We start from the raw sequence: 57671 nt of genomic DNA, 5'->3' as shown, positions 1-57671 counted from the left end.
CCTTCATGATGTGCGGCTGCTGGCCGAGGTACTGGGTGACCATGTTGCGGGCCATGTCCAGTGCCGTCGCACGGTCCTCGTGCACCGAGCAGACCACCAGCTGGGGCCGGTCCAGGTCGTCCACGCTGCGCCCGACCGACGCGGCGCCCCGCTCGAGCGACTCCATCGCACGGCTGTTGTAGTCGGGCGAGACGAGATAGTTCAGCACGACGCCGTCAGCGATCTCGCCGCACAGCTCCATCATCTTCATGCCCGTGGCGCCGATGTAGATCGGCACGTCTTTGGGCCGTCGCTCCTGGTACACGTAGTCGAGCTCGACGTCGTCGAGATGGACGTGATCGCCGTGGAAGGTGACGTTCTCGTTGGCGAGCAGCGCCCGCACCACGGTGGTGACTTCGCGCATCGCGCCCAGCGGGCGGGCCCGGCTGATGCCGACCTTCGCGGCCAGCGGATCCCACCACGCGCCCAGACCGCAGATGATGCGGCCCGGTGCGAGGTCGTCGAGCGTCGAGAACATCGACGCCAGGCGAGCCGGGTTGCGAGACCAGATGTCGATCACGCCCGCGCCCACCTTGATGCGCGACGTGGTCGCCGCGAACGCTGCCATCGGCACGCTGGCTTCGCGCACCAGCCGCGAGTCGGCTTGCCAGACGGCCTCGAAGCCGCGTTCCTCGGCGTACTGGGTGAAGCTCATCGCCTCGGTGATCGTGTGAGCGTCCTGCAGGTACAGCGCATTTCGTGTCAATGTCATCGATCTGCCGCCATGTGTCTCAAGCCTCCCTTGCATTCCGCATCCGGCAACACCGGTTCGGTCCGATGCAGCATGTGGACTTGTCGCTCCGGCAAGCCACGCACTGTGGCCGCGCCGCAGGGTGCGCGGCCCGCCGCAGCGGGAATCGCGAACCGTTCGCGGAACATAGCCTCAGTTCCGTATGGACAACCACACCTCATCGCCCCAGACGGCCATCGCCGCGGGAGCGTTTCCCGCCAGCTACGCAGCTCAACTCGCCACCGAGGTCACTGACGCAGGCGGCCGCGCCCGTGTCGTCGAGCGCTTCCGGGAGCAGGGCATCCGTCTGCCCACCTTCGCCGAGCTCGCCGATCCGACGCTGATCGACCCCGATGTCGGCAGCGCGCTCGCTGATGTCGACCCAGACTTCGCCGACCCGCTCAACCTGTTCCGGGTGCATTGGTTCAACGATGGCAGGGGCGGACGCACAGAGGTCCCCGACCATGTCGTGCTGCCCAGCGAGCTGACGGGAACACCGGCCAAGGTCGTCGTGCTGTTCGGCAACCGCTTTCCGATGATCGGCGCGCACAAAGTGCTGGCTGCGTACTCGTGCCTTGCGCCACGGGTGGTCTGCGGCCAATTCGATCCGACACGCCATCGGGCAGTGTGGCCCTCGACTGGCAACTACGCCCGTGGCGGCGTGGCCATCAGCCGGATCATGGCATGCCGCGGGGTGGCCGTGCTGCCCGAGAACATGAGCCGCGAGCGCTTCGAATGGCTGGAGCGCTGGATCGCGGAGCCTGCCGATGTGATTCGCACGCCGGGCTCGGAGAGCAACGTCAAGGAGATCTACGACGCCTGCGCCGAGCTGTCGCAGGATCCGGCGAACTTCATCTTGAATCAGTTCAGCGAGTTCTCGAATCACATCGGGCACTACGAGGTGACCGGCGCCGCGCTCATGTCGGTGTTCGAGCACCTGCGGCAGGAATCGCCCCAGGGCAGCGACCTGAACCTGGCAGCGTTCGTCGCTGCCAGCGGATCGGCCGGCACGCTCGGCGCCGGCGACCGGTTGAAAGATGAGCACAACGCTCGGATCGTCGCCGTCGAAGCGCTGGAGTGCCCGACCATGCTCTACAACGGCTACGGCGAGCACAACATCCAGGGCATCGGCGACAAGCACATCCCCCTCATTCACAACGTCATGAACACCGATGTCATCGTCGGGGTCAGCGACCATGCGACCGACGGGCTCGGGCTCGTTTTCAACACCGAAGCGGGCCGTGATGCGCTGCGCGAGCACCTCGGAGCGGCGTCGTGGGTGCTCGACCACCTCGGGCACTTCGGCTACTCGTCGATCTGCAACACGCTGGCGGCTGCCCGGACCGCGAATGAGCTGGGGCTCGGGCCTGACGACGTGGTCATGACCGTGGCGACGGACGGGTTCGAGATGTATTTCTCCGAGCGTGAGCGCCACCTTGCGGAGCGCCATGGGGGCCGCTTCGACGCAGGCGCGGCCCGCGGCATCATCGAGCGCTACTTGGCAGCCGATGTTCGCAGCGATGACGCTCCCCACATCGAGGTGCTGTCTGACCGGGGCCGCGACCGGATATTCAACCTCGGCTACTACACGTGGGTCGAGCAGCAAGGCGTTCCGCTGGAAGACTTCGAGGCCCGCCGCGACCAAGGCTTCTGGGACTCGCTGCGAGGCCTGCCCCGCCTGTGGGACGAGATGATCAACGAGCTCAACGACGAGGTCTCCGCCACCGTCGTGTGAGCCGCATTGACGGCTCTGGCTTTGGTTCGCATTGGAAAGAAAACAGCCCGCAGGCGGGTACCCTGTGCTTATGCAGGTGATGGAGCAGGCGAACGCAGAGCAGCTCCTGATTTCGGTCAGATGGCCCGACGAGCCAGCATGTCCTTCCTGCGGAAGTAGCGCCCGCCTCGTCTTGGGTGTCAACGGTGATCGTGAGTGGAGCACTTGGCGGTGTGTCGGCTGCCGCAAGCGGTTCACGGTCACGACCGGCACGGAGATCCACTCGACGAAGCTGGCGCCCTCGGACTGGCTGGCTGCAGCCAGACTCCCGGACCCGACACCGGCAATCATCGTCGAGGCGATCGGTGTGTCGCGTGTCACCGCGCGCAAGATGTCCTCGGTCATGTCGCCGGTGAAGGACCTCGAGCTGTTTGAAAGGTTGGGGCATCTGCTGCGAGACCGGTGCCGGCGAGCCTCTGGCCCGGGCGACCCGTGGCTGGTCGAGCATCTGCCAGCCACGCTCCGCGCAGACGACAACCCGCTTGCGTCGTCGCGCAATGGAACGAAGAGCGTGCTGAACGCGTTGAGGGCACGACCGTTCGGCGCTACTGCAGCGAAAGTCGCCGAGCTCGCGGACGTCTCCTATTCGCAGGCGTCGCGATGCCTTGCCGAACTCGAGCGTCGCGGCTGGGCGGAGCGAACCAAGACGGCAATCCAGCGCGGATACGAACTGCGGCGTGCGACTCTGTGGGCGCTGTCCTGGTCGGACAACTGCATGGAGGCGCTCGCATATCTGCGAGATAGGCCGATCCGCCGTGCGAGTGAGGCAGCGGATCGTGTGCCGCAGCGTTTCTGGCGGCTCTTCTGGTCGGGTGCCTCCGCTGACACGCTGCGAATCTCCCAGCACGGCCTGCACATCGCGGAGACCCTGCTCGGCGGGCGAGACGTGTGCGCCAGGGCGTGGGCGATCTCGGCGCTGCCGACGAGCGTGCTGGGGGAGTGCCGCACGCTGCGAGGGTTCGACACCGGATCGACCGCCGAGATGCTCGACGCCGAGCTGGCTCGACGCTCAGTCGCGACATGAGCGAGCTCGACGATCTGGCCGACGTCTTGCCGGCGCATCTGCGCAGCGTGTGGCCGCACGTCGCAGACTGCGCCAACAGAGTCGGGGGAGTGCTGATGGGCGGAACCGCCGTCGCCATCCACCTGCGGCACAGAATCTCAGAAGATCTCGACGTCATCACGCTGGAGGACTTCTCCGGGAAAGCGCAGGAGAAGCGGCTGCGTGCAGCGGCAAGTGTCGTAGACATCGAAGAGGTGTCCAGCAACATGTTCCATGGCTTCGTCGACGGGGTGAGGGTCGACATCTTCCGGGCGCTGCCGACCAACGAAGTGCAGCCATCCGACATGCGGTGGGTCGCTCCCCCCACCGAGGTCGCAGGGATGAACGTCGGCTCGATCCCGGACCTGATGGCCGCCAAGCTCGATGTCATCAGGCTGCGCCCCAAGCTGCGTGACTACTTGGACCTCGCTGCGATGGATCAATCCGGCGCATGCAGCCTTGAGGCAGGTCTCGGCTATTACTGCCGACGTTTTGGGTACAGCCACCCGCCCCATGTGCTCGAAGAGATAACGCGATTGCTTGACAAGCCGGGCAAGCTGCCCGCTGACCCTGACTACGAGGACCGCAGCGCGGATGCGCTGGACTACCTGCGAGGGCGGGCACCCGACCTGCGTGACCGAATCGCCGAAATGCGCGATATCGCTGACATCTGAGACCACGTCCACCGACGACCAAAACCGCTGCGGAACCGCCGTAATTCACCACAGAGTCCTGTGTTGCGTCTGACTTCGCCGCGGAGTTTTGGTTGACAAATGGTCCATGTCTGGTTGCGTTCCCGCTGATGTGTGAAGGAGCTTCAGATGACGACCAGCGAGGGTCGGCGTCGGCCCAAGTGGCTGTCTGCGGAGACGAAATGAGAGATCAACTTGCAGGTCACCAGCGGGGCGATCACCCAGGCCGACGCCGCGCGTCAGAGGTGGGGGTTGCCCCCAGGTGGTTCAGGTGGGTGGTGCTCGGGGTGCGGTCTGGGTGCCGGGGCTGTTCGTCGAAGCGCCCGGGGCGGTCTTCGACTGGCGTGATGGTGCTCGGGTTGGCTTGTCGGCGGGCGACGGGCCATGGCCGCTGTTCGGCGGCTGGTCCGGCGGTTGGTCTGTCGGCTCGCTTGGCGGCTGGTCTGTCGGCTCGCTCGGCGGCTGGTCTGTCGGCTCGGTTGGCGGTTGGAGGCCGTAGCGGCTGTTCTCGGTGTCCCATTGGGCGGTGAAGCCTTGTTGGTGAATCTTGACGTTGTGACAATCGACGCAGGCGGTGACGAGGTTGGCGTAGTCGGTGGGTCCGCCGTGTTTCCAGTGGTCGATGTGGTGGTACTGGCATCTCTCAGGAGCGATGCCACAGCCGACACAGCCCTTGTCGCGCAACGCCAGCGCGGCGCGTTGGAGATCGGTGGCGGTGCGGCGGCTGCGTCCCATCCGCAGATCGCCGGTGGCGGCTTCGAAGACGGCCGGCAGCACCTCGGCGTCGACAGCGATCTGGGCGATCTCGCCGATCGGAATCGGGGTGCCGTCGGCGAGACGGCCGTCGGTGAGCTGGTGGTTGACTGTGTCGTAGTCGGCGACGACGATCAGCGACGCGCCGGTTGGGCGTTTGGCGTCGGGATCGCAGATGAGCTCGGTGACGGCGTCGGCCATCCGCTGGGCGGGTGTGCGCCGTGCTGCGGGGTCTTCGTTTCGGAACAGGCGCCGCTCGGCGGCGGCGATCACCGTTCCCAGCCGGGCGCCGGCGACAGGGTCGACGCAGAGATTCAGCACGGTCATGCCGTCACCGGAGCGGGTGAAGAGCTTGGCGGTGCGCGCCTTGCGCTGGCGTTCCAGCACCGAAGCGCCGTCGTCGCGGTTGATGTCGGCCACATGACGCGCAATGGTGCGACGGAACTCGTCATAGCCCTCACAGCCTGCCCGTTCGGCCAGGTACTCGTCGTCGATCGCAGCGCCGCCCGCGGCACGGGCGATCAGCTGCGCGTGACCCACCGGCACAGTGCCCGCCGAGAGCCCTTGGCGGGTCGCGTCCAGCTCGCCGAGCCGTACTGCGTCTCTCACTTCGCCGCGTGCCCGACGGCCCGAGACCGCCATCGCGTCCACAGCAGCATGCGCAGCAGCACCGTCGCCGTTGCGGCGCGTGATCTCGCTCAGCGTGTCCGCTTTCATCGCCGCCAGACCGGACTCAGCACGAGCGATCTCACCCAGCCGAGCCTGCAAGCTCTCACCGCACAGCGCGGCGACGTCCACCGCATCCACACGCACCCCGCCCGATCCGCACGGGCCGATCGCGCCGCCGTTCACTGCTCTCGACCCGCTGCCGCCGTCGCTGTCCATGGGAACAACCGTATGTGAGGGGTGTGACAGACTCGGTGGCGTCGCGGCAACCTGTGTCGCCGCGGTACTCGGGGCGATAGGAGTGTCGCCGTCGCCGTCGCTGTCCATGGGAACAACCGTATGTGAGGGGTGTGACAGACTCGGTGGCGTCGCGGCAACCTGTGTCGCCGCGGCACTCGGGGCGATAGGAGTGTCACCGTCGCCATCACCGCCGCTGTTCATGAGTACAACCGTACGGCAGGGGTGTGACAGTCATGTTGTTGGGGTCAGCAGTTCGGGCCTGGGTCCGATCTGCAAGTCCACCTGCTGTCTGGCGATCGTGGGCGTCAGCGACCATGCGACCGGCGGGCTTGGGCTCGTGTTCAACACCGACACAGGCCGTGATGCGCTGCGTGGGCACCTCCGGGCGTCGTCGTGGGTGCTCGACCGCCTCGGGCACTTCGGCTACTAGTCGATCTGCAACACGCTGGCGGCTGCCCGTGCCGCGAACGAGCTGGGTCTCGGGCCCGACGACGCGGTCATGACCGTCGCCACCGACCGGTTCGAGAGGTATTTCTCCGAGTGCGACCGGCATCACACGGATCGCCATGGGGGCCGCTTCGACGAAGTCGCGGCCACCTTCGTGTGAAGCGGTCAGTCTGTAGCGGGACCTCTCCGTCGAGAGCGGTATGGTGCGCGCAGGTACCATGACCGTGGACTGGGAGACGCCACAGTGGCAGTGACTTCCTCAAATCTTCCCGGGGTGAAATCAGACGGTCTCTCGCTGGACCTTTGGATTTCAGCTGCTCTGGCCTCATCGGCGAATGAAGCGGTATTCGGCGATGCTGACCCCGAGCAGTTCGAAGGATGGTGGACGGAGATTCCGGGCTGTCAAGGTGTATGGGGGTTCGGCGAGACACCTGATCAATCGCGGCGGATGCTCGCAGAAGCGCTTGAGGACTGGGTGCGAATGGAGATCGACGCCGGGCGCGCCGTCCCCGTCTATTGCCGGTTGCGTGTCGAAGCGGCCCGGTGAGCCGGCGTCTCGGGCCGGCGTCGCGTCGCCAGTTCGGTGTGCATGGTGCTGTCGGCGGCGCTGAGTTCTCGGCTGCAAGACTTTGGAAGCTCGAGATCAGTCGCCATATCTGAACTCTAGACATCCGAAATCAAGACGCTGCAAATCCGGATGTCACGGCAGCGAGGGCACTCAGGTCGCCTGACGGTGCCGCCATTATATGGCGATAAGTCTAGGTCAGAAAGCACTACAATGGCCCTATGGAAGCAGGCGTACGTGAACTGCGAGACCATCTCAGCAGGTATTTGGCGGCGGTGCGAGAAGGGGCCGAGGTGGTAGTCACCGACCACGGCAAGGCGTTTGCACGCCTGATACCGCTGGCGGGTCCCCGCGCCATCGATCGGCTGATCGACGAAGGGCTAGTGACTCCGGCGACCGTACGGCGCAGGCCGGCGGCGACGGCGGAGGTCGTGGCGACGGCGCCAGTCAGCGAGCTGGTGGCCGAACAGCGAAGGTGATCGCGTACTTCGACACCTCTGCTTTCGTCCCGCTGATCATCAACGAGCCTTCGTCCGCGCACTGTGTGAGACTGTGGAACGAGGCGACCCGGGCCGTGAGCGTGCGCCTCATGTATGCAGAAGTGCGAGCGGCACTCGCTATGGCGCAGCGGCTGGGTCGACTCAGTCGGTCACAGCATGGGATCGCTGTCGGGCAACTCGACGCGCTGACTCCTGGGTTCGACTGGGTCGAGGTCACCGACCATCTGGTGCGCGTCGCCGGTGAATTGGCTGAGGAGCACCATCTCCGGGGCTATGACGCAGTCCATCTCGCCGCGGCTTGCTCGGTCGCCGACAGCGACACCGTATTCGTCAGCGGCGACCGGCAACTGCTCAGCGCCGCTGCCCGTGTGGGACTCGCGGTCGCAAGCACCCATTGAACTTGCCCTTCCTCGAATCTTCCCGGGGTGAAATCAGACGGTCTCTCGCTGGACCTTTGGATTTCAGCTGCTCTGGCCTCATCGGCGAATGAAGCGGTATTCGGCGATGCTGACCCCGAGCAGTTCGAAGGATGGTGGACGGAGATTCCGGGTTGTCAAGGTGTATGGGGGTTCGGCGAGACACCTGATCAATCGCGGCGGATGCTTGCAGAAGCGCTTGAGGACTGGGTGCGAATGGAGATCGACGCCGGGCGCGCCGTCCCCGTCTATTGCGGGTTGCGTGTCGAAGCGGCCCGGTGAGCCGGCGTCTCGGGCCGGCAGCAGGCCGCGGGCTTCGAAGTTGGTGTAGTTGTTGAATCCGGCGGCTTTGCGGCGCAGGTTGCTGATGCGTGCCGGCGCGCTCGAACTCCACGCTGCAACCATTCATATTGCTGTTCAGTTGCGTTAGGCTGGCTCTGTGGACAGCCTGCTCGACGGTGACTTGGATGACGCTGCCAGGCAAGCAGCGCGGGCAATTCCCGATGTCGTTGCAGCCCTGGACTCTCTGATGCCGATGCTCGGCGAATATGCCAGTTCTGCGATTCTGCGGCGGTACCGCTACAACGTCGAATCCGCAGCCTCGGCGCTGGTCGAGTCGCCTGCGTACTCCTCAGCTGCTTCGCTCTCGCCGGCCGCAGTGTTCGCGCTGCTGCGTCCCGTGTTCGTGCATCTGCCGTGGATTGCGCCCTCGAATGACGGGATCGGCGCCATCACCGTGCTTGTCGACAGAGTGCGCGGGCTGGCAGGCGGTCTGCCTCATCGGTGTGTGCGAGCGCGCCTCGACGTCGACGAGCACTACCTGGCGTGGTTCTTCAAAGCCATGGGCGACATCGAGTTCGAACACAGAAGTGCCACGCCTCTGCGCAGGGCGATGACCACGCTGGACCTGTCGAGCGGCGCTTTCGCTGACCTCATGGGGGTCACCCGTCAAGCTGTCGACAAGTGGCTCGTCGGCGGGCCGCCACCCCAGCGGCTGCCCAAGATCGGCACGATCGTCGAGATAGCGGACATTCTTCGATATCGGCTGCGCGAGGGCATGCCCCCGATCGTCGCCCGCCGAAGCGCCGCTGCTTACGGGGACCGCACGATGCTCGAATTGATCGCTGCCGACGAACACCAATGGCTGCTCCGCGACATCGAGAAGATGTTCGACTACGCCACCACAGCATGAGCATCGTTACCACGAGCATCGGCGGCCGTTACCTGCGTGTCGTGGATTGGCACTGGCACGATCCGCTCGATGCGTCACACTCGGCGAGACCGCCAGGCGGCAGATGGAATCCGCCGGGACTGCAGTGCCTGTATCTCAGCGCAGACATGGACACCGCACGGGCGAACGCGCTGAGACGTTTTGACGGCCGGCCGGTCAACATTCACGACATCGACCCGGCGAGCGCCCCGCACCTCGTCGAGATCGAAGTCGCCGTAGGCACAGCACTCGACGCGTTCACCGATGAAGGACTCGTCGCTGCAGGCTTGCCGTCGAGCTACCCGATCGGGCCCGACGACCGCATCGTGCCGCACTCCCAATGCCAGCCCATCGGGCGCCAGGCACACGACAGAGGGCTCAACGGAATCGACAGCCGATCCGCGGCAGCCGGAGGGACGCATGAACTCGCTTGGTTCCCCGGACTCGGCACAGCGCGTTTGATCTCACGCATACCAAAGAGCGAATGGTTGTAGTCACACGCCAGCGACATTCAACAAACCTTGGGAGCGGCTTACCCGTTGTCGCCACTGCCGCCGGACAACCTCAGCGCATCTTTCTGGGAAGCATCGAGCGCCTTGGCGTCGGCTCTCGTCGTCATACTGATCTTCCCCATGCCGTCGGACACATCGAAAGTCGTCGTAGTAATACTGTGCTCGTTCATTAGATCGAACACAAGCTCATGCATGGCAGTGGACGGCAATCAGCCGCGACGCCTACACTCAACTCGCTCGCAACCACCGATAGAGACTGCCCAGCTCCGACGAGTGGCCTTCAGTCCAGGTTCTTCACTTCTCACTTTCTTCGACTCCTAAGGGTGGGGCCACAAATACTACGACGTACTCGAACGTTATGGACCGACGGTCGCTGAATCGAACAAACCTGGCGGCGCATCGCTCTGTCCAGACAAGTCGTTGCCCCAGCAGGTTACGGTGTTGTTGATGCGTAACCCGCACGCATGACCAGAGCCGACGGCAACTGAGGTGAACGAACCCGATGGTGGAGCTTCGCTCTCCAGGTATCCCCTGGCACGCCAGCAAACCACGGTGCCGTTGGCGCGTAACCCGCACGAATTATCGGAGTTGGTGGCTAGGGAAACTGAGGTGAACGAACCCGACGGAGGATCGACGCCCCAGCCCCAGCAGATCAAGGTGTTGTCGCTGCGTATTCCGCACGATCGGGCGCTGCTAGCGGAAACTGAAATGAACGAACCCGACGGTGCATCGCTCTGCCCGTAATCATTGGTACCCCAGCAGGCCACGGTGCTATCGCTGCGTACGCCGCACGAATGGCTGTAGCCAGCGGAAACTGAAATGAACGAACCCGACGGTGCATCTCTCTGCCCCGAGCGGTGCTCCCCAAAGCTTTTCCAGTTCCAGCCCCAACAGGTCACGGTGCCGTCGCTGCGTATCCCGCACGAATGGCCGCCGCCAGCAGAAACTGAGGTGAACGAACCCGACGGTGCGTCGATCTTCCCCGAGAGAAACCGCCCTACCAAATTGCTGCCCCAACAGGTCGCGGCGCCGTCGCTGCGTATCCCGCACGAATGTTCGTAGCCCGTGGAAACTGAGGTGAACGAACCCGACGGTGCATCGCTCTGGCCGTATTCGTTGGTACCCCAGCAGATCACGGTGCTGTCGTTGCGTATCCCGCACGAATTACCCCTTCCGGCGGATATTGTTTGACGGGTTGTACCTGCTCGAGTGGCCTGTCCTGATGTGGTCTGTGTTGATACCGTCCAATATTCTTCTGGGGTTATGAATGTGTCGGTTATGCGGTATCCGAGGCGGACGATATCGACGAACGCCGCTAGATCGGTGAAACCTTGAAAAATGTTGTGAATGTCTACGTCTGCTGACGCGAGTGCGGAGTCAGTAAAGTTGTTTTGGCTCGTAAAGCAGTCGACGATGTATTGCCCGATCGACGACAGCCATTCGTGCCGTGGTGTACCTATCAAAGCCGGAACGCCCGCCAATGTACATTCCAGATATGGGCTCAAGACTTCAAGAACTTCATAGTTCTTGAGGAATGGCAGTTCGAATTGTTCCAGTACAGAATAGACGATGTCCGGGAGCGTGAGCACGACGATGTCCCGGCTCGGGGGCACGATGGTTCGTTGCTCGGTTTGGAAGGTCAATGAATGGGTGCCTGGGTTTCGCGGTCGATGAAGATCGATGTGTCTTGTCTGCAACGGCAGAAAGAAGACGCGGGTGTCGTTCTCGAGCCATCTCCCAAAAGTTTCTCCGACGACCAAATCGGCGAGCGAGGAATTCGAAGACTTGTTCGACGACCATGCGATGTCGCCCGTCGGATAGACGAAGCGACTGATATTTCGATTGTTGGCGGTCTTCATTTGCACGTCGTCGCCGGTCGCTTCATAACAGAGACGGATGGAAGCCGAGTTGCTGTGCTCGTCGGGATCATCAGCGTGAGTAAGCCATGCGGGCATCGGACTGGCGCATTTGGGTGCGTCCACTTTGACGCCGATGAACTCGCCGAATGTTTGGTTGACAGTAGAGCCTATGCTGGTGACAGTTTGGCCTACAGCAGAACCTGCATTGGTGATCCAGCCCCAAGGAGGGCTCCATTTATCGAGGTGCGCCGTCAGCCGACCGTTGATGATGTCGAAATCAGCATCTTGGGCTCGCCAACGCTGTTCTTGTTCATTCCAGCGCACCAACACGAGTACTGCCTGTTGGAATTCGTTGAGCTCGCTGACGTCCCAGACCACAGTGATCGGTTTGTTGATCGGCCCGGTGTGGTCGACCTCGATTAAGTCGCCGCCGATGAGGTGCCCGACCTGTCCGAGAGGCGCACGGATCAGCACGCTGGAGTCGTCATCGAACGTGCCCGGCGGCACCGTGACCTTCACCGTGCCGCCGGCAAGTGTGGCGCCTGTCGCACCGACATCGGCACGTGCGACGACTTCCTGACCTGAAGGTGGCATGTTATTCAAAGATGGCCGAGCTGTCTCGAGTGCCACGGTACCCACTGCTCGGGCAGTTTCCCAGCGGTCGGAACCTGCAACCCGCCGAAAAGACAGCGGCACCTTTGCCTGCACAACAGCGCTCGCACCGCCAACGACGTAGCCTAGGCCGGTCGCGGCGTTCAGACGCTCGGACTGAGCTGACGGCATCGCCGCAGCGCGGTGCCCGGCCAGCACGATGCATGACCCGCTGCCCGAATCGACAGCGTCAAGCACGCCCGCAAGTGTGACGGCGCTATAGATGTCGGACTGCGCCGCCACGTCGGACGCGACGACAATAGGCGTCGCTCCCCGGCAACTATCCGGTGTCGGCAACGCCGGTCTGTCAGAGGTGCCTGAAGTCCCGTGACCGCTGCCGTGCGGAAACGCCGCTGCGGCGGGCTGTTCCCCTCGTGCCAACCGATAAGCAGCTATGCCGATGTTTCGGGCTGTGGCCCACCGACTAGCGCCAGCGATCCTCGTGAACCCCCGCGGTGCCTTTTGGCTGCTGACCGCGGCGACGCCGCCCACCACATAGCCGGAGCTACGCGCCGTCTTCAGGCGGGCGAGCTGTGCCGCGGGCATCGAGCCGTCGCGGGGCCCGGCAAGGACGATGCAGGCGGTGCTGCCGGCGGACACGGCTTCGAGCACCCCTGCAAGCGTCACCGAACTGTAGATATCGGACTGCGCTGCAGCATCCGACGCAACCACGATGGGCGTCGCATTAGCACAATCGTCGAGCGGCGGCAACAGCGCCGAACTCTGCGCCGCCGCGGGAGATGCCCCAATAGGCACAGCCACAGCGGCAGCACATAACGCCAGCACCGTGACTGCCCTGACGAACTGCGACGCGTATCGCACCATTCTCCCATGTCTTCGCGCTGATGACCGATACCGGTCGCCCACGAATTTCACCCTCTCGTGAGTCGTCTTGCCGCCAGATCCGGGGGTGCTGCGGGGGAAGGATTTCTCCTCAGCACGCATTTTCGGCTACGTCTTGGGTCCCGCGTGCTATGTCGCTCAGCACGCTTGCTGTGTCATCTTCGGGCGTGGTGTACGACGCCACCTTCGCATCAGCAGCTTCATCTGCCTCAAGAGACTTGCCGCCCCATTCGACAACGAGGTCGATGCCCTGGGCGCACGCTCCGGCTTGCCCGAAATCGCCGCACGCCGCCCACGCCCATGTCGACTCCGATCTGCCCCTCGCAATCCCCAGCGAACTGTACGCGTCGGCGCGTGCCTCGTAAGCATCAGCCAAGCGGCCCGACGGTTCATCGCCGCTAAGACTTGCCCGAGCTGCCGAGACATCACCGGGTGACTCGTTCCAGCCGCGCACGGCGTTCGCCCACTCTGCTTGGGCTTCGGCGAGATCCTCTGCGGCCTCGCCCCACACCTCGAGTGCTGCGGAGCAGGCAGCCTCGCTGCCAGTTCGATCGCGGCCAGATCGGACTTCCAGGTCGCAGGCCACGGCTGTCACCAGTCTCCGTCGACCCGCTTCAATTGATGCCTCCTCGTATCGTTGACGCAAGTCTTCGACTCTTTCGGGCGAGGCGTCGTCTTCGATGGCGGCATCCAACTTGCGATCCGCCACCATCTCCGCATTTTCGAGGGCAACAGTCTCGCGAATACCCTCAGCACAGGCATCCACCGAATCACTCCCACAGCCCGCCAACAACGACCCGCCCAACAATAGGACGATCATTCCAACGACAACCCTTGAAGTTCTGAACATCACCGCCGTTCGCCAGCGATGTGACTTGGCTCCGATCTCGCTGCCTGAGGAGGTGTCACTCGGCGCAAATAATGCATTCATTGTCAATCCTCGTTTCTGACGAGTGGCTGGACGTCACCTAGGAAATCGTTCAGGGAAACTGCGACACAGCCCAGCAACATCAGATTGGGAACAAACCACGCAACCGAGGCCACTTGAATACATTCAAGATACTCGGACCAACTATCCGGAAAGCTCTTCTCGGTCAGAAACACTAGCAGGAATAGGCCGTACGCTACCGATCCGAGCACCATGTGCAAGTCAACGCGGTCTCGAAACACAGTAGAAATGTTTCGCGCACAGGACAGCAGGTCGTCGCATAACCGTCTATCTTCCTGTTCTGCTTGGGACCGCTGCTCGCCAACTCTAATGGTCAGGTTGGTGAGCTTTTGGCGTGCCCAAGCCTGGTAGCCGATTGTGGCTATGGTGAAGGTGCCGAGTAGAGTTGCGAGGGTCCCTGGTTTAGGCAACCGCAGTTCAACACCGAAGGCCCAGAGTGCAGGAACGGCAATCACGAAGAGCAGCGGGAATGCGATCGCACGCCAATAGTCACATAGGCTTGAGTTGTCGCGTTTTGGTCGGTAAGGAAAGAACAGTGCCTTTGGTCGAAAACGAAACGAACACTTCCCTGACATAGGTACCGGCTCCGAACAATGGATATAGGGTGGGAATATTGGCTGTGCCAAAATTGCCCGCTCATTTGGTTTCAATATGGCCGATGCATTGGGGCCAATTTGCGCGACTATTGGGCCTCGGTTGTGTCGCGCGAGTTCCATATGTTTCCTCAAGCAACATAAGGTGGCGTTGATGCTGGCTATACGGCGTGCAGTTGCGAAAGTGGCATATCCGAGGCCTGTGTTGCGTTCGGTAATGATGATCTTCGGTGGCTGGAGTTGCTTGGGAAATTGGCTGCTGGCGATCCGTGGCAGTCGCCGTTCAGCAAATGGATACTGCGGCCGAGCGACGTGATCTACGGCACGGCAATATCCACGTATGAAGGCGACCGTCCGATCCTGATCTCGACAGGTCGGTGCGCGGTAAGCGCGCCCGCAGGGCAAACCGATCGGGATGTGAACAGGTTCTGGAGTGCCGCCGGCACTGGCAGTGAGGAGGCCGCGGCCTCCCTGACCGTCAGCTACTCCTTGCGGGGGGGGGGGGGGTTATTGCGCCCGTCATGCATGGAGGCATAGTCGAACCTTCGGCCCATCTTGGGGATCGTGGCTGAGGATCCAGTCTCGCCAACACGGGGATGCAGCTTAGCTGTGGTTCGGGTCCGTTGCTTCGTATTCGGCGGCAGGCTGGCGACGCGCGCGACTGACGCGGCGAAGGCTGATGCCTCGGTGACTGCGGGTCGGGTGGAGTGCGGCGTAAGTGGGCGGCGGTGCGAGAATGAGGCCATGAGCGGATCGGTCGGGCGGACACCGCAGATTGACGGCGAGCGTTTGATGCGGCGTCTCGACGAGCTGGCGCAGATCGGTGCCATCGAGGGAACGCACGGCAACTGCCGGCTGGCGCTCACCGACGAAGATCGCGCCGGGCGAGACTTGGTCTGCACCTGGATGGCCGATCTGGGGCTCGACATCACGATCGACGGGCTCGGCAACGTCGTGGCCTGCACTGAGGCTGGGCGAGTCGCGGACTCGGTGATGATGGGCAGCCACATCGACACTGTCGCCACCGGCGGGCGTTACGACGGCAACCTCGGCGTGCTGGCCGGCCTCGAAGTGATCGAGTCGGTGCTGTCGGGCGGCGGGATGCCCACGCGCCCGTTGTCGGTGGGGTACTTCACCGACGAGGAAGGGAGCCGGTTCGCGCCCGACATGCTGGGCAGCCTCGCCTATGTGGGGGGCATTGCACTCGAAGAAGCGCTGGAGATCACCGACCGCGACGGCATCGCTGTCGGCGACGAGCTGGACCGCATCGGCTATCGCGGCTCGGCGCCCGTGCCAGGCGCAGTGCCCTACGCCTTCATGGAACTGCACATCGAGCAGGGCCCAGTCCTCGAGTTCCACGAAACGCAGATCGGTGTGGTCGAAGGCGTGCAGGGAATCTCGTGGACCGAAGTCACGCTGCGCGGCCAATCGAACCACGCCGGCACCACGCCCATGCCGCTGCGGCGCGACGCAGGGCTCGCTGCGTGCCGCATCGCAAACGAGGTGCGCGAGCTGGCGCACAACATCGGCGACTCGCAGGTCGGCACGGTGGGCGCGATCTCGCTCGTGCCGAATCTGGTGAACGTCATCGCCGGCTTGGCGACGATGACTGTGGACCTGCGCAACACCTCCGAGGCGATGCTGCAACATGCCGAGTCGCGGCTCGACGAGATCGTGTCTCGTAATGCCGAAACGGAGCACCTCGACGTATCCATGCGACGCACGGCCCGCTTCGAGCCCGTCGAGTTCCACCCAGCGGTCATCGACCTCGTCGAGACATGCGCTGCCGAGGCCGGGCTGACGCATCGCCGCATGCCGTCGGGCGCAGGCCATGACGCGCAGATGCTGGCCCGGGTGTGCCCGACCGCCATGATCTTCGTGCCCAGCTTCGACGGCGTGAGCCACAACCCAGCCGAATACACCGCACCGCACGACATCGAAGCGGGAGCGAACCTGCTCGCCGACGTGGTGTGGCGTCTCGCCAACGGCGAAATCGACAGCGAGATCGGCGAGATCGGGGCGACGACATGAGACCGCTCACCGTCGGCGCAGCGCAGCTCGGGCCGATCGCCCGCTATGAGACCCGCGCCAGCGTGGTCAAGCGCCTGATCGCGTTGCTGCGCCAAGGCGCCGAGCGGGGCTGCGAGGTGGTCGTGTTCCCCGAGCTGGCGCTCACCACCTTCTTTCCCCGCTGGTACTTCCCCGACGACTCGCCCGAACTGCTCGCGTACTTCGAGACTGAGATGCCCTCCGCGCAGACACAGCCGCTGTTCGACGAAGCCAAGCGTCTCGGCATCGCCTTCCACCTGGGCTACGCCGAGCTGACGCCAGACGGCCACCGCTACAACACCGCGATCCTCGTTGACTGCGACGGCACACTCGTGGCCAAATACCGCAAGGTGCACATTCCCGGGCACGAAGAACACGAGCCGCAGCGCCCCTTCCAGCACCTCGAACGCCGCTACTTCGAGGAGTCCGCCGAAGGCTTCAGCGTGTGGCGGGCATTCGGCGGCGTCATGGGCATCGCCCTGTGCAACGACAGGCGCTGGCCCGAGACCTACCGCGTCATGGGCCTCCAAGGCGTCGAGATGATCTTCATCGGCTACAACACACCGCTGCACTACGCACCCGACCCGATCCAGGATCCGTTGCAGGCATTCCACAACCACCTCGTCATGCAGGCCGGCGCCTATCAGAACGGCACCTGGGTGGTCGGCGTGGCCAAGGGCGGAACCGAGGAAGGCGTGGAGTCGCTGGCGCACTCGGCGGTGATCGCTCCGTCGGGCCAGATCGTTGCTCAGGCCGTCACCGACGGCGACGAGCTCATCACCGCCCGATGCGACCTGGACTGGTGCTCGCAGTACAAGGACACGCTGTTCAACTTCAGCCGCTACCGCCGACCCGAGACCTACCAGCTGATCGGCCAGCAAAAGGGCGTCACCCCGCCGCCGTGAGCAGTGGTGCGAATGAACGCCGGGCGGTGCGACAATGGCCGACGGGGAAGGGACAATGGGGTCCCGGAGACGAGGTTGGCAATGGCGACAGACAATCCGGCGACGGGGTTCGTGCTGAACGGCTCGCCGGTCACGGTCGACAGCGAACATGAGCATCTGCTGGCAGCACTGCGAGACGAGCTGGGGATCATCTCGCCGAAGGACGGGTGCGCGCCCTCGGGCCAGTGCGGCTGCTGCACGGTGCTGGTGGACGGCAAGGCCCGGGTGGCATGCCAGACGAGCCTCGAACGCTCGGCGGGCACCGAGATCACCACCGTCGAGGGCTTCGACGAAGCCGAGCTGGACGCCATGGCGAGCACATTTGCGGCCCACGGTGCCCTGCAGTGCGGATTTTGCACTCCCGGCATCGTGGTGCGGCTGAAGGCTCTGCTGGACCGCAAGGGCTCGGCATTGACACGTGAGGAAGCCAGCCGCCACCTCGGCGGGCATCTGTGCCGCTGCACCGGGTACACGAAGATCCTCGATGCGGTGGAATCGCTGGCGGCGGGAGAAGTGCCGGTGGCGCTGCCGCCCAAAGGCATCGGCAGCTCGGGCGTCCGCTACGAGGCCCGCGAGCTCACGCTGGGCAGCCGCCCCTACATCGACGACATCGTGATCGACTCGTCGGTCAGCGGCGTTGCAGCCCCGTACGGCATGCTGCACGGCGCATTGCGGTTCGCCGACCACGCCCGTGCCGACGTGCTGTCGATCGACACCAGCGCAGCGGAGGCCACAGAAGGCGTGCAAGCCGTGTTCACCGCCGCCGACATCCCCGGAGTGCTGCGGGTGGGCCTCATCCACAAGGACTGGCCGGTGATGATCCCGGTCGGCGGGCGCACGTCGTACCTCGGCGACGTGCTCGCCGTCGTCGTCGCCGACAGCCGGCCCGCTGCTCGGCGTGCAGCGGAGTTGATCGAGGTGTCCTACGACGTCCTCGAACCCATGACCGACCCGGTGCGTGTGAAGGACAGCGACATCGACGCTGTGTGGGAGCTCGACGGCAACATCCTGTCGCGCTCGACCTATTCCCGCGGCGACATCGACGCGGCACTGGCTGGCTCAGCCCACGTCGTCACCGAGACCTTCCAGACTCAGCGCATCGAGCACGCGTATCTCGAGCCCGAGTCGACGCTTGCCGTGCCGACCCCTGCAAACGGGGTCGCCGCCGGGCTGCACGTCTACACCGGCGGGCAGGGCATCTGGGACGACCGCAACGACATTGCCGCAGTGCTTGCGCTGGACCCGTCAGTGGTCACCACCGAGCTGGTCTCCAACGGGGGCGCGTTCGGCGGCAAAGAGGACATGTCGAACCAGGCCCACGCGGCGCTGGCGGCGTGGCTGACCGGCCGCCCGGTGCGGATCACGCTGTCGCGTGAAGAGTCGTTGCTCATGCACCCCAAGCGGCACCCCATCCGCATGACCTACGAAGTCGGCTGCGACGTCGACGGCAAGCTCACCGCTGTGCGGGCGCGCATGTTCGGCGATTCGGGCCCGTACGCGTCAGTGGGCATGAAAGTGCTGGAACGCTCGGCGGGCCATGCCACCGGGCCATACCTGGTGCCTGCGGTGGACGTCGAGTCGGTTGCCGTGCGCACCAACAACCCGGTGTGCGGCGCCTTCCGAGGCTTCGGCGCCAATCAGGCGCAGTTCGCCATGGAAGGCGTCATGGACCGGCTGGCCGAAGCGGTGGGCATCAGCGGTTTCGAGATGCGCCAGCGCAACGTGGTGGTGCCCGGGGGAGTGTGGGGACCGGGCCAGATCATGGACGACGGCTGCCTCGGGGCCCAGGCCTGCCTCGACGCCGTGCGCGAGCCCTACGAAGCGGCCCGCGCCGCCGGCAAGCCCGTCGGGATCGGTCTGGGACTGAAGAACTCCGGCCTCGGCAACGGCTTCAAGGAGATCGCCAAAGCTGTCGTGCGCTTCTGTGACGACGGCACTGTGGAGGTGCGCCACTGCTGGACCGAGATGGGCCAAGGCGTGCACACCGTCGCGCTGCAGGTTGCCGTGGAGGAACTCGGCGTCGATCCCGAAGCGGTGCGAGTGATCGTGGACTCCACACGCGAGCTCGGTGCGGGCCAGACCACCGGCAGCCGAGGCACCCTCATGGGCGCAGGCGCGGTGGCCGATGCGTGCCGCGCTGCTCTGGCCGACGGCTGCAAGCCCGAGGTCGACTACGAAGGCGAGTACCGGGTCGACTGGACCAACTCGCTGTCGGAGGGCTTGGAGCACCCAGTCATCCACTCCACGTTCGGCTACGCCGCCCAGGTTGTCATTCTCGATCCCGACTCAGGCGACGTAGAGAAGGTCGTCGCAGCGCACGACGTCGGCCGGGCCGTGAACCCTGTGCTGTGCGAAGGCCAGATCGAAGGCAGCGTGCACATGGGGCTCGGCTATGCGCTGAGCGAGGGCTTCCCTGCTGACGCCGATGGTCGGCCGCTCAATTCCACGCTGCGCAGCCTCGCCATCATCCGGCCCAAGGACATGCCCGAGGTCGAAGTGATCCTGGTGGAGTCGCCCCAGCCAGGCGCTCCTTACGGCATCAAAGGCGTCGGCGAGATCGGGCTCGTGCCGACAGCGGGAGCGGTCGCAGCGGCCCTGCGGGAGTACGAAGGCGAATGGCACAACGAGCTGCCGATGCGCAACCCCTCGAACCGCGAGCGCGCCGATGCCTGGGTCTAGCTGGGTATAGCTCGACACAAGCAGGGCTGAGCCGGTCGTCACGCTCGGTGGCGGCGGGGGTGGCAGAGTGCGGACCATGACATCACCTGGTTCAGTCACGTTCGGCTTGCTGTTGCCGTCCCGGGAGCTTGCGATGTACGCCCCCCATGACGGTGACCCCCGCCGGCTTGTCGACTTGGCGGTGCAGGCCGAGGAACTCGGCTTCGCTGCTGCATGGATCGGCGACTCGCTGCTGGCCAAGCCGCGGGCCGAACCGCTCTCGGTGCTCGCTGCTGTCGCAGCCGCAACTGAACGCATCGACATCGGCACTGCGGTACTGCTCGCATCGATGCGCAATGCGACCCAGCTCGCCCAGCAGGCCGCCACCGTCGATGCGCTGTCTGGGGGGCGGCTCATCCTGGGTGTCGGCGCAGGCCCGCCCGCACCCGATGTCAACGCCGACTTCGACCTCGTCGGCGGCGACTTCGATCGGCGGGGCACTCAGCTCATGCAGATCGTGCACGATGCCCGCGAACTCTGGCAGGCCGATGGCACGCCAACGGCGCAGCGGCTCCAGCCAGTGTGCGCGACTGAGGGCGGTCCCCGCCTGTGGCTGGGCGGCTCGGGGCCTCGTGGGCTCGAACGGGCCGGCCGGCACTTCGACGGCTGGTTCCCGACCGCTCCCTCAGTGGATGCGTTCGCCGAACAGCTCGTGACGATGCGTGCTCACGCAGCCGACGCAGGACGAGACCCGGCCTCGATCACCGCGGCGGCTTATCTGACGGTCAACATGGGCGATCCCGACACTGCCGCTGCTGAAGTCGACGAGCATTCGAAGCTCTACTACGGCGCCCCAGCAGAGGTGGTGCGCCGGCTCTTGGGGACCTATTCGGGCACCCAGACGCAGGTGGCAGCCTGGCTGCAGGGATACATCGACGCCGGCTGCGAACACCTCAGCATCCGGCTGGCGTCACTCGACGTCGACACCCAGCTCGACCGCCTCGTCGAGTTGCTCCCCGATCTGCGCACCTGACGGCGGCGCGGGTACGCCTAGGCGACCCAGAAGGCTGAAGTGCCCCGATTACGCTCGCAGCCGTGAACGAGGGGGTGCGTCGACGCCTGGCTTGGCGCCCACGACCGGCACGTGTAAGCGGCGAGGTATTCCTGTGAGCGAGGGCGGTGCGACGACGCCGGGCCTGGTGTGTTCGCACCACCACCTGTACTCGGCGTTGGCGAGAGGCATGCCCCCGCCGCCCCGCACCCCAGACGGGTTCGCCGAGATCCTCGAACTCGTGTGGTGGCGCCTAGACCGGGCGCTTGACCTGGAGATGCTGGAGTGGTCGGCGAAACTCGGCGCGCTCGAAGCGCTGGAGTCCGGCTGCACTGCGATCGTTGACCACCACGAATCGCCCAGTGCCATCGAAGGCTCGCTCGATGTCATCGCAGCGGCCTGCGCCGAGGTCGGAGTGCGCATCAGCTGCTGCTACGGCGTCACCGACCGTCACGGCGTCGATGGGGCGCGGCGCGGCCTCGCGGAGAACGATCGCTTCCTCACCGCTGGGGGTCGGGGATACGTCGGCGTACACGCGTCGTTCACCTGCACCAACGACACCTTGGCTGCTGCGGCGGACCTCGCCCGCCGCCATGGCGTCGGCGTCCACATCCACGTTGCCGAAGGCCCGCCAGACGCCGACGCTGCTCAACGGCTGGCCGGACTCAGCGACGAGCGTTGGCTGCTCATCCATGGTGTCCACCTACCGACCGTGCACGGTCTTGAGGGCACGATCGTGCACAACCCTCGGTCCAACATGAATAACGCAGTCGGCTATGCCAACCCCGTCAGGTTCGCCGACGTGAACCCCATCGCCTTAGGCACGGACGGGATCGGTGCCGACATGCTCGACGAGTTCCGTGTCGCGTACGCACGCTTGCGCGAGCACGACGTAACGGCGGGTCCGGATGCGCCGTGGGAGTGGCTCGCGCACGGGTGGGCGCTCATGCCAGAGGCCCGTAACGACACCGTGCGCTGGTCCTACCCGAGCGACGACCCTTGGCATCTCGCCTACACACCCGGCGTCCACGCGCTTGACGTCACGATTGACGGCGATCAGGTGCTGGCAAACGGCGTCGCTACACGTATCGATCCTGTCGAAGTGCGGGCCAAGGCCTCAGAGCAAGCCCAACGGCTCTTCGCTGCGCTCGACGAACTTGACTGAGACTTTGGACTAGGGAGATCGACGATGGCTGCACCGGTGACTCGCAACCCGCTGTACGACGGGCGTGACTGGCCCGGCGCCCCGCCTGAGGTGCGGGCATTTCATCGCCGGCTGCCCGCGTACGCGCCCACGCTGGTCATCGACGCACCCCGGCTCGCGGACAGCCTCGGCGTCGGGCGAGTCCTCGTGAAGGCCGAGACCCAGCGCATGGGTCTGCCTTCGTTCAAGATCCTCGGTGCGTCATGGGCCTCGTATCGCGCTATCTGCGAGCACCTCGGCGGCGAGCCGCCGCCGTGGGCGAACATCAACGCCCTGGCAGCCAGCCTGGCCCACCTGCGGCCGATGACCTTGGCGGCCGCGACCGACGGGAATCACGGCCGCGCCGTCGCCTTCATGGCTCGGCTCCTGGGTTTCGATGCCCACATCCTCGTGCCCGACGGCACCTCGCAGGCTCGTATCGCCGCCATCGAGGGGGAAAGTGCCACGGTGACCGTGGTGGACGGCACCTACGACGACGCCATCGAGCAGAGCGCCGAAATGGCCGGTGACCGCTGCTTGGTGGTGTCGGACACCTCATGGCCCGGCTACGAGACCATCCCCGCCAACGTCGCTGAGGGCTACACCACGATCTTCGCCGAGGTAGACGATGCGCTCGCCGCGAACGGCATCGGCCAGCCAGATCTCGTGGCGGTCCCCGTCGGCGTCGGCGCCTTCATGGCAGCAGCGGTCACCCACTACCGCAGCGGCGAGCACCGACCGGTGCTGGTCTCGGTCGAGCCCGACGACGCCAACTGCGTGCAAGCGTCGGTGATGGCCGGGGAGATCACCGAGACACCGGGGCCGCACCGCTCGATCATGGTGGGGCTGAACTGCGGGGTGCCCTCGCCGCTGGCCTGGCCGATGATGGCCAGCGGCGTCGACTGGTGCGTCTCGGTCGACAGCGACGCCGCCGGCCGGGCCATGGCCGATCTCGCCGATTCGCAAGTGGTAGCCGGCGAAACGGGCAGCGCATCGCTGGCGGGTCTGCGGGCGCTGCTGGCAGACGAGCAGGGCCGCGACGCGCTCGACGACCCGACGAATGCCACCGTGCTCGTGATGGTTACCGAGGGCGCCACTGACCCGGCCAACTACGAACGAATCGTCGGCCGGCCCCACACCACGGTAGGCCGGATGCTGACCGCTGTGCGGTGAGCACGATCAGACACGGTCTCGCCGCAGTACGTTGAGCGACGGCTAGGGACTCACAAACAGGGGGAAGCACGCCATGCCGTTGGACCAAGACAACTACCAGGCCATGCTGATCGACAAACGCGACAACGGCGTCGCCGTCGTCACGCTGAACCGTCCCGAGCGGCTCAATGCTGTCAACGGGCAGATGCACCACGAGATGTCCACGTTCACCCGCGACGCGCAGACCGACGACGACGTCAAGGTCGTGGTGCTCGCCGGCGCGGGCCGTGCCTTTTGCGCTGGCGGCGACTTCAGCGACACCGGCGGACCGGCGGTCAGCTTCGAAGAGGGACGCCAGATCATCGATCATCTCCTCGAGCTGCGCAAGCCGATCATCGCTGCAGTGCAGGGTTATGCCATGGGCCTCGGTGCCAACATCGCGCTGCTGTGCGATGTCGTCGTGGCGGGGCACAGCTCGGTGTTCGCAGACACGCACGTCAACATGGGCATCGGCGCCGGCGACGGGGGCCAAGTCATCTGGCCGCTGCTCATGGGCGTGAACCGGGCGAAATGGCACCTGATGACCGGCGAACGGGTGACCGGTCAGATGCTCTATGACATGGGGCTCGTCAACTTCCTGGTCGACGACGATGCCATTCTCGATACTGCGCTCGAGAAGGCAGAGCAGCTCGCCGCAGGACCGCAGAAGGCCATCAGCGCCTCCAAGGTGCCGATCAACAACTGGATCCGGCAGATGTCGGCGCAGATCCTGCCGCTGTCGCTCAGCCTCGAAGGCGAGACGTTCCACAGCAGCGACGCCCGCGAAGCGCAAAGGGCATTCGTGGAAAAGCGCGCCCCGAAGTTCGACTGATCACTGACAGGAACGAGACGGCGAGGGGGCATGGCGGTCACATCTGTCGCCGACGATGACGAGAGCACCGGTGCGGACCCCGACCGTGGCGGGGCCTCGAACCGCGTCGCTCGGCTGCTGCGTCCGTTCGTCGGCATAGCGGTACCTGCGATCGCGACGGTCGCCGCGCTCGTCGTGGGCGCAGTCATGCTGATCTCCTTCGGCGCCAACCCGCTCGTGGCCTACGGCGAGCTCGTCACGGGCGCATTCGGCAGCGCCGACAACCTGGCAGACACTGCGGTGCGGGCGATGCCGCTGGCACTGGTGGGCGTCGGTATCTGCATCGCCTTCCGCACCGACGTCATCAACATCGGCGGCGAAGGACAGATCATCCTGGGCGCCATCACGGCCACCGTGACCTCGATGGCATTCGACGACGTGCCGCGTGTGCTGCTGGTGCCGCTGGTGATCATCGCCGGCGCAGTCGGCGGCGGGTTTTGGGGCGCGATCCCCGGTGCGCTCAAGGCCTATGCAGGCGTCAACGAGATTCTCTCGACGATCATGATGAACATCGTGGCGGCACACTTGCTGAGTTTCTTGCTACAGGACCTGCTCATCGAACCCGGCGCCATCAAGATCCAGCAGACCCGCCGTCTCAGCGAGAACGCCGACCTGCCGCTGCTGCCTGGCGGAACCCGACTGCACATCGGCGTGCTGATCGCCATTTTGGTGGCGGTGCTGGGCTACCTGCTGCTGTTCCGCAGCGCACTCGGCATGCGGCTGCGATCGGTGGGCCACAATCCCGATGCGTCTCAATATGCAGGGATGGCTGTCAAGAAGAGCGTCACCCAAGCACTCGCATTCAGCGGGGCCTGCTGCGGCATCGCCGGCGCGGTGCTGGTGTTCGGCAGCGAGTCCCATCGCCTGATCGGCGAGGGCGGCGCAGCAGCCTTCACCCAGAACGCCGGCTTCAACGGCATTGTGGCGGCGTTGTTCGGCGCGCTGCATCCGATCTTCACCGTGCCCGCCTCGTTCCTGTTCGGCGGGATGCTCACCGGCGGCAGCGATATGCAGCGAGCAACGCAGGTTCCCGCGGCACTGGTGGTGGCGCTCAACGGCGTCGTGGTGGTGTTCGTCGTCGGCAGCCTGCGGCTGCGTGACCGGCTGCGCACCTGGGCAGGCGGGATCGCGAGCTACGGGGGCCGGGCGTGAGCGATTTCTTCACCGTCAGCGTGCTGGTCGCCACCTTGGCCTCAGGCATCCGGCTGGCGACGCCGTTCTTGCTGTCGGCGCTCGGCGAGACGATCGGCCAGCGTTCCGGCGTGCTGAACCTAGGCGTCGAAGGCGTGATGCTCATCGGAGCGTACGCGGCCTACATCACTGCGTTGCGCACCGGGAGTGTGGCGGCAGGCGTCTTGGCCGCCATGGCCGCGGGTGCGGCGATGGGGGTGGTCTACGCGTTCATCACGGTGGTGATGCACGCCACCCAGGGAATCAGCGGCATCGGCATCTTCCTGTTCGGGCTGGGCTTCACCGACTTGCTGTTCCGCCAGCAGGTGGGCACTCCGATACCCATCGACGGGCTGCGAGGCGTCGATCTCGGCTGGGTCTCGGAACTGCCGGTGGTCGGCGAGTTGCTGTTCAGTCACAGCGTGCTCACCTATGCGGCGTTCGGGCTAGTTCCCGTGGTCTGGTTCGCGATGAACCGGACGACGTTCGGGCTCAACGTCCGAGCCGTCGGCGAGACGCCCGAGGCGGCCGACACGCTCGGCGTACGTGTCAACGTCGTGCGCACCCAGGCGATCATCATCGGCAACGTGATGGCCGGCCTGGCCGGCGGCACGCTGGCCCTTGACGTCGGCATCTTCCAGCAGAACCTGACCTCAGGGCAAGGCTTCATCGCCGTGGCGCTGGTGTACTTCGGGGCATGGCGCTCCAGCGGCGTGATGGCGGGAGCGCTGCTGTTCGGCGTCGTGTCCTCCACCGTGCTGCAGCTCAAGACGCTCGGCATCATCGTGGGTGCCTCCTCGACGATCGCCGCGATGGCGCCGGCAATCCTGACCATCGTGGTGCTGGTGCTCGTCAGCCGCCGCATCGGCGCTCCATCGGCGCTCACCGTGCCCTTCGAGCGTGACAACTAGGTATTTCTTGGGAAGTGCGCGTCTGGCGCGCGCGGTGGTGCGCCCCTCGAGCGCAGTGTCGGCCTCGAAACGCGTCCGACATACGGCCGGAATCCGATGTTGACTGCGCAAGGCACCGGCGGTCTCAGAGTTGACCTAGCATCACCGGGAGGCCGGAGGCCCCAAGCGGCGCGCACATGGTGGCGCATCGCTCAGCGGAAGCCGTCGGTCGCCCAAACCGGGAGGGTCCACATGTACAAACACACCAAGCGCAGGTCGACCGCGGCGAAGCTCGTCGCGGTCGCAGCGGCCGTGCTGCTGATTGCGGCGGGCTGCTCTGGCGACGACGAAGACGACGCGGGGCCGATCCGCATCGCGATCGTCGCTCCGAGCGCCGAGAATGATCTGGCGTTCACTCAGAGCATGGTGGACGCAGTCGCTGCGGTGGGCGAGGGCCGCGAGATCGAGGTCGCGGTGACCGATGGGACGTTCATCGTGGAGGAGGCTGCGGCGGCGATCCGTGGCTATGCCGAGGACGGTTACGACTTGGTGATCGCTCACGGCAGCCAGTACGGCGGGCCGCTCGAGGAGATCGCTCAGGACTTCGAGGACACCTCGTTCGCCTGGGGTACCGCGGTCGACTTCATGGGCCTCGACAACGTCTTCGCATACACGGTGCGATCCGATGAGGGCGGCTATGTGGCCGGAACGGTGGCAGCGCAGATCAGCCAGACCGGGGTGATCGGCGTGATCGGCCCGGTTCCGGTGGGAGACGCGAAGCTCTATGTGGACGGTTTCGCCGCCGGGGTGGCCGCGACCGACCCGTCGGTGACGACCAACATCGTGTACACCGACTCGTTCAGCGACGTGGCGCTGGCGGCTGAGGCCGCCGAGGCGCACATCTCCAACGATGCCGACGTGTTGACCGGATCGGCGCAGATGGTTGTGGGAGCGACCGGTGTCGCCAAGGAGAACGGGGTGGCGTGGTTCGGCACTCAGGCCAACCAGACAGCCCTCGGTGAGGACATCGTGGTGGCGTCGCAGGTGTACCACTGGGAAGTGCTGCTCGATTCCATGATCGACAAGATCGAGGCAGGCATTCTCGGCGGCGAGGTGATGACCGCCACGCTCGCCAACGGCGGCATCGAGATCGAGTTCAACGACGGCTACGGCCTCGACGCCGCGATCCAAGAGGCTGCGGAGGCAACCATCGACGGCATCGTTGACGGCTCGATCTCGACCGGCCAATAGCAGGCAGCATCCACTTGAACCATCGGTACCGACAAGCCGAATCAGCCCAGCGGATTCCGCCCGGCTGATCGGCACGTAGCAGATGGTCGAACCGACACACATCACCGCAGCCGGGGCCTCGCCGACCGACGAGGCCCCGGCTGTGCCGTTGCTGGAGATGCGCGGCATCACCAAGCGATTCCCGGGCGTCGTCGCCAACGAGGACGTCGACCTGGTGCTTCAGCCGGGCCACGTGCACACGCTGCTGGGCGAGAACGGCGCCGGCAAGAGCACGCTGGTCAAGATCCTGTACGGGCTGTACGGACAGGACGAGGGAACGGTCGCCGTCGGGGGCGAGCAGGTCGAGGTGGCTTCGCCCGCTGATGCGATCGCTCACGGCATCGGCATGATCCACCAGCACTTCATGTTGGTGCCCACTCTGACCGTGGCAGAGAACGTCGCGCTGGGCTTGCACGGGCGACGCGGTCTCGCCGACATGGGTCCGGTACGCCGTCGACTCATGGAGGTGTCCTCCCAGCACGGCCTCGAGATCGATCCCGATGCGTACATCTGGCAGCTCGCGGTTGGCGAGCGTCAGCGGGCCGAGATTCTCAAGGCGCTGTACCGCGAGGCCCGGATCCTGGTGCTCGACGAGCCCACAGCGGTGCTCACACCACCCGAGGTCGTGGACTTGTTCGCCACGCTGCGGTCGTTGACCGATGAGGGGCGCGGCCTCATCTTCATCTCGCACAAGCTGGCAGAGGTGATGGAGATCTCCGACGAGATAACCGTGCTACGTGACGGTCGGGTCGTCGGCCGCACCACGCCTGCTGAGACGACCCGCGAGGGCTTGGCCTCGATGATGGTTGGCCGGGAGGTCCGGCTTGGCCGCGATGTGCCGCCGCAGCCGGCCGGCGATGACCTGCTTGTCGTCGACCGTCTGCATGTGCAGGGCGATCGGGGAAACGCAGCGCTTGAAGATTTCTCGGTGCGAGTCTCCAGCGGCGAGATCGTGGGCATCGCCGGCGTCTCGGGCAATGGGCAGCGCGAACTGGCCGAGGCGATCTTCGGTCTGCGGCCGATGCAGTCCGGCACGCTGGAAGTGCGCGGGAATCCCATCGCGGCGCCGGCGCCCAAGCAGGTGCGCCGACGCGGCGTCGCGTACGTGCCCGAAGAACGCATGCGCCACGGCGCGGTGGGCGAAATGTCAGTGTCGGAAAACCTGATGCTCGTCGAGTACGAGCATCGTCCCTATGTGCGGGGCGGCCTGCTGCAGTTCCGGGCGATTGCGGAGCGATGCCTGGATTTGGTGCGCCGGTATGCCGTCAAGACGCCGTCGATCTCGACGCAAACGTCGCACCTGTCGGGCGGCAACATCCAAAAGGTCGTCATTGCCCGGGAGTTCAGCGCCGACGCCGACGTGCTGATCGTGGCCCAGCCCACTCGCGGCATCGACATCGGCGCTGCCGAGTACGTGCACGAGCGGCTGCTCTCCAAGCGGGCCGCCGGTGCGGCGATCCTGCTCATCACCGAAGACCTCGACGAGGCTTTGCAGCTCTCGGACCGAGTGGTCGTGCTGTATGAAGGACGGGCCATGTGCGACCTGCCTCGCGCTGAAGCCACCACCGACCGTGTCGGCCTGCTCATGACCGGTGTCAGCCCCGACGAAGCCGCAGCAGTCTGAGTTCGGCTTCAGCGCGAGGCGATGCGATAACTGCCGTCGTCGCGCACGATGACCCGTACCGGCAGGCCGAGCTGCAGATCCGCGGGGTCGATCCCGTCCGCCATGGCTCGTTCAGATGATGAACGACATGTTCGGCAGCGCGGAGGTGGAGTTCACCAGCTCCACTTTCTTGGCAGCCATGCGCAGGCCGTCGGGCGTGCGCCGAAGCCGGAGTGTCGCCCGTCCTGCCCACAGGCGCAGGTGCCCGGTGGCCTGCACGGCGTGCTCGTAGAGCACGAAGTTGCTGCCCACGTCGTACTCGTCGCCGTCGGCGCACAGGATCTCGATGTTCGACACGACCCGGCGCATGGACGACGGAGGGTCCTGTGCGTGATGGACGCCGGTTGCAAGCTGGCGGATGCGGGTGCCCAGGCGGGCCCGGTTGTCGTTGATGTAGCTGACCCGGGTGCCGGGTTCGTAGTCGCCCGGACCGAAGGGCACCCAGTAGTGCATGTCGTCGGTGACCAGCGCTTCCCACTCGTCATAGCGGGACTCGTCCGCAAGCCGGGCTTCGAGGTACACGAACGCCTCGATCTCGCGGCGCGCCGACTCGTCAATGGTTGCCACGGCGACTGCTCAGGCTCCGTTGTGCCAGCCGCCCGCCGTCCTGGCCATGACATTGCGGTAGTGATGCCAGAACCCGCGGTTGGTGGTCTCGTCGGTGATGTCGCTCCAGCGCTGGCCGTCTTCGACGTGCTCGCGCTCGAGGCCCCGGCTGAGGTCTACCCATCCGTCGTCACCGACGGCGGCGCCTTCGAAGGCCCGGTGCATGCGCTCGGCGATGACCGCGTCGTCAGTCAAGAAGAACGATGCAGGGCCCATCGCCGCCTCAGACTGCAGCACGAGTCGCCGGTTGACGCTCTCATCGGTGCCCTCGACCAGCAGGGGAGTGTGGTGGTGCACAGTGACGCCGGGCGCGACCGGCTCGATCCGGGCGATGTTCATCTCCGCCAGGAACAGGTTCGGGAACACCAGTGCGTGCGGCGGCCCGTCCCACATGATCGTCTTGGCCTTCTCGAGTCCGTAGGACCGCTCGAGAGCCTCGCAGTAGTCGGCCACCTTCTCGCGGGTGGTGCCGAGCCAAGCCAGCTCGGAGGTGTAGCTGCGGCGGAAGTCGAGCTCGAGATGGCCCCCGTCGTAGGCGCGCGTGGCGGACTCCGAGGCTCCTTCGCCGGTCATGACGATCTCGTCGTAGTAGGTGTCGGGTACAGCCCGGGCCATCGAGGCGTGGGTGAAGTTGAGGTGGTAGCCGTCGTGGTCGCTCTCGGGCCACATCTTCCAATTTGAGTCAATCCGCTGACCGATCCAGCCGGCCTGCAGGCGGACGCGGCCCGTGGGAGACATGTTTGACGTGCGGTCGATGAGGTCGGTGCCGCCCGCACCGAGATGGTCGCTGAGCGGACCTGCGGTGCCGCTGCGATTGGCGAACACGAAGCCTCGGTAGTCGTCGACTTGGCCGGGGCGGTCGAGCCCCAGATCGGCAGTGTCTTTGTGAAAGCCCTTCGGTCCGGGAACACCGAGCAGCGTGCCGTCTAGGTCGTAGGTCCACCCGTGATACGAGCAGCGGAAGTTGCGGTTGTTGCCATCGTTCTGCGGGCACAGGGTGGTGCCGCGGTGCGCACAGCGATTCGCCACAACGCTGATTGCGCCGTCTCGGTTGCGCACCATCAGCACGGGCTCGTTGCCGAGCCGCCGGGCGACCCAGTCGCCAATGTCGGGAACCTCAGACTCGTGGCCGACGAATACCCAGCCGTCGGTGAAGATCCGCTCCATTTCGTCCGCGAACACACCCGGATCGGTGTAGAGGCTGCCGTGGACGCGATCGTCCTGCACAAGGTGCCGGTAGTCGTTCGTTGCCGGCGAACTCAGCACGGTAAGAGCCATCGATGTCCCCCCTCGATGTCATCGAACGCTAGGCGCTCAGTCCTTCTGGAGCACACCGGCAGTCCCCGAACACCATGCGGCTACCCCCGTAGCCAGAGTCGCCAACTGCCTTCAGCGCAGCATCAATGGACTGGAGTGAGATGCCTGCGAACGATGTCTCGCTGAGCAAGCCGAGCAGAGCTTTTCGATTTGTGCTGGTCACCGAGGGGGCTGACCTTCTCGACTGGGACACGCTCGATGCCCTGCACGAGGCTGGCTGCGGTGACGCGACTATCGGTAGCGACACGTTGGAATTTGCACGCTCAGCGCGCACGCGAGACGAGGCGCTGTGCTCGGCCATGCGAGACGCGGAGTCAGTGCCGGGAGTCTCGGTCCTGCGCGTCGAATTCGGAGACAGCGCTTCCGGACGTAACTGAAGCAACCGGGGCAGCACACTCCGGGTGGGCTAGCTCATCCTCAGTGTCTGATCTTCCGGATGTCTTAGGACATCCGGAAGTCGGGATCGTGGCGGCGGAGTTCGCGGCGGGCGATGGTCATCTTGTGGACCTCGTCGGGGCCGTCCGCAATTCGCAACGTGCGCATGTGTGCGTACATCTCGGCCAGCGGGAAGAACTGGGTCACGCCGCCGGCACCGTGTACCTGGATCGCCCGGTCGATCACCTTGAGCGCCATGTTCGGAATGGCCACTTTGATGCCGGAGATCTCCTGGGCTGCGGACTTGTTGCCGATCGTGTCCATGAGGTGCGCCACGTGCAGCACGTATTCGCGGGCCTGGTCGATCTCGATGCGGGCCTCGGCGATCCAGTCCTGGATCAGGCCCTGCTGGGCGACCGGCTTGCCGAACGTCTCGCGTTCGAGTGCCCGGCGGCACATGAACTCCAGTGCCCGCTCGGCGACGCCGATCGAGCGCATGCAGTGGTGGATGCGGCCCGGGCCGAGGCGTGCCTGGCTGATGGCGAAGCCCTCGCCCTCGCCGCCCAGGATGTGATCCTCGGGCACCCGGACGTTCTCATAGACGAGCTCGGGGTGACCGCCCCGGTCGTGGTAGCCGAAGACCAGCGGATCACGATCGACGCTGACGCCTTCAGCGTCGCGGGGCACGACGATCATCGACTGCTGGCGATGGCGTGGACCGTCAGGGTCGTTCTTGCCCATGACGATCAGCACCTTGCACTCGGGCCGCAAGGCATTCGAGGAGAACCACTTGCGCCCGTTCAGCACGTAGTCGTCACCGTCGCGGTCGATCCGCAGTCGGATATTGGACGCGTCGGAGCTGGCGACCTCGGGCTCGGTCATCGAGAACGTGGAGCGGATCTCGCCTTCGAGCAGCGGCGCGAGGTACTGCTGCTTGACCCGTTCGGAGCCGTAGAGGTTCAGGATCTCCATGTTGCCGGTGTCTGGAGCGGCGCAGTTCAGCGCCTCGGAGCTGAACGTGACTTTGCCGAGCTGCTCGGAGATCGGTGAGTAGTCCAGGTTGGAGAGCTTGGTGCCGGGCGCCTGGGGGTCGAGGTGAGGGATGAACAGGTTCCACAGACCCCGTTCACGGGCAGCCGCCTTGAGCTTCTCCATGATCGCCGGAGTGGCGTGCACATCCCCAGCAGCGGCGAGCTCGGCGTACTGCTCGTGGTACTCCTGCTCGTTGGGGTAGATGTGGTCGTCCATGAACGACTGCACGGCCTCCTGCATCTCAAGGCCCTTGTCGGTATAAGCGTGCGCCATGTCGGTGCTCCCTATTGGTCTGTACTCGTTGGTTGGTGTGCGAGGTTGGCGCCGCGACGCTAGCCCGCGGCTGCGTCAGGTTTCAGGGCGATGGTCAGCGGGCGCCTTCGCCGAGAATCGCTGTCCAGAACGGGCGTCGAGAACTTCGACCGAAATCTGCTGTCCGGAGCAGCCGCCACGATCTGCCGGCAGCTCAGACGTGGGTGCCGACCCCGCCGTCGATCGTCAAGCAGGTGCCGTTGATGTAGTTCGCAGCGCTGCTCGCCAGAAAAACCACGCCCGATGCAACTTCTTCGGCGGTGCCGTAGCGGCCCTGAGGAACACCGGTGGAGTTGCGGGCGAAGATCGCCTCGGCGTCGGTGTTGTTGGCTTCGGCAATCTCGGCCGCCGCCCGCTCCCACATGTCGGTGCGGATGAGCCCGGGGATGACGGTGTTGGTCAGCACGTTGTCTGCGCCATATTTGCCGGCCAGCGCCTTCGCTGTGGCCACCATCGCGGCCTTGGTGGCGGCGTAGTCGATGAGCGCTGCGTTGGGGGAGAAGGCCGCTCCGGTCGCGATCATGATGACCCGACCCCATTTCTGCTGGCGCATGTGCGGCAGGCAGAACCGGGTGCAGCGCACAGCAGACATCAAGTTGAGCTGGTGCAGGTCGGTCCAGTCGTCGTCGGTCATGTACAGGAAATTGCGTGACGGCGACGCGCCGACGTTGTTGACGAGGATGTCTGCAGACCCGACATCTGCCGTGGCCGCTTCGAGGAATGCTTGTGTGGCGTCCGCATCGGACATGTCCGCGGTGTAGCCCCGAACCGAGCCTGACCCCGACGGCGGCGAGTAGGCGGCAAGGCCATCCACGGCTTCGACGCCTCTGGCGCAGAAGGCCACGGTGGCGCCGTGGTCAGCCAGCAGCCTCACCGATGCCTCGCCGATTCCCTTGCTCGCGCCGGTGACCAGCGCTGTGCGTCCTGACAGGTCCAAATCGAGCATGGTGGTCTCCACTCAGTGGGGTCGGTGTATATGCGGCGACGGGATCTCAGTCGGCGGCGGCCATGGCGGTGACGCCGACATCTTCAGCGGTTGTGCTTGGGTCCGATGCCGAATCGATCTCGGCAGCGCCTTGCTTGATCCGGGGGATGAGCTCGCGGCCGAACTCCACGGCGTCGTTGAAAGGGTCGAAGCCTCGGATCAGCACGTAGCCCACGTCGCTCACCCCGCCGCCTGCCGGTATTCCGAGCCGGTAGTAGCGCAGAATCGATTCGGCCACCTGTTCCGGTGTGCCGACGAGGCACGAGGTGTTGCCAGGGGCGCCGGTGGCCTCGGCGATCTTCAGCCAGAGCCGCTCGTCGTGCACGTCGGACGCGGCGGCATAGCCCAGCATTCGCTCGCCACCATGGTCATACGGCTTGCCGCGGTGACTGCCGGCGACGGTCAGTTTGTCTGTCCCCGCAGCCTCAATGCCACCCAAGATGCGATGCGCCCGGTCCCAGGCCTCGCCTTCGGTGTCTCCCAAGATGGGTCGAACGCTGATCGAGAAGCGCGGCGTGCGGCCGTACGCCGCGGCTCGGCGGCGGAAGTCTGCCAAGCGCTCGTCTACAGCAGCGCGGGGTTCTGCGTAGATGGCGTACACAACGCAGCGCTGTGCCCCCATCTCCAGCGCTTCGTCGCTGGAACCGCCGAAGAAGATCGGAGGCGACGGCTGCTGGAGCGGTTGCACGTCGGCGCGCACATTGCTGAACCGGTAGAACGGCCCTTCGTGGTCGAACGGCTCCGGCGATGTCCACGTGCGGCGCATCACGTCGATGTACTCGCCGGCGCGGGCGTAGCGGTCGGCCTTCGGCAGGTAGTCGCCGTCGCGCTGATTGTCCTTGTCGCTGGCTCCGGCGATGATGTGCAGCGCGAATCGCCCGCCGCTGAGCTGGTCGAACGTCGCCGCTTTGCGGGCAGCCAGGGTGGGCGCAACGAAGCCCGGACGGTGCGCGATGAGGTAGCCGAGCCGTTCGGTCACTGAGGCGGCGTGGGTTGCCACCGACCATCCGTCGGCCGAGGTCGACGTGTAGCCCACCAGCACCAGGTCGAATCCGGCTTCGTCGTGGGCCTTGGCGAAGTCCTCGAGGAATTCCCGGGACAGCCCGCCTTCGATGACGTGCACCGTCGAGTCGTCCTTGGGCGGCGACACGCCGATCATCCCGATCACCGACAACGGCACGCCTCCACGGTACGCGCCCAGTCCGGCCCGCGCCTGAGGCGACGGCTGAGGGCCTACAGGCGAGTAGGCGCCCGCGACGAAGGCGATCTGGAATCGCCCGAAAGCAGCCGTGCGAAAGGCGAAACGACAACGCAGAAGCAGCAGAGCGTCGACGGAGATCGGCTTCCCGGTGGTGGCGGAGAATGGCGAATAGCATTTGGCCGAGATGGACTGTCGATCATCGGCGGACCAATGAGGCGCCAGGAGCAGCTTCCACGATGACCGAACGACCGCTGGTGAGCGACTGGGCCACCGACTTCGACCACCTGAGCGAGGAATGGGCCGCGCACGGGCCCGACATCCTGGCTGACCTGCGCGAACGCTGCCCTGTCGCCAAGACCGAGCGGTTCTACGGCGCATACCTCGTGACACGTCACGAGGACATTGTCGAGACTGCTCGTGACACGGCCACCTTTTCGAACCGGGTGACGGCGGTCAACACCAACCATCCAGACAAGATCAAGCTCGACCTGTCTCCGATCACGTTGGATCCCCCCGAGCACGGCCCGGTGCGCCGTCCCCTGATGCCGTCATTCAGCCCGAGAGCTACCGATGAGCTGGAGCCCACGGTCCTTTCGATGGCAGAGGGCCTGCTCGACGACATGGGTGACCGCAAGCTTGTCGACGGGGCGTTGGACTACGCACAGATGCTGCCCGTCGCGGTCATGGGGCATCTGTTCGGCGTGTCCACCGAGATGGGCCCGACCTTTCGGCGCTGGGTTGACGGGATGCTCAAAGAAGGGCAGATCGACCTCAGCATCGCCCGTACAGCTGCACGCGAAGTCCAGGAGTTCTTCGCGGACCAGCTGCGCGATCGTGAAGAACTCGGAGACGACGCCCCCGACGATCTCGTCACCAAGGTGCTGAACGCGCAGGCCGAGTTACCTGACGGCGCCACGCGACCGTTCGGCCGCAAGGAGCGCATCGGAGCGTTGTTCGTGCTGATGCTCGGTGGCATCGACACGACCTGGTCGACGCTGGGCGCCATGTTGTTCCACTTGGGATCGCATCCCGCAGACCTCGAGCGACTCGTGAATGAGCCCGAGCTCATGCCGACTGCGGTCGAAGAATTCCTGCGGTATTACAGCCCGGTCACTATCGCCCGTTACATCACCGAAGACGCCGAGATAGCGGGCTGCCCGGTATCGGCAGGGCAAAGGGTGCTGCTGAGCTATCCGTCCGCGAACCGTGACCCGGACTATTTCGAGAAGCCCGATGAGCTGCTGCTGGATCGCGAGAACAACCGGCACATGGCATTCGGCGTGGGCGTGCATCGGTGCCTGGGCTCGAATCTGGCACGAATGGAGCTCCGAGTGGGGCTGAGCGCCTGGCTGGAGCGCTACCCGCGCTTCGAGCTGGCCGTCGAGCCCGACGACGTCAAGTGGTCGGTCGGGCCGATCCGTGGGCCTCGCAGCGTCCCGCTGCGGATCCTGAACTGAACCGGCGAAGCAGCGGGCTGATGGAATTCGGGGCAGTACTGCCGACCTGCGAGATCGGCACCGACCCGATTGCCCTGCGCGACTGGGCCCAAGCTGCCGAGTCGCTCAGCTACTCGCACATCGTCACCTATGACCATGTGCTCGGCGCCGAACACGCCGGGCGCGAGCCGGCTTTCTGGGGGCCATACACCGAACGGGACGACTTCCATGAACCCTTCGTGCTCTTCGGCTATCTCGCTGGCGTCACGAGCACGATCAAGTTCGAGACCGGCATCATCATCCTCCCGCAGCGCCAAGCGGCCCTGGTTGCCAAGCAGGCCGCCGAGGTGGACCTGCTGTCGGGCGGACGGTTCCGACTAGGGGTGGGCTCAGGCTGGAACTACGTGGAATACGAATCGCTGGGCGCCGACTGGGAGCGGCGAGGTGCGCGGCTGGACGACCAGATCGCTGTGATCCGTGCGCTGTGGGAGAACGACGTCATCGACTACCGCAGCGAGTTCCATCGCATCGACCGGGCCGGCATCCGGCCACGCCCAGCCCGCCGAATCCCGATCTGGTTCGGCGGCTACACACCCGCTGCCCTGCGACGAGCAGCTCGCCACGGCGATGGTTTCACCTTCGGCGATTCGGGGCCCGACACGGTCGCGCTGGCCGACCGGCTGCGAGATCTGCTCGCCGAGGAGGGACGCGATCCAGCGGGCTTCGCCTTGGAAGGCGAAGCCAACTACGGCATCGGCCCGGAGCGGTGGACTGAGCTGGTGGATGGGGCTCGCGGTGCCGGGTTTAGCCACTTCTCGGTCAACTGCCAGAGCACGACGTGTGAGTGGGGCGGCAATCCCGCCGCCGACCTGCAGAACACGGCTGAGCACATCGCCGCACTGGAGACCTTCATCACCTCAGTGGGCTGAACTAGAACTGCGCGAAGAGCCCACGACACAGGCGGGGTAGCGCATGGACCAGATCACGGTGTACCCGGCGGCACGGATCCACACGATGGACCCCGGCAGGCCGTACGCGGATGCCGTAGCGGTGGCAGACGGGCGGATCGTGTCGGTGGGCACGATGGAGTCGATGCGGCCGTGGCTGCGGCGCATCCCTTACGACGTCGACGACCGCTACGCGGGAAAAGTGATCCTGCCGGGCTTCATCGACCCCCACACGCACCTGCGGCTCAGCGGCACCTACATGGGTCTGCACTACGTCGGCCCGATCGACTCGGCCTCGCCGACCGGGCTGCGCAAAGGGCTGCCCAACCGCGACGCGGTGCTCCATCAGCTGCGGGCGCTGGCGGCCGAGCATGGCGATCCGGGCGAACCGCTCACCGCATGGGGCTACGACCCTGCCAGCCAAGACGGCCACCTCGACCGGGACATGCTCGACTCCATCAGCGACTCAGTGCCGCTATGGGTGTGCGCATACGCGCCGCACATCGTCTATGCGAACTCCCCGATGCTCGAGCTCATCGGTGTCGATGACGATTCGATCGGCCACGGCCTCGGCCGCTACCCCGATGGCCGGCTGAACGGCTGGTTCGTGGAGACCGAAGCGACGGCACGGGCCAACCGGCCGGTAGCGGCCTCGATCTTCGGGCCGGGTACGGGTCGGGCTGCCATCGACCGCATGGGTGCGGTCGCCCGTGCCGCCGGTGTCACCACGACGGCCGACCTGGTGTGGGGAATGGCCGACGGATTCGAGCCCGAGTGGGACGACCATGCGGCTGCCATCGCGGAAGGCACGTTTCCGCTGCGCATCTACATGATCCCCTTCGAGCCGAAGCTGGTGCGCAGCTACGGCAGCGAGATGCTCGACTTCCTGGCTCGCAAGCGAGCCGAGGGCGACGACCGGCTCAACACGCACGGAGTCAAGTACGTGAACGACGGCTCGTACCCGTCGATGACGTTGGTGATGAACGCGCCCGGCTACCTCGACGAGGACACCGCCCACACCGGGGAGGTGCCGTGGGAGGACATGGTTGAGCGGATGCGTCCGTTCTGGCAGGCAGGCGTGCAGATCCACTCCCATGCGAACGGCGACCGCACCGTCGACATGACGCTGGACACGCTGGCTGCACTGCAGGCCGAGCACCCGCGATTCGATCACCGCTTCACGATCGAGCACTACTGCATCTCGACACCGGCGCAGGCGAAGCGCCTTGCAGCGCTCGGCGGGCTCGCCAGCGTGAACATCTACTTTGTGCATTTCCGGGCCCAGCTGCATGCCGACCATGGCTTTGGACCCGATCGCAGCGAGGCCACGGCACGGTTGGGCTCATTGGAGCGGGCTGGCGCCACATTCGCGCTGCACAGCGACTTCAACTTGGTGGTGACACCGCTGTCACCGTTGCTGGCGGCATGGTGTGCCGTCAACCGGGTGGGCGCCGACGAAAAGACCGTCTTGGCGCCGGGAGAGCGAATCTCGGTCGACCGGGCGCTGCGTGCCATCACCATCGACGCAGCCCACGTGCTCGCCCGTGACGACCGACTGGGCTCGATCGAGGCCGGCAAGCTGGCTGACTTCACGGTGCTTGACGACGATCCCTACGAGGTCGATCCGATGGCGCTGCGAGACATTTCTGTGCACGACACGGTGCTGGGAGGCGAGCCCACCTCGTGACGCGGCGCATCGTGCGCACGGGCTGCTGATGAGTGAGCTGGAGGCTGCGTGGCAGGCGACGGTCGGCTCGATCGCAGCGGTGCGTCGCGAGCCCGGTGATGCCAGCGGGAAGGCGATTGGCGTCACGGTGCTGACGGGTTTCCTCGGCAGCGGCAAGACCACGGTGCTGCGCCAGTTGCTGGCGGAGCCAGCCGGCTTGCGCATAGCTGCGGTGGTGAATGACATCGGACCGGTGAACATTGATGCCGCCGCGATCGACGGACTGGGAGTGGCGTCACGCACGACAGACCGGGTGGAACTCACCAACGGCTGCGCGTGCTGCGCCCTCGTCGACGATCTTGCCGAGACCCTGGAACGGCTGGCTGGATCGCAGGCAAGTGACGCCATAGTGGTAGAGGCGAGCGGGGTAGCCGATCCTGCGACGCTGGCGCTCGCCGTCGAGTCCGCTGCGGGCTGCACGCTCGACGGTGTCGTGGCTGTGGTGGATGCGAAGCAGATCGGCGCACAGCTGGAAGACGCCCGTATCGGACCCGCCGTGCGTCGCCAGATCGACGTGTCTCATGTGGTGGTGCTGTCAAAGGTCGACGAGGTGGATGGCGACGAGGCCGCGGCCTTGATCGGCCGGATCGGCAAGATCGCACCGGGGCGGATGGTCGTTCCGGCGGTACACGGGCGCATTGACCCCCGAGTGCTGCTTGGCGCCGCCGTGCGGGGGGCAATATTCCGTGCAGAGTCGGGCGAGCACCCCTTCGAGGTAGCGACGGCCTCCGTCGCCCCTGCGGGGCCATGGGAGGTGGCCGACGTCGCCCGCTGGTTTGAATCCCCACCCGAGGCGCTGGTGCGGGCGAAGGGCTGGTTCGCCAGCCTCGATGGGAGTCATCACGAGCTCCAGGCAGTCGGACGCAGCTGGCGCATCGGGCCAGCTGTCCCGCAACCCGACCCCGTGATCGTGCTGATCGGCGAATCCCCCGAAGCGGTCGAGCAGGCGGTGGCGTCGCTGCGGAACCTCGGGTAGTGCCGTGTCAGTAGACGCCTGCGTGGTTGGAGACCCCATCTCACCGCATGGTGCCAGGGCTTCCGCGCAATTCGAGCAGCGCGAAGTCTGCCTGACATGCCATGAGCCGACCGAGTCTGCAGGATTGGCTACTCGAGCGCTCCGGCCATGTGCTGGCGCATCTCGGGCGACGGCGGGCCGGCTGTGCCCCAGCGATCCGACAGCTCGGGTGTGCGTGGCCAAGTTCGCGGCACCCAGGTGGTCTCGTCGACCTGCTGCACTTCGGCGGTGACTTCAGGCACCATGCCCGCAGGGTCCACGAAGTAGCCGAATGCGTTGTTGCCGGGGCCGTGGCGTCCGGGGCCCCAGCCGATGGCGTGGCCTGCCCGGGCCAGCCGCCCGAGCGATGTCATGTATGCGTCGAGCGAGGGAACCTCGTAGGCCACGTGGTTGAGTGACGCCCATTCGGAGCGATTGAAGGCGATGGAGTGGTGGTCGGAGTTGCAGCGCAGGAACACCATCTGGCGTTCGCTCCAGTCGCTGACGCGGAAGCCAAGCGCGTCGCACCACCAGTCGCACAGTGCCTCGATGTCGGTGGTGTTGAGCACGATATGGGCGATCTTGGTCGGCGTGGCGCCGTCGGGCAGAGCTGCCACGGCTTGAGTGCGGGCCGCAAGCTCGACAATGCGCCCTTCGGGGTCGGCGATGCGGAACCCGTACCCGGCACCCGGCCGGTCTAGCTCGGCGGGTTCGCTGAGCAGATTCACGCCGCGGCCAGCCAACCCTGCCGCTGCTTCGTCGACTGACCGATCATCGACGAGGCCGAGGCCGATGTGGTCGATGCCGTTGCGATCGGCCCGATGCAGCTCCAGCACATGGTGCTCAGCTCCGGTGCCTCGCAGGATCGCAGTCTGGCCGTCAGAATCGCCCATGCGCCCCAATCCCCATGGGCCGGCGTAGTAGTCGAGGCACTCGTCGAAGGCGCTGCATGCCAGTGCGACGTGTCGCAGATGAGTGACGCCCCACGCAGCCTCGGCGGAGGCGCTCACGGCGCGTCCCGTGCGGCATCGAGCGCGGCGAGCACCGTTTCGCCGGTCAGGGGCATCGAGCTCACCCGCACCCCAGTCGCATCTGCAATGGCATTCGCGATCGCTGATGCGACGGGCAGCATCGCCCCTTCGCCGAGGCCCTTCGAGCCGAAGGGACCTGGCCCGTGGCCCTGCTCCTGGGTGATCGAGACGAACTCCGCCGGCAGGTCGCTGGCTCGGGGCATCCGATAGTCGACCAGCCTGCCGTTGGCGAGCATCCCGCCGTCGAAGCGCATGGTCTCGAACAGCGCACCGCCGAGTCCCATGATCGCTGCGCCCTCGTCTTGGCCACGGCACGCGCCTTCATGCAGCACAGTCCCCGCGTCGCCTGAGACGATCAATCGGTGCACCGTCACCACGCCGGTGTCGCTGTCGACGGAGACCTCCGCTGCGCCCCAGCCGTACTCCCATGACACGCACGGCGATTCGAGTGGGGCATGGCTGTCACTGTGAGCCTTGAAGAAGCCTTCGCCCGTGAACTCGTACCCGGTCCCGCCGTAGGTGCCCATGACCAGCGGGGCAAGCGGCCGGCCCTCAGGCTCGCCGATGCCGTCCGGCGGCACGACGAAAACGAGACCGTCCCGGAACTCGACTCGCTCGAGGGGCACCCCCAGCGCTGTGGCTGAGAAGAGCAGCAGGCGCAGGCGAGCGGCTTCAGCGGCCTTCTGGACGGCTTGGCCCATCACCGAGATCGCCGAAGAAGCGTTCGTACCCTGATCGAACGGAGTGTGATCGGTGTCGAGGTCAGACCAGTGAACCCGTGACCGGGGCACGTCGAGCACGCGTGCCGCGACCTCGCGCAACGCGGTCTGTGCCCCCTGGCCCATCTCGACGGTGCCGCACTGCACCCATGCATCGCCGCTGGTGGCGATCTTGACCCGAGCCTGTGCCGGCTTGTTGACCCCACCGGAGTCCTTGAAGCCGACTGCGACGCCACGCCCCCGACCCGGCGGCCGAGGCTCGTCCATACCGATATGGCTGGCCACCAGGTCGAGCCCTTCCGTCAAGTCGGAGTCCATAGCCGACTCGCCGGGTACGTAGGGCTCACCGAGGCCGATCAAGTTGCGGCGGCGCAGCTCGACGGGGTCGAGCCCGAGCCGTGCCGCGATCATGTCGATCTGGTTCTCGCAGGCGAAGTTGGCTTGCGTGCCGCCGAAACCGCGAAATGGGCCCGCCGGGGTGGTGTTGGTGAGCACCGCGTCGGTCACCGTGTGGATGTGCTGCCACCGGTACGGCCCTGCCACCCGATAGCCGGCCTTCTCGGCCACGAGCGGGCTCGCATCGGCATAGGCACCCGCATCGAGCAGTACCTCTGCGTCTCGGGCAACGAGCGTGCCGTCGGCCATCACGCCGGTGCGCAGCGTCAGCCGTGCGTTGTGCTGGCGCATGGTCAAGAAGCCTTCGTCGAGCGTGAGGCAGTACCGGACGGGTGCCCCGGCTTTGAGCGCGAGCAGCGTCGCGATCGGCTCGGTCTTGCAGCCGTTCTTGGCACCGAAGCCGCCGCCGAGGTAGCCGACCTGCATCCGCACCCGGTGTTCGCCGATACCCAGCAGTCGAGCCATTTCCTTGCGGACCGGGAACGGGTTCTGACAGCTCGACCAGAGTTCGAGGCGACTGCTGGTAGTGCTTTCGTCGCTGCCAGCGGTTGTGGCCGACCAACGAGGTCCAGTCCATCGAGCAACCGACACGAACGGTTCGAGATGCAGGTGCTGCTGGCGGCCGTCGAAACCGAACACGTCGGTGAAGACATGGTCGCAGCTGTCGAAGGCGGCAGGGTCACCGGTCTCGTAGCCGAATCGGTAGCACACGTTGGGCCTAGGTCGGGCGCCACCGCTGGCGCCTTGGCCGTAGGCGGGCGTCATGGCGAGCGGGGCTTCGAGGAACAGTTCAGGTGCCCCGTCCGCCAAAGCGGCATCGAAATCCGCCACGGTTGGCAGGGGCTCATAATCGACCTGCACCAGCTCCAGTGCCCGCGCCGCTTCGAGTTCGGTATCTGCCGCGATGGCGACGACCGCGTCTCCGACGTAGCGCACCCGGTCGAGCGCGAGGATCGGCTGGTCCTTGATGAAGTAGCCGTAGCTATGTGACGCCACGAGCGGTGCGCGGGTCGACCGATGGTGCCGGTCAGCGACGGCCCAGCGGTCGCGGAGCTCGGCATCGAGCAAGTCACGTCGCGTCAGGACAGCCCGAACGCCTGGGGCCTGCTCGGCAGCGACGGTGTTGATGCAGGTGATGTGGGCGTGCGGGTGAGGCGAACGCAGCACCTTGGCGTGCAGCATGCCTCCGAGAGCGACATCGACCGCGTAGGGGGCAGTGCCCGAGACTTTCGCGGCGGCGTCCGAGCGAGTCACGGTGTCTCGTCCGAGGCAGGGCTGGATTCGGGGCGCAGCGCTGCCGCGGCGGCCTCAACGGCTTCGATGACCATCAGGTAACCGGTGCAACGGCAGATGTTGGAGTCGAGCCAATCGCAGATCGTCGTGCGGTCAGGGTCGCGATGGCGGGCAAGCAGGGCGCTCGCGGTGAGGATCAAGCCCGGTGTGCAGTAGCCGCACTGGAAGGCGCTCAATTCGGCGAACGCCCGCTGGACTGTCGGCAGCGTCTCAGCCGGGTCGCTCGCTTCGCTGTGTGTCGCGGCTGGGTCGACTGCTGCGCCCTGTGCGGCGGCCGGGCTGCTTGTGTCGCTGTGAGGAGCGGCCGAGTCGTTCGGCGTAGAACTCGTCACCGTCATGCGGCTCGACTCGATTGTGAGCACTTCGCAGCCGTCGGCCTGCCAGGCGAACGTGGAGCACGACGCAGTCGGCGTGCCGTCTAACAACACCGTGCAAGCGCCGCAGACGGCTTGGTCGCAGCCGACCCGAGTGCCGCCCAGGCCGGCGCGGGTGCGGATGGTGTCTACCAGCACCTCCGAAGCTGGCGCAGAAATGGGAAGCGGCTCCCCGTTGAGTCGGATTGAAAGGTCGAGCACGCTGGCCTTCATGCCGCTGGCCAATCCGTGCGGCGGTCCGTCCGGCGATCCGCCGGTCAGGGTCTCGCCCGGTCGCCGGGCCGTTTCGATGGTGTCGCCGCGGTGCTCTTCGGCCCGGGAAACGGCAGGCGCGTGCGCAGCAATGCTCGTGGATGGGCTGATGCCCGCGATCGCGCGGGCACTGGTTCTCTCGATGTGGGCTTGCAGGCACCGGTTCACGAGCACGTTGATCATTCGCCGTCGGTAGGCAGCGGAAGCGAACACGTCGCCAATCGGGTCGGGCAGATTGGCCAGCGCCACGCCGACCCCGGGAGAGTCTGTGCTGCCGGCCGCGAGCACCTTGACCTCCTGATAGGCACAACCGATCGCCACACAGTCGTTGCCGACAGCAACAGAGACGATCGGCTTCAGCGACCGGTCATAGACGACATGGCCGTTGAGGGGCACTTCGCAGCCCATGAGCAATCGGTCTCGGGGCCGGTCTGCTACGGCGTAGCGGCGCTGCACCCCGTCAGGCTCGACGAAGATCAGCGAGGCTCCGGCGGCGGCCAGGATCGGCGCGGCGTCGTAGCCCGCATCGAACGCCATGAGGTTGCCGCCCATCGTGCCGGTGGACCGGATTCGTACGTTGCCGATAGTCCGCCAGGCATCGGCGAGGTCCGGTCGGTGAGCCCGCACGAGCGGGTCCGCTTCGATCCGGGCGTGAGTGACCGCCGCCCCGATGAACAGCACCCCATGCCCGAGCGAGATCTCGTCGAGCACATCCAGCCCGTCGGGCGACCCCCGACCGGGCTTGCACAGCGGCACGACGGCCGGTGCCGCTTCACCGTCGCGGAGCCGCTGGGCGACGTCAATCCCGCCCGCATGTGCCCATGCGCCAGAGGCGACCATCGACGCAGCATCAGTCAGCGAGTCGGCCCGGTACAGCGAGAACGGCTCGATGCCCAGGTGACTGCGAGAGATGAGCCCTGCCGCAGTCTGGGCGTCGGAATCGGTACCGGTGGTACTCACGATCTGATCATCTTGCTGCTTGGCCAACTTGCGTCATCGTGCGGTGCAAAGCGCAGGGTCATCGGTCTGCGCTCGACGGCATCTCGACGGGCGGTACGAAGGGGACCGGCATCGGCCCCAGTGCGTCGCAGTCCACCCGGATCATCTGCGGGTGCCCAGCAGCCGTGGCCGACTCGAAGGCGTCGGCGAACTCATTGGGCGTCGCCACATCGAAGTAGCCGAAGTCGAACGCCGCCGCAGCCGCGGCCAGATCAGGCGTGCGCAGATCCACGCCCGAGCGCCTTCCGAGGTGCCGGTCCTGCGTGTTGCGCAGTACCCCGTAGCCGCCGTCGTCGAACACGACCACGGTGACCGGCAGCTCTTCTTGGGCCAGTGTGGCCATCTCGCCGAGCTGGGGAACCAGGCCCCCGTCGCCCACCATCACCATGGTCGGCTCGTCGGCACGCGCGACTGATGCGCCGATGGACATGCCTACCGCCTGTCCGATGCCGCCTCCACGGGGAACCACGTTGGTGGATGGATCCATCACCGGCAGCAGGCGATTGCCCCATGAGCTGTTGGGGATGGTGATGTCTCGCACACGGGGCGACCGGTCGCTGAGCACGCCCGCCATGATGTCGCAGATCGCCGCGTATGGTCCGATGTCTCGCCGCAGTTGGGCTCGGCACTGATCGCGGGCGGCGGTGATTCTGTCGTTCCAATCCGGCTGCGGCGCACAGAGATGATCGGCAAGACGGCCGACGAGCGCGTCGACCACTTTGCGGGCATCGCCGACGATGCCGACCTCTGCCGGGTACGAACGGCCGATGGCCGCTGGGTCGATGTCGATCTGGATGTGCCACCGTGGCAGCGCCAGCCGGTAGCTGCGAGTCTCGTTCGATCGGAAATGCGTGCCGACCGAGATGAGCACATCGGCTTGGTCGAGCAGCTCAGCGCCTGTCGCAGACGCTGCGAAGTTGCCGATGACCCGGTCGTCGGATTCGGGCAGTACGCCTCGGCCCGCGTTCGAGGTGAACAACCCGGCACCGGTGCAGTGCAGCAGGCGGTCGATCCCGCCGCTGCAACCGATGGCACCACCTCCTGCCCACACCACGGGTCGTTTCGCTGCGGCGATGAATTCAGCGGCACGGTCCAGCGCAGCTTCGTCGAGTCCGGGCACTGCTGCGGTGCCGAGCACAGCACCGCTCTCCAACGCGTCATTGTCGGATTCGGGGGCTCCGACGGTGTGCCGCGAGCTGTCGGTCGTGATTGCGTCGAAGGGCTCGGTTTGGCCGTATTGCAGATCGATCGGCCATTCCAAGCTGACGGGTCCACGCGGATGGCCACCCAGTCGCCGTGCCGCCTCGGCGAAGTCGACCGACGGCGCCGCTCCAACCGTCGTCGCCCACACCGAGCACGACCGCAGCATCCCGAGCTGGTCGCGTGTCTCATGAATGACACCGCGTCCCGCACCGAGATGCTCGCTGGGAATCTGCCCGGTGACGTGCAGCACCGGCGAGCCAGCCGTGAGCGCCTCCACCAAGGCCCCGGCCGCATTTGCTGCTCCCGTGCCGGTCGACGTCACCGCGCAGCCGGGCGTGCCGCGCACGCGGGCGTAGCCGTCGGCAGCATTCACCGAGGCCGCCTCGCTGCGGGTGGGCACCCATCGCATGCCGTGGGCCACGGCATCGACGAGCGGGAGGTTGTGGACGCTCACCACACCGAAGGCAGCGTCGATGCCGAGCGATCCCAGCATCTCGACCAGCAGATCGCCGCCGTTTCGCGGCAAGGCTTGGCTCATGGCATCACGAAGCCGCCGTCTACCACGATGGTCTGCCCGGTGATGTAGGCGGCTGCGTCGGAGAGCAGGAACACCACGGCGCCTGTGACATCGTCTGGCTGCTGGGGTCGGCTGATCGCTCGGTTCTCGGCGTACAGCGCATGGCGTGCAGCCGGGATCCCTTCTGCGGAAGGTCCCTCGGTGAGCCCCGGCGCCACGGCGTTGACGGTGATGCTGTGGTCGCCCAGCTCGCGGGCCATCGCCCGGGTGAAGGCGATCAGCGCACCCTTGGACGCGATGTAATGCGCGAGCCGGGGCGAGCCGTACAGCGCTGCGTCCGAGGCGATGTTGACGATCCGGCCGTGTCCCGCAGCCAGCATCTGGGGGGCCAGCGCCCGGCTCACCAGCCACGGTCCCCGAGCGTTGGTCGCCTGGATCCGGTCCCATTCGGCAGGCGTGATCTCCCAGAACGTCTTGCCGCCGACGGCGTCGGCCAGTCCGGCGTTGTTCACCAGGCCCCAGATGGGGCTGGCGCCGGTGAGATGGGAGGCGAGCGCGGTCACCGAGGCTTCATCGGCCACGTCGGTCGGCACGAACTCCGCAGAACCGCCGCCTGCTCGTACCGCGCTGACGACTCGTTCACCACGTTCGGCCGACAGCTCGGCCACGATGACGTGACCTCCGGCATCGGCGATCGCATGCGCCATCGCCTCGCCGAGCCCGCGCCCGGCGCCGGTGACCACGACACGTCGGCCGTGCAGGCTCATGGCGATGCTGTTCGTGCGAGCGCCTCAGTCCCGCGTGATCCCCGCCATCGGGGAGTGCGGGGGATAGGTGGGCAGCTGAGGCTTGGACGCCCCGAGCATCACCACGAACAACGCGTCGGTGTCGCCGACATTGCGGAGCGAGCGGGCCGTTCCCGCGGGGATCTTGATGAGGTCGCGGTAACCGAGCAGCCGGGCGGCCGAATCGTCGCCGGCGTGGATCGTGATCTCGAGCTCGCCTTCGAGCACGAAGAAGGCTTCCTCCACGTCGTGGTGCGTGTGCTCGGGTCCTTCAGCTCCCGGCGGCAGCAGCATGTTGGAGAACGTGAAGTGCTCGGCAGCCAGCGCCCGATCGTCACCTTCGTGGTTGCCGGTGCCGCCAGAGCCGATGTAGCGGATCTGGGCACGCCGGTACTGCGGGCCGGCCTTGGTCTGGAACGCCAGCGTGTCCCAGTCTTCCCGCCGGGTGTCGCGCATGGCGCACATCGAGTCGATGCGGGCCTCGAGGTCGGCAGCATCTGCGGTTTCGACCCGCTCGGTGGTGATTTGGCTCATCGTTGGTGTCCTGTCGTGATCGACATGTGGCGGGTGCGACGGTTGCAGGGTACGAGTCAGTCAGCGAGCGCGACCGGGACGGGTTGGGTCTCAGTGGCGAGCCCGAATCGCGCCCGCTGCGCCTCGAAGTCGGCCTCGAGTGCGCGACGCAAGTGCACCACAGGCCGGTCCGCTTGCGCCAGATGCTCATCACGCCGGGCCTCATCGGTGGTGCGCAGGCTCTCCAGCATCTCCTTGTCCTGGTTGAGCACGTGCAGGTGTGTGCCGCGCAGGCGCAGCCGGTACAGCGTCCGCCAGATCCGACGATCGCGCCCAGCGACCTCGCGGAACCGCGGGAAGTGCACGAGCGTGGCTGCATTGTCGCGTGGCGTCAGAAACCCCAGGATCCGCAGCGGGGGACCGGGACCGGCGCTGGGAGGCAATGGGATGTCGAGGCGCACGTATGCCAGCGAGCCCGTGTGGATGTCGATCCAGTCGAAGTTCGTCCCGGTCTGGTCGCGGCGGCGCACCTCGAAGCCGTCGTCGTGATCGTCAACCACGACGCGGTCATGGGTGATGCCGTCGTTCAGCGTGATCGAGCGTGCATGCAGGAACGGGGCATGCATGAGATCCACGAGGTTCTCGAGCGCCAGCATCCAGTTCGCACCCCACTCCACGGTCTCGGGGAACGTGGAGTAACGGTCGTCGGTGAACTCGGCCGGTAGATGAAGCGCCGAAGGAGCCGACTCGCCGATCCAGGCCCACAGGTAGCCGGCCTCCTCGGCGACCGGGTAGGTCACGCTGATCTTGGTGCGCTCAGCCAGCGAGCACGCTCCGCCCTGAGAGGGCACCGAGGTGCACTGGCCGCTGCCGTCGAAGCGCCAGTGGTGATAGCCGCACCGCAGTTCGTCGCCCACGACATCGCCGATCGAGAGCCTGGCGCCACGGTGCGGGCATAGGTCGGCCATGAGGTGGGGCGCTCCCGAGCCGTCGCGCCACAGCACCAAGTCTTCGCCCAGCAAGCGGGTGGCCACCGGCTCGTCGAGTACTACCTCGGCAGTGCCCAGCAGGTACCAGCGGTCTCGCAGCCCGAGCCGCGGGTCGCCCTTGGGCAGCTCAGCCAGCGGCGGCCATGCGGGCGGGCGTCGGGCGATCTGCCGGTTGCCGATGCCCGTGTACTGCGACAGGTGGGCGCGTGCACGCCCGACCAGCGCCCGAACGGTGTGCTCCAGCGCTGGCCGGGCAGGCATCGGGCGCTCAGTCTCCGGTGAGGTGTGCGACCCGGGGCATGACGTCGTTGGCCAGCAGGTCCATCGAACGTCGCCACGCTTCGGGGTTCTCGGAGTAGTCGAAGCAGAACAGCAGCAGGTGGCCGAACCCGCCGACGTCGGCGTACACCTTCTCGATAGATGCTGCGACGGTTTCGGGCGAACCCACGAACCAGTTGTTGCGGGCGCAGTACTCGACGGTGACCTCGCCGCCGGCGGGTGGGTTGCGCTCGTCGATGAGGAACTTGTGGAAGTCGAAGGCGCCGAGCAGGGGGATGAAGTACTCGGTCATCATCCGGCCCATCATCCCGCCGTAGGACAGCTCCCAGGCCTCCTCGTCGGTGGGGGCGACGAACACCTCGCGGACCATGCGCCAGTCGCTACGGCTGACCTCCCGTCCGGCTCGCCGGGCGCCGGCCTCGTAGGAGTCCCAGTGTCCGCTGACGTACTGCGGGTTGAGGTTCAAGCTGAGCGGCAGCCAGCCGTTCTCGCCCGCCATCTCGAGCGTCGGCGACGGCGAGTTGAGCCCGGCTACGGCGATCGGCGGATGCGGCTGCTGCAGTGGCTTGAGGTGCTGCACGAGGTCCATGTCGGGCATCCCGTGGGGCACCGACCCCTTCCAGTGCTTGCCCTCGTGAACCCAGCCGGGCTCCTGGCTCCACAGATTCAAGATGAACTCCACCGACTCCTGGGTCATCTCGCGGTTCTCTCCGGCCATGCCGTCGACGCCGAACATCTCCCAGTCGCTGGGCAGACCGCTGGCCGCGACACCGAAGTTCAGGCGGCCTTGGGAGATGTGGTCCAGCAGCGAGATCCGGTTGGCCAGCTCGGCAGGGTGGTAGTAGGGCATCAGGAAGCCGCCGGGGCCGATGCGGATGTTCTTGGTGCGTTGCAGAGCAGCGAGCGTCAGCAGGTCCGGCGCGGGGTGCGGCTCCCACTTCGCAGCATGGTGCTCGCCGATCCAGGCTTCGCTGAAGCCGAATTCATCAGCCCACTCGATGACCTGCAGATCCCATTCCCAGCCCTCGCGCAGATCGCGCTCGGGCGGGTGGCTCGGCATGGTGAACAGTCCCAACTCCATAGTGATCCCCTGTGATTCTCCACGGCACGGCGTACCCCGCGCCTAGGGCCGAAACTTACCGCGACGACAGTGGGCGAGTCGCAGAGGCCATCGCCAGACCCGGCAGCCAACGACTTCGCGACATACATTCGTAACCATGCTGAGGCGAAGTACCTGGCGTTCATGTGGCCGCACGCTGAGCGATGTCGTCTTTTGCGTCGGGAGAACGGAGCGCAGGGATGCCAGTTGACCCGGATCGGGAGACATGGAAGCCGGGAATGTCGTGGGAGGACGCGATCGCGGAGATTGCGTATCTCAAGGAGCTGGCGTCCGAGATGGGCGGGCCTGAGCGCATCGACCGTCAGCACCAGGGCGGCCGCTACACGGTGCGCGAGCGCATCGCCAAGATGGCCGACCCGGACTCGTTCATCGAGATGGGCGGTCTCATGGGCGGCCCCGAGTACGACGACGACGGCAACATCATCGGGTTCACACCCGGCGGTTACGTGATGGGCCTGGCCGAGCTCGACGGCCGGCCGGTGGCGATCGGCGGCGACGACTTCACCATCTCGGGCGGCAGCCCGCACAACGTCCACAAGATCCCGCACCAATTCGCTCAACCGCTGGCCATCACCTACGGCATCCCATATGTGCAGCTGCGCGAGGGTGTCGGCCACAGCTCGCGATCCGACGAGGAATCGGGCCAGATGGCCCTGCCGCAGGGCGACATGTGGTGGCAGGGCGTGGAGATGCTCACCAAGGTGCCGGTGGCTGCGGGGATCATGGGGTCGGTCGCGGGTTGGCCTGCGGCTGCGGCCCTGATGTCGCACTTCACGGTGATGGTGAAGGGTCAGTCGCAGATCTTCCCGTCGGGGCCTCCCGTGGTGCAGCGGGCCACGGGCGAGAATCTGTCCAAGGAGGAACTCGGCGGCTATCGGATGCACGTGTACGAGAGCGGTCAGGTCGACAATGTGGCCGAGAACGAGGAGGACGCGTTCGACCAGATCCGCGCGTTCCTCTCGTACCTGCCGAACACGGTGTCGCAGGTGGCGCCGCGTGTCGACACCGGCGACCCGCCGGATCGCCGGCCCGAAGAGCTGCTGAACATCATCCCCACGAATCGCCGAGCCGGTTACGACGCACGGGCACTCATTCGCCACGTCGTCGACAACGGCGAGTTCTTCGAGATGCGCCGTCACTATGCCGGGGCGATCATCACCGGTTTCGCCCGGCTCGACGGCTACAGCGTGGGTGTTGTCGGCAGTGACCCGATGCGGCTGGCCGGTGCGATGGACGGCGACGGTGCCGACAAGTACGCGCACTTCGTCGACCTGTGCGATGCATTCAACCTGCCGATGGTGATCTTCTTGGACATGCCCGGATTCATGCTGGGCTCGGCGGCGGAGCGCAAGGCCACCATGCGGCGCGGCGTGCGCGCCCTGATCGCATCGGCAGAAGCGAGCGTGCCGAAGGTGGAATTCAATGTCCGCAAGTCCTACGGCGTGGCAGCAGACGCACCGAACAGCATCGGTCTGCCCCACGCGCTGAACCTGCGGTTCGGATGGCCGGCGGGGGAGTGGGGCGGCATTCCCATCGAGGGCGGCGTAGCGGCCGCTTACCGGCGTGAGATCGATGCCGCACCCGACCCTGAAGCCCACCGAGAGATGATCGAAGAACGCTTGCTGCGGCTGCGCTCGCCGTTCAAGGCTGCCATGCACGGCGATGTCGTGGACCTCATCGATCCCCGTGAGACCCGCCGACTGGCGTGCACCTTCGTGAAGCTGGCCCAGCCGGTGCTTGCCGAGCTGGCGCGCCGACCGAACAAGCGAGCTGTGCGTCCCTAGCGGGGCTCCGACTTCGGGGTCGCATTTCGGACGAGGACCTCACCGAGGACGTCCGTGAGAAACGCCAGAAAATGAGATGAGCCGTGATCGCGCTGCAGGGCAGAATCGCGGGATGATCTTGACTGAGCGCGACCAGATCCGATTCGGCGATGCCGTCATCGATTTCGAGGTCAGGCGAAGCACCCGGCGGCATAAGACGCTGCAACTCAGCGTGGGTCCAGAGGGTGTCTGCGTGGCGGTTCCTGCAGCCACTCCTCCCGATGAGATACACGGGTTTGTCCGAAAGAAGGCGCGCTGGATCATGGATCGTCTGGCCGCGGCCCGTGCCGTGCCGTGCCCGAGCGAAATGCCCGGTTCACTTCCGTTCCTTGGGCGAGACCTGAGTGTGGTTGTGGGGAATGGCGTCGTTCCCGACGTCGACGTGCGCTTCCGTCCGTGGGAATTGCAGGTGTTCCTGCCGCTCGAGATGTCCGAGGACGAAGCTGCGCACAATATTCGCGACGCGATCAGGGAGTGGTACTGGCTCCGTGCTCTTGAGCACGTCTCGACGAGCGTCGAGCGGTGGTGGCCCGAATTGGGGCGTGGCGCCAAGCCTGAAGTGCTCATCGGGGATCAGCGCAAGCGCTGGGGGAGTTGCGCCGCTGACGGTGCTCTCCGGTTCAACTGGCGGCTCGTGATGCTCGAGCCCAGACTGCTCGACTACGTCGTGGTTCACGAATTGGCGCACCTCACCGAGCGGAACCATGGACCCGCATTCTGGGAACTCGTCGCTGAAGTGCTCCCAGATGCCGCCGAGCGCAAGGCAGCGTTGCATTCGGTCGAGGGCAAGCTGCCGCTGTGATCATCGCTGGACGCTCGGATTCGAGTCCACTGGACCGGAGGCAGGCCGGGCCACTCCGTTAGCGTGACGCGGTGACAGCAGAGAATGCACTCAGGTTCGGATGGTTGTCGCCGTGCATCGGCAACCGCTGGAGCAACCACCGGTCGATCGTGGCCGACCAGGTGGAGTGGCTCCTGCCCGAGGTGATCGAGCACTTCGACTCGCTGTGGATTGCCGACCATTTCTATGGCTTCGACGCCAAGACCGACCCGTTCCTCGAGGCCTGGACGACGATCACCTGGTGTGCGGCCCGTCTCGACGGGGTGCAGCTGTGCCATCACGTGCTCGGGCACGGCTACCGGCCGCCGGCGCTGACGGCAAAGATGGCGGCGACGCTGCAGTACCTGTCGGGCAACCGCTTCATCCTGGGCATCGGCGCCGGCTGGCGCGGCGACGAGTACGAGGCGTACGGCTACGAATTCCCGTCGCCCAAGGTGCGCTTCGCCCAGCTCGAAGAGGTCATCACGATCTGCCGATTGATGTGGACGCAGGACGACCCGAGCTTCGAAGGCGAGTACTACCGCATCGATGGTGCGGCGGCGCCGCCGCTGCCCGAGGTTGCCCCGCCCATCTGCATCGGCGCCTCAGGAGAGCAGATCGGCCTACGGGTCGCCGCCCGCCATGCCGATATCTGGAATACGCCATGGCGGCGAGATCTCGAATCGCTGCGTCGCAAGTGCGGGATCGTGGCAGACGAGCTCGAGCGGCTCGGGCGCGATCCGGCCGGCCTGGAGATGTCGACCACCGTTGAGCGTGCCCTGCCCAACACTGACAGCGAGTCGGCCGAGTACGTCGAGTTCTTGGCCTCGCTGGTGGACGTCGGCATCGGCCACTTCGTGCTCGACTTCGGCAACCCGGACAGTGCCGAACCGGCGCACCGATTCGCAGAGCAGGTCATCGCTCCGCTGCGCGAGGGCTGAGCGGCCCGCAGCGGTTGCGCTTGCGGCCTGATGCCGCTGCTCGATCTTGGAGTCAGATCCCCTGCGGCCGGTCAGCCGATCAGTCGGCGAAGAGTTCCAATTCGGCAGGAGTGGGTGAGCCGTCGACCCCCGCGGGGTATCGCAACTCGGCTCGCTCCAGGGTTTCCTCAAAGAGGCTGTGCGCGGACTGGCCACGTCGGGCGAATGCGACGACATCGGTGCCGATGAACTCGACCGCCACGACATCGCCGCGCCGGACGTTCGGATCGGGCCCGCAGCGCACCCGCAGATGGGTGCCGTCGAGGTTCGCTAACACCATCGAATCATGCCCGTAGAACTCCACGAGCTCGACCTGCGCCGCGGTTCCCGGTGCCAGACGCAGCTGCTCGGGACGGAGCATCACATCCACCGGGCCGGTCACGGCATCAGTCGTTGCATCTGCTGCGCTTACGTCGGATTGCGTGCCGTTGCTGCTCGCAGCTTGCGCTCCGCCAAGCGGCAGGCGGCCCAGCGCTGTGTGCGCGACTCCGCCAGAGGCCCTACAGCGCAGCCAAGATGCCGTGCCCACGAAGTCTGCTACGAACGGATCTGCTGGCCGCCGGTAGAGGCCATCGGGCGTGTCGACCTGCGCCAGACGGCCCTCGCACAGCACGCCGACCCGGTCGCCGACGACAAAGGCCTCGTCCTGGTCGTGGGTCACGAAGACAGCGGTGATGCCCAATTCGATCAAGAGACGGCGAACCTCGCTGCGAACGTCTTCGCGCAGCGACGAGTCCAGATTGGAGAAGGGCTCGTCCAGTAAGAGCACGCCCGGGCGCGGTGCAAGCGCACGAGCCAAGGCGACACGCTGCTGCTGTCCGCCAGAGAGCGTTGCGGGCATGCGCTCCGCAAAACCGCCGAGACCCACCAATTCGAGCGCTTCGGCGATGCGGTCGGGGGTTCGCTTGGAACGCTCGAGCCCGTAGCCGACGTTGCGGCCCACGGTGAGATGCGGGAACAGTGCCCAGTCCTGGAACACCATCCCGACCCGGCGTGATTCAGGTGCCACCCATGTGCCGCCCCGTCCCGACGTTCCCGAGACGAACCTGTCGCCGAGCTGAATGGTGCCGGCGAGGGGGCGTTCCAGCCCGGCGATGAGTCGCAGCAGTGTGGTCTTGCCGCAGCCGCTGGGGCCGAGCAATGCAACGGATTCACCTGGCGCGACATGCAGGGACAGGTCCTGCACCGAGTAGCAGCCGCCCGAGGTGACGTCAGAGTCGGCGGAAGAACTGGCAGCCGGGGACTGGTTGTACGAATGGGAGATGCCGTCGAGGATGATGGAGCGCGCCCCCGGCCAGTGCCGATCTCGACCGTTGCGAGCCAGATCGTCCGGCGCTGCCCCCTCGGCGTGTCGCCGGTCTCGTCTCGACCGAAATGCCCGGACCGTGCGCACCAGTCGAAGTATAAGCAAGGGAGTCGGTACGTATCCAGACGGGTGAATGCTCGATAGTGACAATGCCTGCCGCTGATCGATAGGCATGGCTAATGCAATGAGCCGGCACCCCGCGATTCGTGCCGAAGTAGGTTGGCGGCGACACGCCCGACAGACCGTGGGGGAGCGCTGTGGCACTGACGAACGACGACCGGGTAGAAATCCGAGACCTGATTTCTCGCTACAACAAGGCGATCGACACAGGCGACGCTGACGGATACGCCAACACCTTCACACCGGACGGGCAATTCATCGGGATTGTCGGCACGTTCAACGGCCGAGACGAGCTGCGGGCCTTCGCCGAGGCCTACTCCACCGAAGAGCAATACGCCGAGTTCTACTCAGCGCAGCACTGGGTAACCAACGTCGTCGCTGACGGTGACACAGACGAAGCCACCGTGTTCAGCCACATCCAGATGGTCAAGCCATTGCCTGAAGGCGGCACGATCCTGCTGGTCGGGCACTACGACGACATCGTTCGCAAGGTCGACGGGCAGTGGCTGTTTGCGCAGCGAATCGTGGTCTCGGACGCCTGAACCGGGCTTGCCGAACATCACCGGGGAGAACATCGTGACCGAGACCGCCCGACCGAACAGCGACGCACCGGCGGGCGCGTTCGACATCGCAGCCAAGATGGTCGACGGCCTGCCGCAGCCAGCAGGGGCGTGGACGCCGATCCCGCGCTTCAGCTTCGTCGGCGGGAACAACGACTCGCCGAGCGTGCCGGTGGGCGGCCTGACCGAGGCGGCCATGGCGGCGCTCACGAAGCACGGTGCCGAGCTCGCCACCTACAACCTCGGCGGCAATCCCCAGGGCTTCGCGGGCTTGCGTGAATTCGTCGCCGAGTCGCTGGCGGCGAACGCGCACATGCCGACGAGCAGCGAGCAGGTATTGGTGGTGTCCGGTTCGCTGCAGGCGCTCGACCTGGTCAATACGGCGTTCCTGCGTCCCGGCGATGTCGTGATTGCCGAAGAGGCCACCTACGGCGGGATGATCTCGAAAGTGGCACGACGCGGCGCCCGGTGTATCGGCGTCGAACTCGACGACGACGGGATCGTCCCGGAGCACCTGGAGCGCCTGCTCGACGAGCTGGCTGGGGCTGGCACACCTCCCCGGTTCATCTACACCATCCCGACGGTCCAGAACCCAACTGGCTCAGTGATGCCAATCGGGCGCAGGCGGGAGATCCTGGCCATCGCTCGGCACTTCGGCGTGCCGATCTTCGAGGACGAGTGCTATTCCGACCTCCAGTGGACCGGCGAGCGACCGCCAACGCTGCGCGCGCTCGACTGCGCCGACTCGGAGGGCCAGAGCGTGGTGATCTATTGCGGATCATTCTCGAAGTCGATCGCGCCGGCGCTGCGGGTGGGCTACATCGTCGCCGACGTGCCCGTCGTGCGCCAGCTCATGGCGCTCAAGGACGACGCTGGCACCGGCGCACTCGAACAACTCGTGCTCGCCGAGTACGCAGCGGCCCATTTCGACGACCACGTGAGCCAGCTGCGCGAGACCTTGCGAGAGAAGTGTGCGGCGATGCGCCATGCCGTCAACACCCATATGGGCGCATTGTCTCGAGTGGCGATCAAGCTCGGCGGGCCGGTGCAGGTGAGCGACCCCAAGGGTGGGATCTTCGTGTGGTTGACCTTCCCGCCGGGAACAGACACGGCCCGTTATCTCGCTCCTGCTGCGGAGCGGGGCATCCAATTCAACGAAGGCGCCGCTTGGTCAGTCGACCCCGAATGGGGAGCACGCCGCATGCGACTGTGCTTCGGCA

The 57671-nt window shown here is 66.0% G+C and carries 50 protein-coding genes (2 of these 50 cut by a window edge); 31 read left to right on the top strand and 19 right to left on the bottom strand.

Going from position 1 to position 57671, the window contains the following annotated elements:
• Window positions 1-751, bottom strand: the 5' portion of a protein-coding gene (locus ACOOF5_RS15175; protein ID WP_420440615.1) for an LLM class flavin-dependent oxidoreductase. 245 nt of this gene lie to the left of the window's left edge; only the first 751 of its 996 coding nucleotides appear in the window; it begins with the start codon at window positions 749-751; the stop codon falls past the left edge of the window.
• A gap of 181 nt (window positions 752-932) precedes the next feature.
• On the opposite strand from ACOOF5_RS15175, the gene ACOOF5_RS15170 reads away from it, so the two are divergent.
• The 3 genes from ACOOF5_RS15170 (at window position 933) to ACOOF5_RS15160 (ending at window position 4259) form a co-directional block, all read left to right on the top strand.
• Entirely contained in the window at window positions 933-2504 is a 1572-nt protein-coding gene (locus ACOOF5_RS15170; protein WP_420440613.1) for a pyridoxal-phosphate dependent enzyme, read from the top strand.
• Between the two features lie 70 nt (window positions 2505-2574).
• Entirely contained in the window at window positions 2575-3567 is a 993-nt protein-coding gene (locus ACOOF5_RS15165) for a transposase (RefSeq protein ID WP_420440611.1), read from the top strand.
• Window positions 3564-4259, top strand: a complete 696-nt coding sequence (locus tag ACOOF5_RS15160; RefSeq protein ID WP_420440609.1) for a nucleotidyl transferase AbiEii/AbiGii toxin family protein — start codon at window positions 3564-3566, stop codon at window positions 4257-4259. The genes ACOOF5_RS15165 and ACOOF5_RS15160 overlap by 4 nt, the downstream gene beginning before the upstream one ends.
• A gap of 285 nt (window positions 4260-4544) precedes the next feature.
• On the opposite strand, the gene ACOOF5_RS15155 is transcribed toward ACOOF5_RS15160, so the two are convergent.
• A complete protein-coding gene (locus ACOOF5_RS15155) occupies window positions 4545-5915 on the bottom strand; it encodes an HNH endonuclease (RefSeq protein ID WP_420440607.1) in 1371 nt (456 codons plus the stop codon).
• A gap of 220 nt (window positions 5916-6135) precedes the next feature.
• Between ACOOF5_RS15155 and ACOOF5_RS15150 the strand changes: the two genes are divergently transcribed.
• The 7 genes from ACOOF5_RS15150 (at window position 6136) to ACOOF5_RS15120 (ending at window position 9568) form a co-directional block, all read left to right on the top strand.
• On the top strand, window positions 6136-6366 hold the full coding sequence (locus ACOOF5_RS15150) for a hypothetical protein (protein WP_420440605.1): 231 nt from the start codon (window positions 6136-6138) through the stop codon (window positions 6364-6366).
• A 291-nt stretch (window positions 6367-6657) separates the two neighbouring features.
• Window positions 6658-6930, top strand: a complete 273-nt coding sequence (locus ACOOF5_RS15145; protein WP_420440603.1) for a type II toxin-antitoxin system HicB family antitoxin — start codon at window positions 6658-6660, stop codon at window positions 6928-6930.
• A 239-nt stretch (window positions 6931-7169) separates the two neighbouring features.
• Window positions 7170-7427, top strand: coding sequence for a type II toxin-antitoxin system Phd/YefM family antitoxin (locus tag ACOOF5_RS15140; protein WP_420440601.1), 258 nt, complete (start codon window positions 7170-7172; stop codon window positions 7425-7427).
• On the top strand, window positions 7424-7846 hold the full coding sequence (locus ACOOF5_RS15135) for a type II toxin-antitoxin system VapC family toxin (protein ID WP_420440599.1): 423 nt from the start codon (window positions 7424-7426) through the stop codon (window positions 7844-7846). Before ACOOF5_RS15140 ends, ACOOF5_RS15135 begins: the two co-directional genes overlap by 4 nt.
• 27 nt (window positions 7847-7873) lie before the next feature.
• The gene (locus tag ACOOF5_RS15130) at window positions 7874-8146 is read left to right on the top strand and encodes a type II toxin-antitoxin system HicB family antitoxin (RefSeq protein WP_420440597.1); all 273 of its coding nucleotides are present in this window, start codon (window positions 7874-7876) and stop codon (window positions 8144-8146) included.
• 157 nt (window positions 8147-8303) lie between these two features.
• Window positions 8304-9056, top strand: coding sequence for a helix-turn-helix domain-containing protein (locus ACOOF5_RS15125; RefSeq protein WP_420440595.1), 753 nt, complete (start codon window positions 8304-8306; stop codon window positions 9054-9056).
• Complete coding sequence (locus ACOOF5_RS15120; RefSeq protein ID WP_420440593.1) at window positions 9053-9568, top strand: RES family NAD+ phosphorylase; 516 nt, start codon at window positions 9053-9055, stop codon at window positions 9566-9568. Before ACOOF5_RS15125 ends, ACOOF5_RS15120 begins: the two co-directional genes overlap by 4 nt.
• Window positions 9569-9942: 374 nt before the next feature.
• Here ACOOF5_RS15120 and ACOOF5_RS15115 read toward each other — a convergent pair whose 3' ends face one another.
• The 3 genes from ACOOF5_RS15115 to ACOOF5_RS15105 form a co-directional block, all read right to left on the bottom strand.
• Window positions 9943-12921, bottom strand: a complete 2979-nt coding sequence (locus tag ACOOF5_RS15115) for an RCC1 domain-containing protein (protein WP_420440591.1) — start codon at window positions 12919-12921, stop codon at window positions 9943-9945.
• A gap of 109 nt (window positions 12922-13030) precedes the next feature.
• Window positions 13031-13705, bottom strand: coding sequence for a hypothetical protein (locus ACOOF5_RS15110; protein ID WP_420440589.1), 675 nt, complete (start codon window positions 13703-13705; stop codon window positions 13031-13033).
• Between the two features lie 167 nt (window positions 13706-13872).
• A complete protein-coding gene (locus tag ACOOF5_RS15105) occupies window positions 13873-14343 on the bottom strand; it encodes a hypothetical protein (RefSeq protein WP_420440587.1) in 471 nt (156 codons plus the stop codon).
• Between the two features lie 882 nt (window positions 14344-15225).
• Here ACOOF5_RS15105 and ACOOF5_RS15100 point away from each other — a divergent pair.
• The 11 genes from ACOOF5_RS15100 (at window position 15226) to ACOOF5_RS15050 (ending at window position 29402) form a co-directional block, all read left to right on the top strand.
• On the top strand, window positions 15226-16512 hold the full coding sequence (locus ACOOF5_RS15100; RefSeq protein ID WP_420440585.1) for a Zn-dependent hydrolase: 1287 nt from the start codon (window positions 15226-15228) through the stop codon (window positions 16510-16512).
• Window positions 16509-17435: an N-carbamoyl-D-amino-acid hydrolase gene (locus tag ACOOF5_RS15095; protein ID WP_420440583.1), complete on the top strand. Its 927-nt coding sequence runs from the start codon at window positions 16509-16511 to the stop codon at window positions 17433-17435. Before ACOOF5_RS15100 ends, ACOOF5_RS15095 begins: the two co-directional genes overlap by 4 nt.
• A gap of 81 nt (window positions 17436-17516) precedes the next feature.
• Window positions 17517-20153 (top strand): molybdopterin cofactor-binding domain-containing protein, encoded by a 2637-nt coding sequence (locus ACOOF5_RS15090; protein ID WP_420440581.1) that lies wholly within the window; start codon window positions 17517-17519, stop codon window positions 20151-20153.
• Between the two features lie 76 nt (window positions 20154-20229).
• On the top strand, window positions 20230-21165 hold the full coding sequence (locus ACOOF5_RS15085; protein ID WP_420440579.1) for an LLM class flavin-dependent oxidoreductase: 936 nt from the start codon (window positions 20230-20232) through the stop codon (window positions 21163-21165).
• A 133-nt stretch (window positions 21166-21298) separates the two neighbouring features.
• Complete coding sequence (locus tag ACOOF5_RS15080; RefSeq protein ID WP_420440576.1) at window positions 21299-22348, top strand: amidohydrolase family protein; 1050 nt, start codon at window positions 21299-21301, stop codon at window positions 22346-22348.
• A 24-nt stretch (window positions 22349-22372) separates the two neighbouring features.
• Window positions 22373-23539, top strand: a complete 1167-nt coding sequence (locus ACOOF5_RS15075; RefSeq protein ID WP_420440574.1) for a diaminopropionate ammonia-lyase — start codon at window positions 22373-22375, stop codon at window positions 23537-23539.
• A gap of 73 nt (window positions 23540-23612) precedes the next feature.
• On the top strand, window positions 23613-24389 hold the full coding sequence (locus tag ACOOF5_RS15070; RefSeq protein WP_420440572.1) for an enoyl-CoA hydratase/isomerase family protein: 777 nt from the start codon (window positions 23613-23615) through the stop codon (window positions 24387-24389).
• Between the two features lie 30 nt (window positions 24390-24419).
• Window positions 24420-25580, top strand: a complete 1161-nt coding sequence (locus ACOOF5_RS15065; RefSeq protein ID WP_420440570.1) for an ABC transporter permease — start codon at window positions 24420-24422, stop codon at window positions 25578-25580.
• Window positions 25577-26509 carry an ABC transporter permease gene (locus ACOOF5_RS15060; protein WP_420440568.1) on the top strand — a complete coding sequence of 311 codons (933 nt, stop codon included), beginning with the start codon at window positions 25577-25579 and terminating at the stop codon, window positions 26507-26509. Before ACOOF5_RS15065 ends, ACOOF5_RS15060 begins: the two co-directional genes overlap by 4 nt.
• Before the next feature lie 231 nt (window positions 26510-26740).
• Entirely contained in the window at window positions 26741-27739 is a 999-nt protein-coding gene (locus tag ACOOF5_RS15055) for a BMP family protein (protein ID WP_420440566.1), read from the top strand.
• A gap of 82 nt (window positions 27740-27821) precedes the next feature.
• Window positions 27822-29402, top strand: coding sequence for an ABC transporter ATP-binding protein (locus ACOOF5_RS15050; RefSeq protein ID WP_420440564.1), 1581 nt, complete (start codon window positions 27822-27824; stop codon window positions 29400-29402).
• Between the two features lie 111 nt (window positions 29403-29513).
• Here ACOOF5_RS15050 and ACOOF5_RS15045 read toward each other — a convergent pair whose 3' ends face one another.
• Window positions 29514-30008: an aromatic-ring-hydroxylating dioxygenase subunit beta gene (locus ACOOF5_RS15045; RefSeq protein ID WP_420440562.1), complete on the bottom strand. Its 495-nt coding sequence runs from the start codon at window positions 30006-30008 to the stop codon at window positions 29514-29516.
• 9 nt (window positions 30009-30017) lie between these two features.
• Complete coding sequence (locus ACOOF5_RS15040) at window positions 30018-31325, bottom strand: aromatic ring-hydroxylating oxygenase subunit alpha (protein WP_420440560.1); 1308 nt, start codon at window positions 31323-31325, stop codon at window positions 30018-30020.
• 191 nt (window positions 31326-31516) lie between these two features.
• Between ACOOF5_RS15040 and ACOOF5_RS15035 the strand changes: the two genes are divergently transcribed.
• Window positions 31517-31741, top strand: a complete 225-nt coding sequence (locus ACOOF5_RS15035) for a hypothetical protein (RefSeq protein ID WP_420440558.1) — start codon at window positions 31517-31519, stop codon at window positions 31739-31741.
• A gap of 64 nt (window positions 31742-31805) precedes the next feature.
• On the opposite strand, the gene ACOOF5_RS15030 is transcribed toward ACOOF5_RS15035, so the two are convergent.
• The 3 genes from ACOOF5_RS15030 to ACOOF5_RS15020 form a co-directional block, all read right to left on the bottom strand.
• Window positions 31806-33044 (bottom strand): acyl-CoA dehydrogenase family protein, encoded by a 1239-nt coding sequence (locus ACOOF5_RS15030; protein WP_420440556.1) that lies wholly within the window; start codon window positions 33042-33044, stop codon window positions 31806-31808.
• Between the two features lie 193 nt (window positions 33045-33237).
• A complete protein-coding gene (locus ACOOF5_RS15025; protein ID WP_420440554.1) occupies window positions 33238-34029 on the bottom strand; it encodes an SDR family NAD(P)-dependent oxidoreductase in 792 nt (263 codons plus the stop codon).
• Window positions 34030-34075: 46 nt separating this feature from the next.
• Window positions 34076-35248 (bottom strand): LLM class flavin-dependent oxidoreductase, encoded by a 1173-nt coding sequence (locus tag ACOOF5_RS15020; RefSeq protein ID WP_420440552.1) that lies wholly within the window; start codon window positions 35246-35248, stop codon window positions 34076-34078.
• Window positions 35249-35505: 257 nt separating this feature from the next.
• Between ACOOF5_RS15020 and ACOOF5_RS15015 the strand changes: the two genes are divergently transcribed.
• From ACOOF5_RS15015 to ACOOF5_RS15000, 4 genes are read left to right on the top strand one after another with little or no spacing between them, the layout of a single operon-like run.
• Entirely contained in the window at window positions 35506-36726 is a 1221-nt protein-coding gene (locus ACOOF5_RS15015) for a cytochrome P450 (RefSeq protein ID WP_420440550.1), read from the top strand.
• A 20-nt stretch (window positions 36727-36746) separates the two neighbouring features.
• A complete protein-coding gene (locus ACOOF5_RS15010; RefSeq protein ID WP_420440548.1) occupies window positions 36747-37634 on the top strand; it encodes an LLM class F420-dependent oxidoreductase in 888 nt (295 codons plus the stop codon).
• Between the two features lie 43 nt (window positions 37635-37677).
• A complete protein-coding gene (locus tag ACOOF5_RS15005; RefSeq protein ID WP_420440546.1) occupies window positions 37678-39339 on the top strand; it encodes an amidohydrolase in 1662 nt (553 codons plus the stop codon).
• A gap of 28 nt (window positions 39340-39367) precedes the next feature.
• Window positions 39368-40354 (top strand): CobW family GTP-binding protein, encoded by a 987-nt coding sequence (locus ACOOF5_RS15000; RefSeq protein WP_420440544.1) that lies wholly within the window; start codon window positions 39368-39370, stop codon window positions 40352-40354.
• A gap of 128 nt (window positions 40355-40482) precedes the next feature.
• On the opposite strand, the gene ACOOF5_RS14995 is transcribed toward ACOOF5_RS15000, so the two are convergent.
• From ACOOF5_RS14995 to ACOOF5_RS14960, 8 genes are read right to left on the bottom strand one after another with little or no spacing between them, the layout of a single operon-like run.
• The gene (locus ACOOF5_RS14995) at window positions 40483-41382 is read right to left on the bottom strand and encodes a VOC family protein (protein ID WP_420440542.1); all 900 of its coding nucleotides are present in this window, start codon (window positions 41380-41382) and stop codon (window positions 40483-40485) included.
• Window positions 41379-43772, bottom strand: coding sequence for a xanthine dehydrogenase family protein molybdopterin-binding subunit (locus tag ACOOF5_RS14990; RefSeq protein WP_420440540.1), 2394 nt, complete (start codon window positions 43770-43772; stop codon window positions 41379-41381). Before ACOOF5_RS14990 ends, ACOOF5_RS14995 begins: the two co-directional genes overlap by 4 nt.
• A complete protein-coding gene (locus ACOOF5_RS14985; RefSeq protein WP_420440538.1) occupies window positions 43769-45397 on the bottom strand; it encodes a 2Fe-2S iron-sulfur cluster-binding protein in 1629 nt (542 codons plus the stop codon). Before ACOOF5_RS14985 ends, ACOOF5_RS14990 begins: the two co-directional genes overlap by 4 nt.
• A gap of 58 nt (window positions 45398-45455) precedes the next feature.
• Complete coding sequence (locus ACOOF5_RS14980; RefSeq protein ID WP_420440536.1) at window positions 45456-47177, bottom strand: thiamine pyrophosphate-binding protein; 1722 nt, start codon at window positions 47175-47177, stop codon at window positions 45456-45458.
• Window positions 47174-47923, bottom strand: coding sequence for a 3-oxoacyl-ACP reductase family protein (locus ACOOF5_RS14975; protein ID WP_420440534.1), 750 nt, complete (start codon window positions 47921-47923; stop codon window positions 47174-47176). Before ACOOF5_RS14975 ends, ACOOF5_RS14980 begins: the two co-directional genes overlap by 4 nt.
• Before the next feature lie 24 nt (window positions 47924-47947).
• Complete coding sequence (locus tag ACOOF5_RS14970; RefSeq protein WP_420440532.1) at window positions 47948-48475, bottom strand: cupin domain-containing protein; 528 nt, start codon at window positions 48473-48475, stop codon at window positions 47948-47950.
• 56 nt (window positions 48476-48531) lie between these two features.
• Window positions 48532-49704 carry a Rieske 2Fe-2S domain-containing protein gene (locus tag ACOOF5_RS14965; RefSeq protein WP_420440530.1) on the bottom strand — a complete coding sequence of 391 codons (1173 nt, stop codon included), beginning with the start codon at window positions 49702-49704 and terminating at the stop codon, window positions 48532-48534.
• A 7-nt stretch (window positions 49705-49711) separates the two neighbouring features.
• A complete protein-coding gene (locus ACOOF5_RS14960; protein WP_420440528.1) occupies window positions 49712-50803 on the bottom strand; it encodes an LLM class flavin-dependent oxidoreductase in 1092 nt (363 codons plus the stop codon).
• 218 nt (window positions 50804-51021) lie between these two features.
• On the opposite strand from ACOOF5_RS14960, the gene ACOOF5_RS14955 reads away from it, so the two are divergent.
• The 3 genes from ACOOF5_RS14955 (at window position 51022) to ACOOF5_RS14945 (ending at window position 54426) form a co-directional block, all read left to right on the top strand.
• Complete coding sequence (locus ACOOF5_RS14955; protein WP_420440526.1) at window positions 51022-52626, top strand: acyl-CoA carboxylase subunit beta; 1605 nt, start codon at window positions 51022-51024, stop codon at window positions 52624-52626.
• Between the two features lie 112 nt (window positions 52627-52738).
• Window positions 52739-53467: a M48 family metallopeptidase gene (locus tag ACOOF5_RS14950; RefSeq protein ID WP_420440524.1), complete on the top strand. Its 729-nt coding sequence runs from the start codon at window positions 52739-52741 to the stop codon at window positions 53465-53467.
• A gap of 71 nt (window positions 53468-53538) precedes the next feature.
• The gene (locus ACOOF5_RS14945) at window positions 53539-54426 is read left to right on the top strand and encodes an LLM class flavin-dependent oxidoreductase (RefSeq protein ID WP_420440522.1); all 888 of its coding nucleotides are present in this window, start codon (window positions 53539-53541) and stop codon (window positions 54424-54426) included.
• A 79-nt stretch (window positions 54427-54505) separates the two neighbouring features.
• On the opposite strand, the gene ACOOF5_RS14940 is transcribed toward ACOOF5_RS14945, so the two are convergent.
• Entirely contained in the window at window positions 54506-55858 is a 1353-nt protein-coding gene (locus tag ACOOF5_RS14940; protein ID WP_420440520.1) for an ABC transporter ATP-binding protein, read from the bottom strand.
• A gap of 170 nt (window positions 55859-56028) precedes the next feature.
• On the opposite strand from ACOOF5_RS14940, the gene ACOOF5_RS14935 reads away from it, so the two are divergent.
• Together ACOOF5_RS14935 and ACOOF5_RS14930 are read left to right on the top strand one after the other, a co-directional pair.
• Window positions 56029-56433, top strand: coding sequence for a nuclear transport factor 2 family protein (locus ACOOF5_RS14935; RefSeq protein ID WP_420440518.1), 405 nt, complete (start codon window positions 56029-56031; stop codon window positions 56431-56433).
• Window positions 56434-56467: 34 nt separating this feature from the next.
• Window positions 56468-57671 carry the 5' portion of a PLP-dependent aminotransferase family protein gene (locus tag ACOOF5_RS14930; protein WP_420440516.1) on the top strand. The gene runs 65 nt beyond the window's last position, so the window shows 1204 of its 1269 coding nt (coding positions 1-1204); it begins with the start codon at window positions 56468-56470; its stop codon lies off the right edge, out of view.

Source organism: Candidatus Poriferisodalis sp. (assembly GCF_965214215.1).
GTDB lineage: Bacteria > Actinomycetota > Acidimicrobiia > Acidimicrobiales > Poriferisodalaceae > Poriferisodalis.
Note: the sequence above shows the minus strand (reverse complement) of the source record. Positions and strands in the feature narration are given on the sequence as shown.

Bases quoted from the DNA above. Each gene is read 5' to 3' on its own strand.
- ACOOF5_RS15170 (WP_420440613.1), top strand. From the start codon at position 933: ATGGACAACCACACCTCATCGCCCCAGACGGCCATCGCCGCGGGAGCG.
- ACOOF5_RS15165 (WP_420440611.1), top strand. From the start codon at position 2,575: ATGCAGGTGATGGAGCAGGCGAACGCAGAGCAGCTCCTGATTTCGGTC.
- ACOOF5_RS15160 (WP_420440609.1), top strand. From the start codon at position 3,564: ATGAGCGAGCTCGACGATCTGGCCGACGTCTTGCCGGCGCATCTGCGC.
- ACOOF5_RS15155 (WP_420440607.1), bottom strand. From the start codon at position 5,915: ATGGACAGCGACGGCGGCAGCGGGTCGAGAGCAGTGAACGGCGGCGCG.
- ACOOF5_RS15150 (WP_420440605.1), top strand. From the start codon at position 6,136: ATGAGTACAACCGTACGGCAGGGGTGTGACAGTCATGTTGTTGGGGTC.
- ACOOF5_RS15140 (WP_420440601.1), top strand. From the start codon at position 7,170: ATGGAAGCAGGCGTACGTGAACTGCGAGACCATCTCAGCAGGTATTTG.
- ACOOF5_RS15120 (WP_420440593.1), top strand. From the start codon at position 9,053: ATGAGCATCGTTACCACGAGCATCGGCGGCCGTTACCTGCGTGTCGTG.
- ACOOF5_RS15115 (WP_420440591.1), bottom strand. From the start codon at position 12,921: ATGGTGCGATACGCGTCGCAGTTCGTCAGGGCAGTCACGGTGCTGGCG.
- ACOOF5_RS15100 (WP_420440585.1), top strand. From the start codon at position 15,226: ATGAGCGGATCGGTCGGGCGGACACCGCAGATTGACGGCGAGCGTTTG.
- ACOOF5_RS15095 (WP_420440583.1), top strand. From the start codon at position 16,509: ATGAGACCGCTCACCGTCGGCGCAGCGCAGCTCGGGCCGATCGCCCGC.
- ACOOF5_RS15090 (WP_420440581.1), top strand. From the start codon at position 17,517: ATGGCGACAGACAATCCGGCGACGGGGTTCGTGCTGAACGGCTCGCCG.
- ACOOF5_RS15085 (WP_420440579.1), top strand. From the start codon at position 20,230: ATGACATCACCTGGTTCAGTCACGTTCGGCTTGCTGTTGCCGTCCCGG.
- ACOOF5_RS15075 (WP_420440574.1), top strand. From the start codon at position 22,373: ATGGCTGCACCGGTGACTCGCAACCCGCTGTACGACGGGCGTGACTGG.
- ACOOF5_RS15070 (WP_420440572.1), top strand. From the start codon at position 23,613: ATGCCGTTGGACCAAGACAACTACCAGGCCATGCTGATCGACAAACGC.
- ACOOF5_RS15065 (WP_420440570.1), top strand. From the start codon at position 24,420: ATGGCGGTCACATCTGTCGCCGACGATGACGAGAGCACCGGTGCGGAC.
- ACOOF5_RS15055 (WP_420440566.1), top strand. From the start codon at position 26,741: ATGTACAAACACACCAAGCGCAGGTCGACCGCGGCGAAGCTCGTCGCG.
- ACOOF5_RS15050 (WP_420440564.1), top strand. From the start codon at position 27,822: ATGGTCGAACCGACACACATCACCGCAGCCGGGGCCTCGCCGACCGAC.
- ACOOF5_RS15040 (WP_420440560.1), bottom strand. From the start codon at position 31,325: ATGGCTCTTACCGTGCTGAGTTCGCCGGCAACGAACGACTACCGGCAC.
- ACOOF5_RS15030 (WP_420440556.1), bottom strand. From the start codon at position 33,044: ATGGCGCACGCTTATACCGACAAGGGCCTTGAGATGCAGGAGGCCGTG.
- ACOOF5_RS15025 (WP_420440554.1), bottom strand. From the start codon at position 34,029: ATGCTCGATTTGGACCTGTCAGGACGCACAGCGCTGGTCACCGGCGCG.
- ACOOF5_RS15015 (WP_420440550.1), top strand. From the start codon at position 35,506: ATGACCGAACGACCGCTGGTGAGCGACTGGGCCACCGACTTCGACCAC.
- ACOOF5_RS15010 (WP_420440548.1), top strand. From the start codon at position 36,747: ATGGAATTCGGGGCAGTACTGCCGACCTGCGAGATCGGCACCGACCCG.
- ACOOF5_RS15005 (WP_420440546.1), top strand. From the start codon at position 37,678: ATGGACCAGATCACGGTGTACCCGGCGGCACGGATCCACACGATGGAC.
- ACOOF5_RS15000 (WP_420440544.1), top strand. From the start codon at position 39,368: ATGAGTGAGCTGGAGGCTGCGTGGCAGGCGACGGTCGGCTCGATCGCA.
- ACOOF5_RS14980 (WP_420440536.1), bottom strand. From the start codon at position 47,177: ATGAGCCAAGCCTTGCCGCGAAACGGCGGCGATCTGCTGGTCGAGATG.
- ACOOF5_RS14975 (WP_420440534.1), bottom strand. From the start codon at position 47,923: ATGAGCCTGCACGGCCGACGTGTCGTGGTCACCGGCGCCGGGCGCGGG.
- ACOOF5_RS14970 (WP_420440532.1), bottom strand. From the start codon at position 48,475: ATGAGCCAAATCACCACCGAGCGGGTCGAAACCGCAGATGCTGCCGAC.
- ACOOF5_RS14965 (WP_420440530.1), bottom strand. From the start codon at position 49,704: ATGCCTGCCCGGCCAGCGCTGGAGCACACCGTTCGGGCGCTGGTCGGG.
- ACOOF5_RS14960 (WP_420440528.1), bottom strand. From the start codon at position 50,803: ATGGAGTTGGGACTGTTCACCATGCCGAGCCACCCGCCCGAGCGCGAT.
- ACOOF5_RS14955 (WP_420440526.1), top strand. From the start codon at position 51,022: ATGCCAGTTGACCCGGATCGGGAGACATGGAAGCCGGGAATGTCGTGG.
- ACOOF5_RS14950 (WP_420440524.1), top strand. From the start codon at position 52,739: ATGATCTTGACTGAGCGCGACCAGATCCGATTCGGCGATGCCGTCATC.